This is a genomic window from Paraburkholderia xenovorans, from assembly GCF_046030735.1.
GTDB classification, from domain to species: domain Bacteria; phylum Pseudomonadota; class Gammaproteobacteria; order Burkholderiales; family Burkholderiaceae; genus Paraburkholderia; species Paraburkholderia xenovorans_A.
In genome coordinates, this window is the sequence record NZ_JAQQBV010000021.1 from 56739 (window position 1) to 111222 (window position 54484).

59 protein-coding genes and 2 tRNA genes (2 of these 61 only partly in view) are annotated in these 54484 nt (G+C 64.2%); 27 read left to right on the forward strand and 34 right to left on the reverse strand.

The features are described 5' to 3' along the window. Together PQQ51_RS21000 and PQQ51_RS21005 are read right to left on the reverse strand one after the other, a co-directional pair. Positions 1–843, reverse strand: partial view of a sulfate ABC transporter substrate-binding protein gene (locus tag PQQ51_RS21000; protein WP_408498738.1) — the 5' portion only. Its footprint begins 198 nt before the window's first position; the window shows 843 of its 1041 coding nt (coding positions 1–843); its start codon is at positions 841–843; its stop codon lies off the left edge, out of view. 115 nt (positions 844–958) lie between these two features. Next, a complete protein-coding gene (locus PQQ51_RS21005; RefSeq protein ID WP_408498739.1) occupies positions 959–1168 on the reverse strand; it encodes a hypothetical protein in 210 nt (69 codons plus the stop codon). Between the two features lie 11 nt (positions 1169–1179). Between PQQ51_RS21005 and lexA the strand changes: the two genes are divergently transcribed. The 3 genes from lexA to PQQ51_RS21020 all read left to right on the forward strand — a co-directional run bounded on the left by lexA (position 1180) and on the right by PQQ51_RS21020 (position 3032). After that, positions 1180–1830, forward strand: coding sequence for a transcriptional repressor LexA (gene lexA, locus PQQ51_RS21010; protein ID WP_408498740.1), 651 nt, complete (start codon positions 1180–1182; stop codon positions 1828–1830). Positions 1831–1889: 59 nt separating this feature from the next. Continuing rightward, positions 1890–2234: a hypothetical protein gene (locus tag PQQ51_RS21015; protein WP_408498741.1), complete on the forward strand. Its 345-nt coding sequence runs from the start codon at positions 1890–1892 to the stop codon at positions 2232–2234. Between the two features lie 120 nt (positions 2235–2354). Next, positions 2355–3032, forward strand: coding sequence for a DUF2939 domain-containing protein (locus tag PQQ51_RS21020; protein WP_408498742.1), 678 nt, complete (start codon positions 2355–2357; stop codon positions 3030–3032). A gap of 72 nt (positions 3033–3104) precedes the next feature. Here PQQ51_RS21020 and PQQ51_RS21025 read toward each other — a convergent pair whose 3' ends face one another. Next, positions 3105–3569, reverse strand: a complete 465-nt coding sequence (locus PQQ51_RS21025) for a universal stress protein (RefSeq protein WP_408498743.1) — start codon at positions 3567–3569, stop codon at positions 3105–3107. A gap of 331 nt (positions 3570–3900) precedes the next feature. Between PQQ51_RS21025 and nodI the strand changes: the two genes are divergently transcribed. Continuing rightward, entirely contained in the window at positions 3901–4815 is a 915-nt protein-coding gene (nodI, locus tag PQQ51_RS21030; protein WP_408498744.1) for a nodulation factor ABC transporter ATP-binding protein NodI, read from the forward strand. 69 nt (positions 4816–4884) lie between these two features. Next, entirely contained in the window at positions 4885–5712 is an 828-nt protein-coding gene (nodJ, locus tag PQQ51_RS21035; RefSeq protein ID WP_408498745.1) for a nodulation factor ABC transporter permease subunit NodJ, read from the forward strand. Between the two features lie 55 nt (positions 5713–5767). Here nodJ and PQQ51_RS21040 read toward each other — a convergent pair whose 3' ends face one another. Together PQQ51_RS21040 and PQQ51_RS21045 are read right to left on the reverse strand one after the other, a co-directional pair. Further along, entirely contained in the window at positions 5768–6190 is a 423-nt protein-coding gene (locus PQQ51_RS21040) for a hypothetical protein (RefSeq protein WP_408498746.1), read from the reverse strand. Between the two features lie 464 nt (positions 6191–6654). After that, on the reverse strand, positions 6655–7707 hold the full coding sequence (locus PQQ51_RS21045) for an NADP(H)-dependent aldo-keto reductase (protein WP_408498747.1): 1053 nt from the start codon (positions 7705–7707) through the stop codon (positions 6655–6657). A 149-nt stretch (positions 7708–7856) separates the two neighbouring features. Between PQQ51_RS21045 and PQQ51_RS21050 the strand changes: the two genes are divergently transcribed. After that, positions 7857–8078 (forward strand): DUF3820 family protein, encoded by a 222-nt coding sequence (locus PQQ51_RS21050; RefSeq protein ID WP_408498748.1) that lies wholly within the window; start codon positions 7857–7859, stop codon positions 8076–8078. Between the two features lie 12 nt (positions 8079–8090). On the opposite strand, the gene cysC is transcribed toward PQQ51_RS21050, so the two are convergent. Together cysC and PQQ51_RS21060 are read right to left on the reverse strand one after the other, a co-directional pair. Next, positions 8091–8639, reverse strand: coding sequence for an adenylyl-sulfate kinase (gene cysC / locus PQQ51_RS21055; protein WP_408498749.1), 549 nt, complete (start codon positions 8637–8639; stop codon positions 8091–8093). Then, positions 8636–10192 carry a tetratricopeptide repeat-containing sulfotransferase family protein gene (locus tag PQQ51_RS21060; protein WP_408498750.1) on the reverse strand — a complete coding sequence of 519 codons (1557 nt, stop codon included), beginning with the start codon at positions 10190–10192 and terminating at the stop codon, positions 8636–8638. Before PQQ51_RS21060 ends, cysC begins: the two co-directional genes overlap by 4 nt. Before the next feature lie 351 nt (positions 10193–10543). On the opposite strand from PQQ51_RS21060, the gene PQQ51_RS21065 reads away from it, so the two are divergent. The 3 genes from PQQ51_RS21065 (at position 10544) to PQQ51_RS21075 (ending at position 12217) form a co-directional block, all read left to right on the forward strand. Next, entirely contained in the window at positions 10544–10924 is a 381-nt protein-coding gene (locus PQQ51_RS21065) for a hypothetical protein (RefSeq protein WP_408498751.1), read from the forward strand. Between the two features lie 112 nt (positions 10925–11036). Then, positions 11037–12038: a tRNA dihydrouridine(20/20a) synthase DusA gene (dusA, locus tag PQQ51_RS21070; protein WP_408498752.1), complete on the forward strand. Its 1002-nt coding sequence runs from the start codon at positions 11037–11039 to the stop codon at positions 12036–12038. A gap of 103 nt (positions 12039–12141) precedes the next feature. Next, positions 12142–12217: transfer RNA gene (locus PQQ51_RS21075), tRNA-His, on the forward strand. Positions 12218–12363: 146 nt separating this feature from the next. Here the strand turns inward: PQQ51_RS21075 and PQQ51_RS21080 are convergent. Both PQQ51_RS21080 and PQQ51_RS21085 read right to left on the reverse strand, forming a co-directional pair. Beyond that, on the reverse strand, positions 12364–12783 hold the full coding sequence (locus PQQ51_RS21080) for a type II toxin-antitoxin system HicB family antitoxin (RefSeq protein ID WP_408498753.1): 420 nt from the start codon (positions 12781–12783) through the stop codon (positions 12364–12366). 69 nt (positions 12784–12852) lie between these two features. Then, a complete protein-coding gene (locus PQQ51_RS21085; RefSeq protein WP_408498754.1) occupies positions 12853–13038 on the reverse strand; it encodes a type II toxin-antitoxin system HicA family toxin in 186 nt (61 codons plus the stop codon). A 393-nt stretch (positions 13039–13431) separates the two neighbouring features. Here PQQ51_RS21085 and PQQ51_RS21090 point away from each other — a divergent pair, with 393 nt between their 5' ends. Further along, positions 13432–13698, forward strand: a complete 267-nt coding sequence (locus PQQ51_RS21090) for a hypothetical protein (RefSeq protein ID WP_408498755.1) — start codon at positions 13432–13434, stop codon at positions 13696–13698. Positions 13699–13857: 159 nt separating this feature from the next. Here the strand turns inward: PQQ51_RS21090 and PQQ51_RS21095 are convergent, their stop codons facing one another. From PQQ51_RS21095 to PQQ51_RS21105, 3 genes are all read right to left on the reverse strand, one after another. After that, a complete protein-coding gene (locus PQQ51_RS21095; protein ID WP_408498756.1) occupies positions 13858–14241 on the reverse strand; it encodes a glyoxalase superfamily protein in 384 nt (127 codons plus the stop codon). Positions 14242–14377: 136 nt separating this feature from the next. After that, positions 14378–14620 (reverse strand): DUF6566 family protein, encoded by a 243-nt coding sequence (locus PQQ51_RS21100; RefSeq protein ID WP_408498757.1) that lies wholly within the window; start codon positions 14618–14620, stop codon positions 14378–14380. A gap of 90 nt (positions 14621–14710) precedes the next feature. Beyond that, on the reverse strand, positions 14711–14908 hold the full coding sequence (locus PQQ51_RS21105; protein WP_408498758.1) for a hypothetical protein: 198 nt from the start codon (positions 14906–14908) through the stop codon (positions 14711–14713). 180 nt (positions 14909–15088) lie between these two features. Between PQQ51_RS21105 and PQQ51_RS21110 the strand changes: the two genes are divergently transcribed. Next, complete coding sequence (locus PQQ51_RS21110; RefSeq protein WP_408498759.1) at positions 15089–15349, forward strand: hypothetical protein; 261 nt, start codon at positions 15089–15091, stop codon at positions 15347–15349. A 95-nt stretch (positions 15350–15444) separates the two neighbouring features. On the opposite strand, the gene PQQ51_RS21115 is transcribed toward PQQ51_RS21110, so the two are convergent. The 4 genes from PQQ51_RS21115 to ssuD all read right to left on the reverse strand — a co-directional run bounded on the left by PQQ51_RS21115 (position 15445) and on the right by ssuD (position 18841). Next, positions 15445–15660 (reverse strand): TOBE domain-containing protein, encoded by a 216-nt coding sequence (locus PQQ51_RS21115; protein WP_115782798.1) that lies wholly within the window; start codon positions 15658–15660, stop codon positions 15445–15447. Between the two features lie 47 nt (positions 15661–15707). Then, complete coding sequence (locus PQQ51_RS21120; protein WP_408498760.1) at positions 15708–16703, reverse strand: ATP-binding cassette domain-containing protein; 996 nt, start codon at positions 16701–16703, stop codon at positions 15708–15710. Further along, entirely contained in the window at positions 16700–17560 is an 861-nt protein-coding gene (gene ssuC, locus PQQ51_RS21125; RefSeq protein ID WP_408498761.1) for an aliphatic sulfonate ABC transporter permease SsuC, read from the reverse strand. Before ssuC ends, PQQ51_RS21120 begins: the two co-directional genes overlap by 4 nt. 120 nt (positions 17561–17680) lie before the next feature. Then, complete coding sequence (gene ssuD / locus PQQ51_RS21130) at positions 17681–18841, reverse strand: FMNH2-dependent alkanesulfonate monooxygenase (protein ID WP_408498762.1); 1161 nt, start codon at positions 18839–18841, stop codon at positions 17681–17683. 421 nt (positions 18842–19262) lie between these two features. On the opposite strand from ssuD, the gene PQQ51_RS21135 reads away from it, so the two are divergent. After that, positions 19263–19688: a hypothetical protein gene (locus PQQ51_RS21135; RefSeq protein WP_408498763.1), complete on the forward strand. Its 426-nt coding sequence runs from the start codon at positions 19263–19265 to the stop codon at positions 19686–19688. A 92-nt stretch (positions 19689–19780) separates the two neighbouring features. Here PQQ51_RS21135 and PQQ51_RS21140 read toward each other — a convergent pair whose 3' ends face one another. Beyond that, positions 19781–20911 carry an enoyl-CoA hydratase/isomerase family protein gene (locus tag PQQ51_RS21140; protein ID WP_408498764.1) on the reverse strand — a complete coding sequence of 377 codons (1131 nt, stop codon included), beginning with the start codon at positions 20909–20911 and terminating at the stop codon, positions 19781–19783. A 93-nt stretch (positions 20912–21004) separates the two neighbouring features. Continuing rightward, complete coding sequence (locus PQQ51_RS21145) at positions 21005–21904, reverse strand: TetR/AcrR family transcriptional regulator (RefSeq protein ID WP_408498765.1); 900 nt, start codon at positions 21902–21904, stop codon at positions 21005–21007. A 134-nt stretch (positions 21905–22038) separates the two neighbouring features. On the opposite strand from PQQ51_RS21145, the gene PQQ51_RS21150 reads away from it, so the two are divergent. Further along, a complete protein-coding gene (locus PQQ51_RS21150) occupies positions 22039–23022 on the forward strand; it encodes an NAD-dependent epimerase/dehydratase family protein (protein ID WP_408498766.1) in 984 nt (327 codons plus the stop codon). 11 nt (positions 23023–23033) lie between these two features. On the opposite strand, the gene PQQ51_RS21155 is transcribed toward PQQ51_RS21150, so the two are convergent. Together PQQ51_RS21155 and PQQ51_RS21160 are read right to left on the reverse strand one after the other, a co-directional pair. After that, a complete protein-coding gene (locus PQQ51_RS21155; RefSeq protein ID WP_408498767.1) occupies positions 23034–23459 on the reverse strand; it encodes a DUF1488 family protein in 426 nt (141 codons plus the stop codon). Beyond that, on the reverse strand, positions 23456–23731 hold the full coding sequence (locus PQQ51_RS21160; RefSeq protein WP_408498768.1) for a hypothetical protein: 276 nt from the start codon (positions 23729–23731) through the stop codon (positions 23456–23458). The genes PQQ51_RS21155 and PQQ51_RS21160 overlap by 4 nt, the downstream gene beginning before the upstream one ends. 276 nt (positions 23732–24007) lie before the next feature. Between PQQ51_RS21160 and PQQ51_RS21165 the strand changes: the two genes are divergently transcribed. Together PQQ51_RS21165 and PQQ51_RS21170 are read left to right on the forward strand one after the other, a co-directional pair. After that, entirely contained in the window at positions 24008–24199 is a 192-nt protein-coding gene (locus PQQ51_RS21165; RefSeq protein WP_408498769.1) for a hypothetical protein, read from the forward strand. A gap of 63 nt (positions 24200–24262) precedes the next feature. Further along, on the forward strand, positions 24263–24646 hold the full coding sequence (locus PQQ51_RS21170) for a hypothetical protein (protein WP_408498808.1): 384 nt from the start codon (positions 24263–24265) through the stop codon (positions 24644–24646). Between the two features lie 39 nt (positions 24647–24685). Here the strand turns inward: PQQ51_RS21170 and PQQ51_RS21175 are convergent, their stop codons facing one another. Both PQQ51_RS21175 and PQQ51_RS21180 read right to left on the reverse strand, forming a co-directional pair. Further along, positions 24686–25018 (reverse strand): DMT family transporter, encoded by a 333-nt coding sequence (locus PQQ51_RS21175; RefSeq protein WP_408498809.1) that lies wholly within the window; start codon positions 25016–25018, stop codon positions 24686–24688. 10 nt (positions 25019–25028) lie between these two features. Beyond that, entirely contained in the window at positions 25029–25526 is a 498-nt protein-coding gene (locus tag PQQ51_RS21180) for a heme-degrading domain-containing protein (RefSeq protein ID WP_408498770.1), read from the reverse strand. 208 nt (positions 25527–25734) lie between these two features. Between PQQ51_RS21180 and PQQ51_RS21185 the strand changes: the two genes are divergently transcribed. The 5 genes from PQQ51_RS21185 (at position 25735) to PQQ51_RS21205 (ending at position 29545) form a co-directional block, all read left to right on the forward strand. Next, positions 25735–25811, forward strand: a tRNA-Met gene (locus tag PQQ51_RS21185). Between the two features lie 358 nt (positions 25812–26169). Beyond that, a complete protein-coding gene (locus PQQ51_RS21190) occupies positions 26170–26715 on the forward strand; it encodes an NUDIX hydrolase (RefSeq protein ID WP_408498771.1) in 546 nt (181 codons plus the stop codon). 9 nt (positions 26716–26724) lie between these two features. After that, positions 26725–27462, forward strand: a complete 738-nt coding sequence (aat, locus tag PQQ51_RS21195) for a leucyl/phenylalanyl-tRNA--protein transferase (protein WP_408498772.1) — start codon at positions 26725–26727, stop codon at positions 27460–27462. Positions 27463–27578: 116 nt separating this feature from the next. Continuing rightward, positions 27579–28400 carry an arginyltransferase gene (locus tag PQQ51_RS21200; protein WP_408498773.1) on the forward strand — a complete coding sequence of 274 codons (822 nt, stop codon included), beginning with the start codon at positions 27579–27581 and terminating at the stop codon, positions 28398–28400. Between the two features lie 83 nt (positions 28401–28483). Continuing rightward, positions 28484–29545 carry a quinone-dependent dihydroorotate dehydrogenase gene (locus tag PQQ51_RS21205; RefSeq protein ID WP_408498774.1) on the forward strand — a complete coding sequence of 354 codons (1062 nt, stop codon included), beginning with the start codon at positions 28484–28486 and terminating at the stop codon, positions 29543–29545. 63 nt (positions 29546–29608) lie between these two features. On the opposite strand, the gene lepB is transcribed toward PQQ51_RS21205, so the two are convergent. The 6 genes from lepB to PQQ51_RS21235 form a co-directional block, all read right to left on the reverse strand. Beyond that, positions 29609–30310: a signal peptidase I gene (lepB, locus tag PQQ51_RS21210; protein ID WP_408498775.1), complete on the reverse strand. Its 702-nt coding sequence runs from the start codon at positions 30308–30310 to the stop codon at positions 29609–29611. A 145-nt stretch (positions 30311–30455) separates the two neighbouring features. Then, the gene (locus PQQ51_RS21215; protein ID WP_408498776.1) at positions 30456–31520 is read right to left on the reverse strand and encodes a Gfo/Idh/MocA family protein; all 1065 of its coding nucleotides are present in this window, start codon (positions 31518–31520) and stop codon (positions 30456–30458) included. 122 nt (positions 31521–31642) lie between these two features. Further along, positions 31643–32356, reverse strand: coding sequence for a FadR/GntR family transcriptional regulator (locus PQQ51_RS21220; RefSeq protein ID WP_408498777.1), 714 nt, complete (start codon positions 32354–32356; stop codon positions 31643–31645). Between the two features lie 402 nt (positions 32357–32758). After that, positions 32759–33373: a flavin reductase family protein gene (locus tag PQQ51_RS21225; RefSeq protein ID WP_408498778.1), complete on the reverse strand. Its 615-nt coding sequence runs from the start codon at positions 33371–33373 to the stop codon at positions 32759–32761. Continuing rightward, a complete protein-coding gene (locus tag PQQ51_RS21230) occupies positions 33348–34292 on the reverse strand; it encodes a class I SAM-dependent methyltransferase (RefSeq protein WP_408498779.1) in 945 nt (314 codons plus the stop codon). Before PQQ51_RS21230 ends, PQQ51_RS21225 begins: the two co-directional genes overlap by 26 nt. A gap of 33 nt (positions 34293–34325) precedes the next feature. After that, positions 34326–36242 carry an alpha/beta hydrolase family protein gene (locus PQQ51_RS21235; protein ID WP_408498780.1) on the reverse strand — a complete coding sequence of 639 codons (1917 nt, stop codon included), beginning with the start codon at positions 36240–36242 and terminating at the stop codon, positions 34326–34328. A gap of 304 nt (positions 36243–36546) precedes the next feature. Between PQQ51_RS21235 and PQQ51_RS21240 the strand changes: the two genes are divergently transcribed. Further along, on the forward strand, positions 36547–38010 hold the full coding sequence (locus PQQ51_RS21240; RefSeq protein WP_408498781.1) for an oligosaccharide flippase family protein: 1464 nt from the start codon (positions 36547–36549) through the stop codon (positions 38008–38010). Positions 38011–38076: 66 nt separating this feature from the next. Here the strand turns inward: PQQ51_RS21240 and PQQ51_RS21245 are convergent, their stop codons facing one another. The 6 genes from PQQ51_RS21245 to PQQ51_RS21270 are packed head-to-tail and all read right to left on the reverse strand — an operon-like array spanning position 38077 to position 46433. After that, on the reverse strand, positions 38077–39231 hold the full coding sequence (locus PQQ51_RS21245; RefSeq protein WP_408498782.1) for a glycosyltransferase family 4 protein: 1155 nt from the start codon (positions 39229–39231) through the stop codon (positions 38077–38079). Between the two features lie 15 nt (positions 39232–39246). Next, entirely contained in the window at positions 39247–41871 is a 2625-nt protein-coding gene (locus PQQ51_RS21250; protein WP_408498783.1) for an NHL repeat-containing protein, read from the reverse strand. Positions 41872–41889: 18 nt separating this feature from the next. Then, positions 41890–43089: a glycosyltransferase family 4 protein gene (locus tag PQQ51_RS21255; RefSeq protein WP_408498784.1), complete on the reverse strand. Its 1200-nt coding sequence runs from the start codon at positions 43087–43089 to the stop codon at positions 41890–41892. Next, the gene (locus PQQ51_RS21260; protein WP_408498785.1) at positions 43086–44264 is read right to left on the reverse strand and encodes a glycosyltransferase family 4 protein; all 1179 of its coding nucleotides are present in this window, start codon (positions 44262–44264) and stop codon (positions 43086–43088) included. The genes PQQ51_RS21255 and PQQ51_RS21260 overlap by 4 nt, the downstream gene beginning before the upstream one ends. A gap of 31 nt (positions 44265–44295) precedes the next feature. Continuing rightward, positions 44296–45900 carry an O-antigen ligase family protein gene (locus PQQ51_RS21265; RefSeq protein WP_408498786.1) on the reverse strand — a complete coding sequence of 535 codons (1605 nt, stop codon included), beginning with the start codon at positions 45898–45900 and terminating at the stop codon, positions 44296–44298. Next, positions 45900–46433, reverse strand: coding sequence for a GNAT family N-acetyltransferase (locus PQQ51_RS21270; protein WP_408498787.1), 534 nt, complete (start codon positions 46431–46433; stop codon positions 45900–45902). Before PQQ51_RS21270 ends, PQQ51_RS21265 begins: the two co-directional genes overlap by 1 nt. Positions 46434–46831: 398 nt before the next feature. On the opposite strand from PQQ51_RS21270, the gene PQQ51_RS21275 reads away from it, so the two are divergent. The 6 genes from PQQ51_RS21275 to PQQ51_RS21300 all read left to right on the forward strand — a co-directional run. Further along, complete coding sequence (locus PQQ51_RS21275) at positions 46832–47083, forward strand: acyl carrier protein (RefSeq protein WP_408498788.1); 252 nt, start codon at positions 46832–46834, stop codon at positions 47081–47083. Next, positions 47080–48372 (forward strand): acyl-CoA dehydrogenase family protein, encoded by a 1293-nt coding sequence (locus tag PQQ51_RS21280; RefSeq protein WP_408498789.1) that lies wholly within the window; start codon positions 47080–47082, stop codon positions 48370–48372. Before PQQ51_RS21275 ends, PQQ51_RS21280 begins: the two co-directional genes overlap by 4 nt. A gap of 1 nt (position 48373) precedes the next feature. Then, a complete protein-coding gene (locus PQQ51_RS21285; RefSeq protein WP_408498790.1) occupies positions 48374–49447 on the forward strand; it encodes an amino acid--[acyl-carrier-protein] ligase in 1074 nt (357 codons plus the stop codon). Further along, positions 49444–50544 (forward strand): DUF1839 family protein, encoded by a 1101-nt coding sequence (locus PQQ51_RS21290; RefSeq protein ID WP_408498791.1) that lies wholly within the window; start codon positions 49444–49446, stop codon positions 50542–50544. Before PQQ51_RS21285 ends, PQQ51_RS21290 begins: the two co-directional genes overlap by 4 nt. 39 nt (positions 50545–50583) lie before the next feature. Continuing rightward, the gene (locus PQQ51_RS21295; protein WP_408498810.1) at positions 50584–53136 is read left to right on the forward strand and encodes a glycosyl hydrolase 2 galactose-binding domain-containing protein; all 2553 of its coding nucleotides are present in this window, start codon (positions 50584–50586) and stop codon (positions 53134–53136) included. Positions 53137–53777: 641 nt separating this feature from the next. Continuing rightward, positions 53778–54484 carry the 5' portion of a Crp/Fnr family transcriptional regulator gene (locus tag PQQ51_RS21300; RefSeq protein WP_408498792.1) on the forward strand. 28 nt of this gene lie beyond the right edge of the window, so 707 of the gene's 735 nt are visible here — the first part of the coding sequence; its start codon is at positions 53778–53780; its stop codon lies off the right edge, out of view.

Sequence of the window (54484 nt, forward strand, 5' to 3'; positions counted from 1 at the left end):
CAGGAAGTTCAGATACGCTTCGGCGACCTTGCGCGTGCCGTGCTTGTCGACCACCTTGTCGACCACGGCCACCGGCGGCTCGGCCAGAATGCTCACCGACGGCACCACGATTTCAAACTTCTCCGGACCGAATTCCTTCAGCGACAGGAACGCTTCGTTTTCCCATGCGATCAGCACGTCGCCGATACCGCGTTGCACGAAGCTGGTGGTCGCGCCGCGCGCGCCCGAATCGAGCACGCCTGCATTCTTATAGAGCTTGCCGACGAATTCCTTCGCCTTCTGATCGTTGCCGCCCGGCTGATGTTCGGCGTACGCCCATGCGGCCAGATAGTTCCAGCGCGCGCCGCCCGAGGTCTTCGGATTCGGCGTGACGATCGACACGCCCGGCTTGATCAGATCGTCCCAATCCTTGATGTGCTTCGGGTTGCCCTTGCGCACGAGGAACACGATCGTCGACGTGTACGGCGACGCGTTGTCCGGCAGGCGCTTCTGCCAGCCCTTGTCGATCAGCCCTTTGTTCGCCAGCGCGTCGATGTCGTAGGCAAGCGCCAGCGTCACGACGTCTGCTTGCAGACCGTCCAGCACCGAGCGGGCTTGCGCGCCCGACCCGCCATGCGACTGCTTGAAGGTGATCGTCTCACCCGTCTTCGCCTTCCATTCCTTGCCGAACGCCTGATTGACGTCCTGGTACAGTTCGCGCGTCGGATCGTACGAGACGTTCAGCAGCGTCGTGTCGGCTGCGTGCGCCTGCGCGATCGCGCCGAGCGCCGCGGCGGTGCCGAATGCGAGCGCCGCGATGAGTTTCTTCGTCCTGCCTGCCAGCCCCGTGCCTTGATGATTCATGCCAACTTTCTCCGCGTCGTAGTCCGCTGAAATAGCGTGTGGTGTTGTTTTGCGTCGCGCTTATATGCCTTTACGGGTCGCCGGGTTGACCGGTGAGCGCTGACTGAGGGGCAGTCTATCGAAGAGCTTTCATCATTAAAAATAATGTTTCCTCATTCTTTAATACCCAAAAGTGGTAATGGCGGCGGGATAAGGCGTTGACACACGCAAATGGTTGTTCGAGCGTCATGAGGCGGTGCTGGAACACCACCTGCCGCGACGAACTTAAAGTAAAGCTTGAATTGCGACGAATACTGTATAAAAATACAGGCACCTGTTCATCCATACAGTGGCGCCATGACCAAACTCACCGCACGACAGCAGCAGGTTTTCGATCTGATTCGCCGGGCCATCGAACGCACCGGTTTTCCGCCCACCCGCGCGGAAATCGCCGCCGAACTGGGCTTCAGCTCGGCCAACTCGGCAGAAGAACATCTGCGGGCATTGGCTCGCAAGGGCGTGATCGAGCTTGCCGCGGGCGCATCGCGCGGCATCCGTCTGCTGGCCGGCCCCGAAGATTCACCGCATCAATTCACGCTGCCGCACGCCAGCATCATGCAGTTGTCGCTGCCGCTGATCGGCCGGGTCGCCGCCGGTAGCCCAATCCTCGCGCAGGAACATATCGCGCAGCACTACGCGTGCGATCCCGCGCTGTTCTCGAGCAAGCCGGATTACCTGCTGAAGGTGCGCGGGCTCTCCATGCGCGACGCGGGCATTTTCGACGGCGATCTGCTCGCCGTGCAGAAAAAGAGCGAAGCGAAAGACGGCCAGATCATCATCGCGCGCCTTGGCGACGATGTAACGGTCAAGCGCCTGAAGCGCCGGCCCAATGGGCTCGAGCTGATCGCCGAGAACCCCGATTACGAAAACATCTTCGTTGAAACCGGCAGTGCGGACTTCGCGCTGGAAGGGATCGCCGTCGGTCTGATCCGCCCCGGCGAGTTCTAACCAGTCCGCTGGTTCGCCACATCGAAGCTGCCCCAACGTTGAAACGCCTGGAGAGACTCATGGAACGCCTTGCCCGCCTGCTGCCTTTTCGCCAGTTTGGTCGTCTGCGCCATCTGCGCAAGCTGGTGCCCTGTTCATTGATCGAGGCGTCCACGTCCGGCACCGCGTCGTTGTTCGACGAACCGGCTCGCGTGTCGAGCTTGCCGTCCTCATTGCCGGCGTTTGCGCGGGTATCGCTGAACTCGGGGCTGAATATGGCCGAGCCGGCGCGGCGCGCGCCGGTGCGCGTCTATCACGGGCCGTCGCGGCTGATCATGGTCGGCACGGTCGACGCGGTGTGCCGCATGATCGACCGCTGTATCGCCGATGAAGCGAACGTCCACGGCGCGGTCTTCGAGTCCTGACAAAAGTGTGGGAAGGCGGTGGGTCGGTTGCCCACGCTCCGTCGAATATCGCGTCGTGTGGGATCGTTTTCGCGTGGCCACGGTCCACGTTAGATCACTCTTGATGGAGAGCCCCACCCGATGGCAGTTTCAACACGCACGCGGCGTAGCGCCACCCGGCCGCTGATCGTCACTCTGATCGTGATCGCGGTAATCGCCGCGTTAGGGTTTGCTTACGCAACGCCGTATATCGCGCTGAATAATCTCAAACGCGCGGCGGACGCGCGTGACGCGCAAACGGTCAATCAATACGTCGATTTTCCCGCACTGCGTGAGAGCCTGAAGCAACAGGTCACCGGCCTGCTCACGCGCCGGCTCGACGCACAGAGCAACGGCAATCCGCTGGCTGCGATCGGCGCAATGATCGGCGTCGCGCTGATAGGGCCATTGGTGGATGCGTATGCGACGCCGGATGGAGTCGCAGCCCTACTGAACGGCATGCCGCCGCGCGGCAATCCAGGTGAACGCCCGCCCACGCCGCCGGTAGCGAGCAACCCGCCGCCGGCAGCCGAGCCCGCGGCGCCTGCAACTGGCAACACACCGGGTAACACGCCCGGCAACACCGCGGGCAACGCCACTGACAACGCCGCGAATACCCCCCCGCCCCCGCAGCCGCCGCAAACCACGGCGGGCTACCGTGGCTTGAACGAATTCGTCGTCACCTATCAGCACGGCGCCGGCGACGCGCGTTACTCCGCAATCTTGCAGCGCGAGGGGCTCTTCACGTGGAAACTGGCTGCGGTCAATCTGAACGAGTGAGCGCGAAGATTGCGGGCTTCGCGTACGCGGAGCGTGTCGTCGCTCCAAGCCGCTCGCCCGCCCCGCCGGCAATCAAGCTGCGGCTTGCTGCTGCTCCTGTGCGGACGAACACGCCACCAGAATGCTGCACGAAATCCGGTCCAGCAGCGGCGTATTGCCCGAGCCCATCCACCATCGCGACAGGCCGGTGCGGCAACGGTGGCCGACCACCACCAGATCCACATTGAGCTCGTTGGCGAGATTGGCGATCTCGTCGATCGGATGGCCGAATGCGAAATGCCCCTGCGCGGTTACGCCGCGTTCGGTCAGCCAGTCCACCCCTTCCTGCAGGATGTCGCGAGCTGTCTTCTCGAAGCTGCCGCAGGCTACGTCGGTCAGCAGGCCCGCGCTTTGCGCGATGCTCGAACGCATATCGACCACCGACAACAAATGCGTTTCCGCCTTCAGGTCCAACGCCAGATCGGCGCCGCAACGTAGTGCCTTGCGGCCTTCGCGCGAGCCGTCGTAGCACAGCAGGATTTTCTGGTAGCTCGCCATGATTTTCTCCGTTAGCGCGAAGCGCGCTGTGTGAATGAATCATGGTGCGCCGCAATTCAGCTTGCAAGGGATGGAAAACGCTAAGTGGAATCTTCATGCGCCCCGAACCGGTGCGCGCGGGCTCCACGCGGGTTCCACGCCGGTTCCGGATGGATTCCGAGCCGCCCGCACGCCGATGCCGCAGCGCAAGAATCCCGTGCAAACAGCAAGGCTTCGGCTAAAGCCAGCTTGTCGATAGCCTAGAATAAGCCGCCTTTCTGGCCGTTTACGGGCTGCCTTGCTGGCCGCTTCCCTGGCCATTCATCTCTTTGAGAGGAGCGTCGACCGTTTCATGTCTGAAGCCGCCATCGAATTTCATCAGGTCAAAAAAAGCTACGGCGAGAAGACGGTCGTCGACGGCCTGTCGTTTCATGTGAACCCAGGCGAATGTTTCGGTCTGCTCGGGCCGAACGGCGCCGGCAAAACCACCACGCTACGGATGCTGCTCGGCATCGCCGCGCCGGACGCCGGCGCGATCCACCTATGCGGCGAGCCGATTCCGGGCCGCGCGCGGGTTGCACGGGCGCGCGTCGGCGTGGTGCCGCAGTTCGACAATCTCGATCCCGATTTCACGGTCCGCGAAAACCTGCTGGTGTTCGGCCGCTACTTCGGCCTTTCCGCCGCGCAATGCCGCGCGATGGTGCCGTCGCTGCTCGAATTCGCGCGGCTCGAAAGCAAAGCCGATGCGCGTGTGAGCGAACTGTCGGGCGGCATGAAGCGGCGTCTGACGCTGGCGCGCGCGCTCGTCAACGACCCCGACGTGTTGATCATGGACGAGCCGACCACCGGCCTCGATCCGCAGGCGCGTCATCTGATCTGGGAACGGCTGCGCTCGCTGCTCGCGCGCGGCAAAACCATCCTGCTGACCACGCACTTCATGGAAGAAGCCGAGCGGCTTTGCCACCGGCTCTGCGTGATCGAAGAAGGACGCAAGATCGCCGAAGGCGCGCCGAGCGAGCTGATTGCGTCGGAGATCGGTTGCGACGTGATCGAAATCTTCGGTCCCGACCCGCTTGCGTTGCGCGACGAGCTTGCGCCGCTCGTCGAGCGCACCGAGATCAGCGGCGAGACGCTGTTCTGCTACGTCAACGATGCGGAACCGGTGCATGCGCGTCTGAAGCATCGCACCGATCTGCGCTATCTGAATCGTCCGGCCAATCTGGAAGACGTGTTCCTGCGCCTGACCGGCCGCGAGATGCAGGACTGATGCGCTTTCTCCGCACCGCACCGCGCCACGCCCCTTCCAGGCCATAAAAAACACTGCACGAGACACGTCATGGACGCACGCACTTACGACACGCCCGGCGAGACGCCGTCGAAACAGGAACCGTTCGCCGCGTTTCCCGCGAACGCCGTCAACTGGATCGCGGTATGGCGCCGCAACTATCTGGTGTGGAAAAAGCTCGCGCTGGCTTCGATGTTCGGCAACCTCGCCGATCCGATGATCTATCTGTTCGGCCTCGGCTTCGGTCTCGGGCTGATGGTCGGCCACGTCGATGGCGTGTCGTACATCGCGTTCCTCGCGGCCGGCACGGTCGCCTCGAGCGTGATGATGTCGGCGAGTTTCGAATCGATGTATTCGGGCTTTTCGCGCATGCACGTACAGCGCACGTGGGAGGCGATCATGCATACGCCGCTCACGCTCGGCGACATCGTGCTGGGCGAAGTGATCTGGGCGGGCAGCAAGTCGGTGCTGTCGGGCGCGGCGATCATGCTGGTGGCGGGCGCGCTCGGCTATGCGAGTTTTCCGTCGATGCTGCTCGCGTTGCCGGTGATCGTGCTGACCGGGCTTGCGTTCGCGAGTATCGCGATGGTGGTGACCGCGTTGGCGCCGTCCTACGATTTCTTTATGTTCTACCAGACGCTGGTGTTGACGCCGATGCTGTTGCTCTCCGGCGTGTTCTTTCCCATTTCGCAACTGCCCGCGATCGCACGTGGGGCAACCGAGATCCTGCCGCTCGCGCATGCGGTCGATCTGATCCGGCCGGCCATGCTGGGGCGGCCGGTCGACGCGCCGCTGTTGCACATCGCGGTGCTGCTGGCGTACGCGGTGGGCGGCTTCGTTGTGTCAGCGATTCTGTTTCGCCGCAGGATGATGAAGTAAGGCTCGCTGAAGTAAAACGCGCGCACCGCCGCTCACCCACGGCGACCCAACCCGTTCAGTCCTCGTCATCCGTCCACGGAATGTCCACGTCGGAAATGAACGCGACCGTGGCGAACGGTCCGCCGTCCTGACGCCCGATCTTGCCATCCGCCCGTTGCCATTCGACCCGGAACACCGTGTTCGGATCGTCGGCGATCAGGCGCACCGTGCGCACTTCGTCCGGATCGGAGTCTTCAACGGGACCGTCGAGCGACACCTGCAACTCCTGCGGCCACAACCCGTCCTCGGGATCGTAAATCTTGTCGCCGTCGGGGATCAGCGTGAACGCTTCGACGCCGATCGTCGCGGACGCCTCCACAATCATCTTGCCCAACGCGCGCAGCAGCGCGGTAGCGCGCGCCGAATTCGCCTGGCGGATGGCGAGGTCCCCGCGCGTGAGCGCCTGTTCGAGTTTCGGGTTGGTTTTTTGTTGCGCCATTCGATGTCCTGATTCCTATCGCTCTATGTGGACAGCGCGCTCATGGGGCCGCGCGCCGCTCTCTCTATTTTTCGGGCGCAATCCTACCACTGGTGTGCGTTGCAGCAACGCAAGCCGCGCAAGCCAGCCGCTTGTGCCAGTGCTTGTGCCAGTGCTTGTGCCCTTTCCGTCACCACAGTTTAGGTCGTGATTCGCCTTCCGCCAGGAAGTTTTGCCTTACCGCTGCCGGTCTGCACGATCAGATAATCGCGAAAAGGTGCGCACTGACGGCGGCCATCCGCGGGCAGCCATCGCGCTGGCGAGCCTCGGGGCACTCTACGCGGTACGCTCGAAACTGAAGATCCGCTGAGCGCGGTTCGAGCAAGAGACTGGGGCAAGAGACTCGAACAAGAGACAGGAGATGCCATCACACGGATGCCCCGGCTTTCGAAAACGCCCGGCGCACCCGTGATGGAAAAAACGATTTACGGCGCCGGATTCGGCTGCAACTCATGCAGCTTGTCGATTTCCGCGAGCACTTCCGGCGACAGTTTCACCGAGGCGCTGCCGATGTTTTCCTTCAACTGATCGAGCGAGGTTGCGCCGATCAGATTGCTGGTCACGAACGGCCGGCTATTGACGAACGCCAGCGCGAATTGCGCGGGCGACAAACCGTGCTGCTTCGCGAGTTCGACGTAGCGCGTCGTGGCCTGCACCGCTTGCGGCTTGCTATAGCGCTGGAACCGCTCGAACAGCGTAATGCGCGCACCGGCCGGACGCGCGCCGCCCTCGTACTTGCCCGAGAGCCAGCCGAACGCGAGCGGCGAATAAGCGAGCAAGCCGACGTTATCGCGATGCGCGTATTCGGACAGTCCTGCTTCGTAAGTGCGGTTCAGCAGACTGTACGGATTCTGGATGCTGACGATACGCGGCAGGTTCAGCTTTTCCGCCGCGCGTAAAAACTGCGCGACACCCCACGGCGTTTCGTTCGACACGCCGATATGGCGGATCTTGCCTTCCTTGACGAACTCGGCGAGCACCGCGAGCGTTTCTTCGATCGGCACCGTGTACGCGTCGTCGACCCACGGGTACGCGCCGCGGCCGAAAGTCATCGTGCTGCGATCCGGCCAGTGCAGCTGATACAGATCGACATAGTCCGTTTGCAAACGCTTGAGACTGTCGTGCAGCGCTTCGGTCAGGTTCTTGCGGTCGAACTGGTTGCCCTCGCCGCGAATATGGCGCGGGTTGTGCGGCTGCCGCGCCGGGCCGGCGATCTTGGTGGCCAGCACGATCTTTTCGCGCTCGCTGCGATGTTGCGCGAGCCACGTGCCGATATAACGCTCGGTCGAACCTTGCGTCTCGGGACGCGGGGGCACCGGGTACATTTCAGCGGCGTCGATCAGATTGACGCCCTGGTCCAGCGCATAGCCGATCTGCGCGTGCGCTTCCTGTTCGGTGTTCTGCTCGCCCCACGTCATGGTGCCGAGACCGATCAGGCTAACCTTCACATCCGAGTCGCCGAGTCTGCGGTATTCCATCGAACTTGTCCTGTTGATTGTGTAAACGGAAAGCATCGAACTTACCACGCCGGCGCGATGCCTGCAGCGCGGCTAAAATGCCGGTTTAGCAGATGTGCGGCGTGCGGCCGCGCTCACACTCCTCCAGCATTTCGCCCACCGTTGCCCCGATGAATCCCGAACACCTCGAACTGCTGGTCACGCGCGTGATGCCCTATGGGAAATACAAAGGCCGGCTGATTGCGGACCTGCCCGGCCACTATCTGAACTGGTTCGCGAGCCAGGGCTTCCCGCCCGGCGAAATCGGCCGTCTGTTGGCGCTGATGCACGAGATCGATCACAACGGTTTGTCGGCGCTGATCGAACCTTTGCGCAAGCGGGCTGGAAGCTGACGAGGGCCGCACTTACCACGAACATCCAGGCAAGCACCCCGTATCGGCGAGGTGCGCGAGCAGTTGATCGACTGCTCGATCGAGCGATACCCGATCTGTTTCGATCACGACATCCGGCGCGAGCGGCACTTCGAACGGACCGGAAATCCCGGTGAAATGCGGGATCTCGCCGCGCCGGGCGCGCGCGTAGAGTCCTTTGACATCGCGCGCTTCGCACACATGCAGCGGCGCATTGACGAACACCTCGACAAACCCTTCGCCGACGATGTCCCGCGCCGCCTGCCGATGCCGCTGCTCCGGCGAAATCACCGCGGCGATCGCGACGAAACCCTGCTGCTTGAACAACGCCGCGACATGCGCGACGCGGCGCAGGTTTTCGGTGCGGTCTTCGGGCGTGAAGCCGAGGTCGGCATTCAGACCGGTGCGCAGCGCATCGCCGTCGAGCACGATCGACGCGCGGCCGGCCGCCGCAAGACGCGCGTGCAACGCGCCGGCAAGCGTCGACTTGCCGGCGCCTGACAAACCGCTCATCCACACCACCGCACCGCGAACCGCATTCATTGTTTATCCCTCAGGTCGGCCGTCAATGCCGGCCCCAGTCCATCGAACAGCGGTTGCAATAACGCCGGCTGCGGTTGCCAGCGCTGCACCGAAGTCTTGTAAATCGGCCGGCGCACTTGCGCGGCGCTCGCCGTGCTCACCTGCCGGCTTGTCTGGTGAAACGCGAGACAGCGCTCGTTCCAGTCGAGTCCGCAATGCGCGAGCAAACGCCTGACGTTGCCTTCGAGATCCTCGACCAGTTCTTCGTACTTGATCTCGATCAGCACGCCTTCGGGGAGCACGCGCTGCCAATGGGCCATCAATGCGTCGTATGCGCGATAGTAGCGGCCCAGTTCGCCGAGATCATAGCCGAACGGCACGTCGTGAAAGATCCGTGAGAAGATCGACAGACACGTTTGCAAAGGCGAACGGCTGCTGTGGATGAAGCGCGCGTTCGGCAACGCCAGATGGATCAGGCCGACGTTCATGAAGTTGAACGGATATTTGTCGGTGAAATGCGTGTGTGCCGATGCGGCGGTTCCGGCATCGGCTGGCTCGATGCCTTGCAGATTCGGCAGCACGCTTTGCATGCGGCACAAATAATCCGCGCCGAGCGTGCTCAATGCTCCCGCCGTCACGTTTTGCAGCGCTTCGATATCGACGCGCAACGGATCGTCGGCATCGCGAGCGATACATTTCACCAGCGCCTCGCCGAACTCCGTGCGCTCGCCGCCGCCGATCACCTGCGGATGGCTCGCGAGAATCTGTTCGATCAGCGTCGAACCGGAGCGCGGCATGCCGACGATAAAAATCGGCGCCGCCGACGGCTCGCCCAAACCGCGTTTGGCCGCCAGCACATCGGCGTTCAGCAGATTCGGCAGTTGCTCGAACAGTCCGAGCGTCTCGGCTTCGTTGTAACGCACGCCGGTGCGGTACAACGCATTGCCTTTCAGGAAGTGTTCGAACGACGCGTCGTTGCGGCCCACGTCGGACAGCGCCTGACCATACGCAAAGTGAATTTCCGCCTGATTGGCCTGACTCTGCGAAGCACTGTCGTCCGCGAGCTGCTGCAACGACATGAATACCGGATCGTCGACGGCGAGACGCTTCGACTGCACGAAGTTACGGTAGTACACGGCGACTTGCGGCGCGGCGTCGATAGCGCGGCGGTACGCTTCGTGCGCTTCGTCGAAACGACCGAGCGCCTGCAGACAGTTCCCCATGTTGTTGTGGGAGCCGTCCGCTTTGGGGTTCCGGTGGACCGCTTCGCGATAAGCGACGACCGCGTCGTCGAGCCGGTGCATCTGCTCGAACGTCCAGCCGAGACCGTGTCGCGAATCCGCGTTGTGCGGGTCGAGCGAGATCGCCTCGCGATAACGGACGAGGGCTTGATCAAAGCGGTGCAACGCGGCCAGCGTGGCGGCAATGCGCTCGTGGATGACGGCGTCGACGGGGGCCAGTGCACGCGCGATTTCGAATCGCTGCAGCGCGGCTTCGAGCTCGCCGCGAGTGGCACACGCTTCGCCCTCCGCGCGCCAGTATTCCGCGCTCGCCGGTTGTGGATCTTGCTTCATTGACGGCCAGGTTGTTGCAGGCATCGCGTGTTAGCGGCCTGAGCAGTGGGGATGCGCGCTTCTTCGTCCAGTCTCGGCGCGAACGCCCGACCGGACTGCTAAAGAATTTGTCTGAAGGGAAACTAGCAGGCGGACCCTACAGTTGCGTTTCTAGAAGTTAACCAACTGTTACGAAATGGCGCTCTGGTAAGTGATCGAAAGCAAGCGCCGTTACGCGACCCGTATGGCATTGCGGCGACGCGCGGGATTTCTTCCGACATGGTTGCTCGCGCGAGCCGTAATGTGCGGACACAAATGCGGCTGAACTACCGTGCTCGCGATTTTTCTGAGGGTCATAGAGGGAGAAAAATCGTGAGCAGGCTTATTGCATCAGCAGCTGTATTGGCGATCGTGACCGGCCTTGCAGGCTGCGCAGTCGCGCCGGGGTATGGGTACCCGGGGTATGGGTATCCTGGCTATGGCTATGCGCAGCCGTATTACCCGGATTACGGCTATCCGTACGGCGTGCCCTACGCACCGGTATACGGCTCGATCGGCATCTATGGAGGCTGGGGCGGCTCGTGCTGCTATTACCACGGCGGCCACTGGCACGGCGGCGACGGCTGGCATGGCGGCGGATGGAACGGTGGACATGGCGGCCACGGTGGATGGCACGGCGGTGGGTATGGCGGCTCGCGCGGCGGCGGGAGTTCGTGGAGCAGCGGCGGCGGGCATGGGGGACATGGGCATTGACGTGTATTGTCGGTTGGCAGGTCGGAAGTCGACTAAACTGGCCCGACCGCGATCCGGGTCACTTTCCGCGATGCGGTAAAATCGTGGTTTGATTCAATCGCCTGCCCGCCCCATGTCTTCAGCTCAAACTCCCAGTCCGCGACGCGTTTCGGTCGCCCCCATGATGGACTGGACCGACCGTCACTGCCGCTCGTTGCATCGCGTGATCTCACGCCATACGTGGCTTTACACCGAGATGGTGACCACCGGTGCGCTGTTGCATGGCGACGTGCCGCGTCATCTCGCGTTTACGCCTGACGAAGCGCCGGTCGCGCTGCAACTTGGCGGCAGCGAACCCGACGACCTCGCCCGGTCGGCGAAGCTCGGCGAACAATGGGGTTATGACGAGATCAATCTTAATTGCGGTTGTCCGTCAGAGCGCGTGCAGCGCGGCGCATTCGGCGCGTGTCTGATGAACGAACCGCAACTCGTCGCCGACTGTGTGAAGGCGATGCGCGACGCCGTATCGATTCCGGTCACCGTCAAACATCGGATCGGCGTCGATGCGGTCGAGGAATATGCATTTGTGCGCGATTTCGTCGGCACGATTGCGGACGCAGGATGCAATGTATTTGTCGTGCATGCGCGCAATGCGATTCTCAAGGGCCTGAGCCCGAAAGAAAATCGCGAAATTCCGCCGCTCAAATACGAGTATGCGCACCAGTTGAAGCGCGACTTTCCACATCTGGAAATCATCATCAATGGCGGTATCAAGACGCTCGACGAAGTGGAGACGCATCTTCAGCACGTCGATGGCGTGATGCTCGGGCGCGAGGCATATCACAATCCGTACGTGTTGGCCGATGTCGATGCCCGCTTCTACGGATCAACGGATGTGCCGCTCACCCGCGAGCAGGTCGAAGCGAAGCTGATCGAGTACTGCGCGGCTGAAATGGCGCGAGGCACCTATCTCGGTGCGATTACGCGCCATGCACTCGGCCTCTATCGCGGCGAAGCGGGCGCGCGCGGCTGGCGCCGGGTTTTGTCGGATAGCAAGCGTCTGGCCGCACGCGACCTGAGCATCTTCGACGAAGCAAGGCAGCATCTGCGCGTGCCTGTCGAAATTTTTGAATAAAGGACTAGGCAAACGAGAATCTTGTTCGTATAATCTCGTTTCTTCATCGACGAGCCAAGTTTCTCAGCAATGAGTAACCGGCAAGTCAAGCAAGATCTCAGTGGTGGCTGTAGCTCAGTTGGTAGAGTCCAGGATTGTGATTCCTGTTGTCGTGGGTTCGAGCCCCATCAGCCACCCCAAAGAATTCAGGTAGTAAAAAGTTTTGCTAAACGGCGTTGTGAGCAATCACAACGCCGTTTTTGTTTGGGTCTCGACGTTTCTCAGCGCGAAGTCTCCGCCCGAAGGCAGAGGCTTCATTTAAAGCGGATCGGCGAATAAAGCCAATTCAGGCAAGGCGCACTTCGAGACGCTTGCCGAGCGCCGCAACTGCCGATTCGACCATTTCGATCTTCGATGAATGGCTGAAATTCAGAAGACGATCGACCTGCACCTGATTGACCTTCAGTCGACGCGCCAATTCCGCCTTGCGTACGTTCTGCTGCAGCATTTCGTTGGCGAGCAGAACCTTGGAAGTGACCAGCGCGGAAAGGGTGATAGCCCGCTGACCGCGTGTTGCCTTCGAAGGAAACGGAATGGGCCGCTTCTCCGAAAAATAAATCTCCAGTGCGGCTTCCAACGCATCGAGCGCCTGCACCAGTGCCTCATCCTCGCTTTCTCCAACGGTGATCGCTTCAGGTACGTCCGGGAACGTGACCAGCAGCGTGCCGTTCGAGTCCGGCGTCAACTCGATGGGATACGACAACATTACGATTCTCCAGTGATGCGATTTCCGATAAAACGCAAACCCGCGAGAGGTCTTACGACCTCTCCCCTCTCATTTGATACCAAGCTGTTTTTTGATCGCCTCGGCAAGGTGAGTACCCATTTCCTTGGCCCCATGATCAGGGAAGATCGTCGTCCTCCCATTCAGCGTAACTCGGTAATGACTTGAACCGCTTCTGTGCTTTTCGAAAATAGCACCCTGTCTCTTCAGCCACTTCCTGAACTCGCTGTACTTCATACCCCTCCTCTCAATCAGTGCGAGGAGGAAAATTACAACACACATGTTGTATTAAAAATAGAGAAAATACAACATTTTTGTTTTATTTTGTGTAGGGAAGTCTTATCAAAGAGCGCAGGAAGCTTCCGAACACACCCTCGTTAATCCGCATCTTCAACGAGGTCTTTCCACAGGAAACACGCCCCCTCTACAGGGTCGGACCACCGCCCATCCCCGCCCCCTCTGCGCTCCGCGGATTATTCCAGTATCGAGAATAGTAATTTCAAATTATCGGCACAAATTTTCGATAGTAGGGGTATACACTGCCTCACATCGACGTTGCAGACACACCACCTCACCGGCCACTGCGACGCCTTCCTGAAATGAAGTCGAAACGTTTATCGGAGTTACATCATGAAGACCAAGCTCATCGCTGCCCTGCTGGTTGCTGTTTCTGCCTCGATCGCCGCTCCCGCGTTTGCTAGCGGCTACGGCCCGGCACCGTACTACCGCCCGTCGGTTGGCGCACCGGCTTCGCAACAAGGCCAGAACGCACAAACCGTCGCAGCTGAACAGGCTAACGCGCAAGCCAACTCGTACGGCGGCGTGAACAACGTGTCGTCGCAATCGGGTACGCGTGAGCCGGTTTCGGGCCCGCAATCGGTTTTCTTCGGTCACTAAGCAGCTCAGCGGACCTGCTGTCCACACAATAGACAGCAGGTGCCAGCCGTAGACCGGGCGTCGCGCATGACAACCTCATGCCGGCGCCCGGTCCCGTTTACGGCACTGATCTACTCCATCTCCGCAAAGCAAATCGCGGCACTACACCAACCTCGTGCGCTATGCCGTCGTGCCCTCGCCCGCTTGCGGCGACTCACAGAAGCGAATCCGGTTGCCGAACGGATCGATCGTCTCCAGCACCTTGCCCCACGGCACAGTTTCCACTCCCGGTTTCCCGTACTTGTAGTCCTTACGCTGCAGCTCCGCGTGCAATGCGTCGATACCCTGCACCGGCACGAAAATCGTCGAGCCCGGCGTCGCATCGCCGTGATGCTCGCTCAGATGCAAAACGAGCTCCGAGCGCCGCACTTGCAGATAGAGCGGGAAGTTGTCCTCGAACCGGTGCTCCCATTCGACGGTAAAGCCGAGAAAGTCCACGTAGAACTCGCGGGCCTTTTCCTCGGAGAAAATGCGGATGATCGGAATAGCGGGCGCCAGATGCACAGCGGTCTCCAATTGATCGACGTGAATCCGGCAGCTTAAGGCAAGACGCTCGTGCGCACGAAGCCGCTGCGAAAAACTCCGCTCACGATCCCGGACGGCAAGCAACGGCAAGCAACATCAGCGACCTCAAACGGCATCAAGCCGCCAGGCCCGCATCGATCGCTTCACGCGCCGCCTTGAAACCGGCCTCTGCGGCCGCGTGCTCGGTGGACCACAAACTCTGGATGTGCACGAGCCGCCAGTCGACCACCACCGCATCGCCGCGCAACACCCGGAAATGCGCTTTCACGCCGGTGAGCACCTGCTCGACCGCGACTTCGATGTCGTAGTCCTGATAGCGCTCCTGGTAGTCGCCCATGTCGAGGCCTTTCGGCTCCATGTCCGCCTCCGTGATGAAATGCCAGCGACAACGCGCCTCCCGCGAGCCGCCACCGGCTCGCAGCAACACTGCCCGCTCTTCAGCGCGCATTCAATCGCAATCGCCCGACAGATACTGCCTGCCGTTGCAGGTGATCTCGACGTCGCCACCGCTTACTTCGGTGACGAGGCCGCTCATCAGCAATTCCGCCGTGACGGACTGCGCCAGCTTCGGCACGGTTTGTCCGACGCCGACGTCGTTCAGACGCCGCAACGCTTCGATCGCTTCGGGACTCAATGACTTCGACATGGCCGTCTCCGTCGTCATGCTCAATTCATCGTAGCAAGTTTCGGGCGTCGCTGCGCTGCGCATACCGACCCGTCAAATCAGGCACGCTGAATGCGATATGGCTTAAGGAATCGGGGAATGCGACCGCAGATCGACTCGTCAGGCGGCATTGCAAATTGCAACGCGTAACGGAGGTTCGAAATGAAGCGAAGGAGATTGGCAGCGCTAACGGCAAGCATCGCGCTTACAGCATCGGGCATAGTCGCCGCGACAACGCTCGCGCAGGCGCAAACCTCACACAAAACGGCAGAAGCCGCAGCGTCGATGGTGAAGCCGCCGGAAGCGGCGTCGGGTTCGACCGGTTCGAGCAATCCGGACAACATGCCGATCAAGCGCCCGGATAAACCGACCAACGACAGGATGATGCACGCACCGCCCGCGAGCGGCGCCAACGCGAAATAGCATCGGGCATGCGTGCGGCACAGGTCGGCCGCACAACAAGCGGTCATGCGCGCCCACTACCCATGAAGAGCCGCGCGCGCAGTTCCACAAGCGCCTTACAGACGCGCGATCGACACCTCCGTCGACTTGACCAGCGCGACCACTTCCGAGCCCACCTTGAGATCGAGTTCGTCGACGGAACGCGTGGTGATCACCGACGTGACGATACCGAACGGCGTTTCCACGTCCACCTCAGACACCACCGACCCGCGGATGATCTCCTTGACCTTGCCTTTGAACTGATTGCGTACGTTGATTGCGGAAATGCTCATGTCGTGTGGCTCCAGAGAAGCGATTGAAAACAGTCAGTCAAAGGAATTCAGACAGCCCAGCGGACGTCTGTCGGCCGCCTGAGACGGCCCTCGTCACCTGCGTCGTAAGCGCGTGACGACAACGCGTCGTCGTTCGGCGCCGTCTTGAGCACGCGTTGCAACACATGTTCTTCGAGCGCGGCGAAACCGGCCGACGCGCGCGCTCGCGGCCGCGCGAGCGGCACCGGCTGATCGAGCGCGATGCGCCCTTCTTCGATCAGCAGAATCCGGTCGCCGAGCGCGACGGCTTCGTGCACATCGTGCGTGACCAGCAGCGCGGTAAAGCGATGCTCGCGCCACAACCGCTCGATCAGCGCGTGCATTTCGATGCGCGTCAGCGCGTCGAGCGCGCCGAGCGGTTCGTCCAGCAGCAGCAATTGCGGCCGGTGCACGAGCGCGCGCGCCAGGGCCACCCGTTGCCGCTGACCGCCGGAAAGCTGCGCGGGCCAATCGTTGGCGCGTTCCAGCAAACCGACTTCGTCGAGCACGGCGCGCGCATCGTCACGCGAGCTGCGCCCCAGGCCGAGCATCACGTTTTGCAGCACGCTCTTCCACGGCAGCAGGCGCGCGTCCTGGAACATGATGCGGGTATCGAGCGGCTGGCCGTCTTCCGTACGCTTTTCGAGCACGCCCGACGTCGCTTTCTCCAGACCGGCGACGAGCCGCAGCAACGTCGACTTGCCGCAGCCGCTGCGCCCGACGATCGCGACGAAACTGCCGCGCTCGATCGACAGATCGAATTCGGACAGCACGCTGCGCTCGCCATACCGCTTGCTCACGCCGCGCAATTCGACCGAATAATCGGCGGCGCGGCGAGCGTCGTTGCGCGCGAGCGCCCCGGCCGCCGCCACCGCATCACCGCCACGCCGGCTGTCGTGTGATCCGTCTTCGAAGCCCGCGGCTTCAACCGCGTCGTGATCGACGTTACGTGCCTGCGCCAGTTCGGCTTCGAGATCGCTGCCCGCGATGCCGCCAAACGACGCCGACAAAGTGGTGGCGTTCATGCTTTGTTTCCTCGTTGATAGGCCGGATGCCAGCGCAGCGACACGCGCTCGAGGCTCTTCGCCAGCACGTCGGCGAGTTTGCCGAGCGCCGCGTACAGCAGGATGCCAACCACCACCACATCGGTTTGCAGGAATTCGCGCGCGTTCATCGTCATGTAGCCGATGCCGGACTGCGCGGAGATCGTCTCGGCGACGATCAGCGTGACCCACATCAGCCCGAACGCGAAACGCACGCCCACCAGAATCGACGGCAACGCACCCGGCAGCACCACATGCCGGTACAGCGCGAAACCTTTGACGCCATAACTGCGCGCCATCTCGATCAGGTTCGCGTCCACCGAGCGGATCCCGTGGAACGTGTTCACGTAGACCGGGAAAAACACGCCGAGCGCGACGAGAAACACCTTCGCTTCTTCCTCGATGCCGAACCACAGGATCACGAGCGGAATCATCGCCAGCGCGGGGATGTTGCGGATCATCTGCACGGTCGAATCGAGCGCGATCTCGACGGGTTTGAAAAGCCCCGTCGCGAGTCCCAGCACGAGGCCGATGCCGCCGCCGATCGCAAAACCCGACACCGCGCGCCACGTGCTGACCTTCACGTCGGCCCACATCTCGCCGGACTGGATCAGCGACCACGCCGCCTTCACGACCGCGAGCGGTTCGGGCAGCACGCGCGTCGACAGAACGCCGCTGCGCGCGGCGAACTCCCACGCCAGCAGAATCGCGAGCGGCGCGAGCCACGGCGCGAGATGGGCACCGGCACGGCGCAGCACGCTTAAAATCGCGCTCGCGCCAGCGCCTGTCTGCGTGGCCGCCGGCACACCGCTTTGCGCATCAGGAATGGATTGAGCCATGCTTGCTTGCCCTCATTGCGGGTCGACGAAAGACCGGACGTCAACCCGACGTTAGACGCGACACGAGCCTCGTTGCGGCACGCGGCACCCTCGGCGCCGGCTGCCGTAACGACACGCTCCTCAGCTCGCGCTCGCCGATTTCGGCAGATAGTTGTTGCCGACGATTTCGCCGAACGGACCCGACAGCGGGCCGCCGGCAACCTTGCTCTTATGTCCCGGCAGCAGCGGAAACACCAGTTCGGCGAAGCGATACGACTCTTCGAGATGCGGATAGCCGGACAGAATGAAGGTGTCGACGCCGAGGTCCGTGTACTCCTTCATCAGCGCGGCAACCTGTTCCGGATTGCCGACGAGCGCGGTGCCCGCGCCGCCGCGCACGAGGCCCACGCCGGCCCACAGATGCGGATACACCTCGAGGTCGGCGCGGCTGCCGCGCTTGCCGCCGTGCAAGGCAGCCATCCGGCGTTGCCCTTCGGAATCCATCTTCGCGAACGACGCCTGCGCGCGTGCAATCGTGTCGTCGTCGAGCTTGCTGATCAGTTTGTCGGCCGCGGCCCACGCTTCTTCTTCGGTCTCCCGCACGATCACGTGAAAGCGAATGCCGAACTTGATCTTCCGTCCACGCGCTTCAGCGCGCGCGCGAATGTCGGCGACTTTTTTCGCGACCGCAGCGGGCGGCTCGCCCCACGTCAGATAGGTGTCGATGTGATCGGCCGCGATGTCGTGCGCGGCCGCCGACGAACCGCCGAACCACAGCGGCGGATGCGGGTTCTGCACCGGCGGATACAGCGCCTTGCCGCCCTTCGCCGTCAGATGCTTGCCCTCGAAATCGATCGCGTCGTTGGTATGCGAGGCGATCAGCAGCTTGCGCCAGATGTGCAGGAATTCGTCGGTGATCTCGTAGCGCGTGTCGTGATCGACGAACACGCCGTCGCCTTCCAGTTCGGCCGCATCGCCGCCGGTCACGACGTTGATCAACAGACGCCCGTTCGACAGACGGTCGAAGGTCGCGGCCATACGCGCGCCGAGCCCCGGCGACGTGATGCCCGGGCGAATCGCGACGAGAAATTTCAGGCGTTTGGTCGCGGCGATCAGACTCGACGCGACCACCCATGCGTCTTCGCAGGAACGGCCGGTCGGCAGCAGCACGCCCTCGTAACCGAGCGTATCGGCCGCGACGGCGATCTGCTGGAAGTAGTCGTAATCGGCCGCGCGTGCGCCTTGGGACGTACCGAGATAGCGGCTGTCGCCGTGAGTCGGAATGAACCAGAACACATTCATTTGCTGCTCCTGCTTGTTCGAGACTGGATTGAGTGAAGACGAGGCGTCGAATGAACGCGTACACGCCGGCCGCGCGCATCCAGCCGGCAAGCGGCCCGGCGATGCGGCGCCAAGGGATGGAAAGTGCGGTCTGGCGCGCGAGGCGGTCTAGCGCGACCCGCTCGGTCGAATGGGCGACGGCGGTAATGTCCGTCTACATGGGGAAACAGTCTATGGATCGAGCCGCGGCTTTTGAACGATTTTTTTTAGCTTAGGTTTTCCACTTTCGTGATTAGCCCGACGCTAAAGCATACGGATCGTCCGGCACTGTTGCATGGCCGGCACGCTTGAAACGACAGGCCGCTCTATATAATGGCGCACGTTTCCAATAATCCGGTCCAGGTCGGCGAGCCGCGCCGCCTGTGCCTCGCAGGTGCACTGCATGCAAAAACTCATCCTGCCGTTCGTCGCCGGTTTTCTGGCTTCGCTGTTCTTTCACGAGTCGACGCTCGCGCTGCTGCACGCAGCCGGCCTGATCGACCCGACCGGTTTCTCGACCGCACCGTTCTTACCGCTCGGCTTGCCTGAGTTCATCGCGAATGCAATCTGGAGTGCTGTCTGGGCAGTGTTGATGGCGTGGCTGCTGCGCGTCGCGCCGCATCGGAGCGCGCCGTGGGTGCCCGCGTTCGTGTTCGGCGGCATCGCGCTGACGGCCGCCGCCGTGTTCGTCGTCGATCCGCTGCGCGGGATCTGGCCGACCGGCAATATGCTGCCGCGCCTTGCCGTGGGTTTCGCGGCCAACGCGATGTGGGGCTGGGGCGCGCTGGTGTTCATGCGCGCGTTCATGGCAAGTGAGGACGAGGACTGAAGCGTCACTCGGCGCGGCTGGCGTGCTTATGGCAAGCGCTGGCCGCGATTGACTCACTACTGGCCCACTACTGACCCACTACTGGCTCGCAATTAGCCGTTCAGGTCGCGCAGCGGGTGCGCGGCCGGTGCCCACGGGCTGTCGAACATCTTCGCGACATCTGCGGGATTCACGTCTTCGATGCGCGCGAAACGCCAGCGCGGCGCATTGTCTTTGTCGATGATGCGCGCACGAATCCCCTCCACCGTATCGCCTTGCGCGAAGCAGCTGCGCGTCAGGTCGAGATCGCCGCGCAACACCTCCGCCATCGATCCCTCCGCACGCGCCACCACCTCCAGCGACACCGCCATCGACAGCGGCGAGCGCTCGCGCAGCACCGCAATCGTCTGCTCCGCCCAATCGGCCGCGTTACCGTCGCGCTCCTGCTCGAGCGACGCGAGAATACGCGCGACGTCGGGCTTCGCAAAATGCCGGTCGATCAGCACGCGTGCGCTCGCGAGCGACGACGCTTCGGGGTTCGGCGCGACCCGATGCGCGGCGGCTTCGCGCTCGATGCATGCCACCACGTCTGCGCCGCGTTCGAACAGTTCGGTGCGCAATGTGTCGACAAGCGCCGGCAGCGCTGCGTCGTCGATATAAACATCGGCGAGACCTGCGTACAGCGCATCCGCTGCGCCGACCGCCGCGCCGGTCACCGCCAGATAACGGCCGATCGCACCGGGCGTGCGCGACAGGAACCAGCTCGCGCCGACGTCAGGGAACAGCCCGATGCGGGTTTCGGGCATCGCCAATTGCGTCGAGTGAGTGACCACGCGCAGACCGCCAGTGCGATGCGCGCCCTGCGAAATGCCCATGCCGCCGCCCATCACGACGCCGTTCATCAGTGCGATATACGGCTTCGGATACGTGAAGATCGCGTGATTGAGCCGGTATTCCTCGATGAAAAACGTGTCGCGCGCCGCACCGTCGCCGCGCTGCGCGGTTTCGTACAGAAAGCGGATATCGCCGCCCGCACAGAACGCACGCGGATGCTGGCTGCGCACCACGACCGCGAGCACGTCGGGATCTTCGCGCCATTGGTCGAGCGCCGCGTGTATCGCGCGGATCATGCCGGTCGACAACGCGTTGAGCGCCTTCGGCCGCTCCAGTTCGATGAAGCCGATGCGATTGGCTACGTAAGTCGCGACTTCGTCGCTGACGGCGGGCGAGGCGGAATTGGACATGGAGAACGATGCGCGGAAGCGCGAAATAAAAATCGGAACTGAACGTTATCACGCACGCGCCGCTTTGGGCTTCGCGGCGGACGTGCAGACAATTCAGATTTGCGTTTTGCCGGATGCGTCGGCGGCGGTGGCGTCGGGCGCTGATTCCGTTGCGGCTCCGACGGCTTTCCCGGTCGATTTTTCAGCTTTTGCATGCGGCTTTTTCGCCGCTTTGACGGGTGCTGCGGTGGGCTCATCGCTAATGGACCCGGCGCCGGTTTCCTGGTGTGCTTCCGCGTTCACCGTCGCGGCCGGTTTTTTGCGAGCGCGCGCCGTCTGGACGGCACCCGATACATCGACGGCAGGCTGCACGCCGAGCCACGCATCGAGCGCCATGCTCACCACCGTGTCCAGCGACACGCTCGGAAACACCGGACACGTGAGATTGAGCGCGACGATCCCATGCAGCGTCGCCCAGAACGCTTCGGCCCACACCGCCGTATCGGTCGATGCAGGCAGGCGCCCCGCCGCTTTCAACTCGTCGAGTGCGGCGAGCATGATGCGCAGCGACGCGTCGCCGGGGTCGTCGTCCGGTTTGGGGGGCGCGGCGTTATCCGCCGACACACCCGCCGAACCGCCCGCGCCGCCGAGCGCCGCGCCGGTATAGCTCGGATCTTCCATGAAGATCAGCCGATACGTTTCCGGATGCGCGACCCCGAACGCCACATAGGCGCGCCCCAGCGCCCTGAGCCGCCCGGCCGGATCGGCGATCTCGACGAGCGGCACGAAGGTCTCGAGCAGTTGCGCATAGCCTTCCGCGCACAAAGCCTGCGCGATCTCGTCGCGGCTGGCGAAATGCAGATACAGCGTGGCGGGTGAATATTCGATAGCGTCGGCAATCTTGCGCATGGACAGCGCGGCAAAGCCTTCGCGCATCACGATGCGCCGCGCGGCATCGAGGATGCGTTCGCGCAGCGCCTGCTTCTGGCGGTTTTTTCGTTCAGGTATTCCCATGCCGGTCATTTTCATGTTGACAAACTGAAAAGTCAAATTAAACTGAACACCGCTCACTAAACACTGTTCAGTAAATTTTCTTCAATCAGTCTGCTTTAACAACGGCGCCGGATGCGCCGCCATGAGGAGTCGTCATGCAAGTCATCGGGAAAGTGGGTCTATTCGGCGCCGCGGGCGCGGCCGGTCAGGTCATTGGCGCGGCACTCAGCGCGGCGGGACGGGATTATCGCGTGGTGGGCCGCTCGCGCCGCGCGCTCGAAGAGGCTTTCGGCAATGATCCACACGCGGAAATCGTCACGTGGAATCCGGACGACGCGGCGTCGATCGCCGCGGCGGCGGCCGGTCTGCAAACGGTGATCTACCTGGTCGGCGTACCCTACGATCAGTTCGCCGCCCATCCGCCGCTGGTGGAACGCACGCTGGCGGGCGTGACGGCGGCCGGCGTCGAGCGTTTCATCCTGATCGGCACCGTGTATTCGTATGGTCGGGCGCGCAGCAATCCGATCACCGAAAACCATCCACGCGAGCCGCATACGTTCAAAGGCAAGATGCGTCTCGCGCAGGAAAATCTGGTGCTCGCCGCGCACGGTCAGAAGGGTTTGTCCACGCTGGTGCTGCGCCTGCCTGACTTCTACGGTCCGGGCGTCGAGCGCAGTCTGCTGAACGGCGTGTTCGAAGCCGCCGCGCAAGGCAAACGCGCGCAGATGGTCGGTCCGGTGGATGTGCCGCACGAGTTCATCTACCTGCCGGATATCGGCCCGGTGGTCGAGAAGCTCACGCGTACGCCCGAAGCGTACGGCCGCTGGTGGCACCTCGCCGGTCCGGGCACGATCACGCAACGCGAGATCGCCGAGCGGACGTTCGCGCTCGCAGGCCGCGCGCCGAAGCTGATGGTCGCCGGCAAGACGACGCTGCGCGTGCTCGGTCTGTTCAATCCGCTGATGCGCGAAATGGTGGAGATGAATTACCTGCTGACCGAGCCTGTCGTGATGGACGACAGCGCGCTGACCCAACTGCTCGGCCCGATCGCCAGGACCTCATATGAAGACGGGATTCGCGAGTCTTTCGAAGCCGAGCGCGCCGCGGCGGCACGTGCAGACGATGCGAAGGCGGCGTGAACGCAATCCGCTTATCCGGCGACGTTACCGGGCGGAAAGTGTCCGCTCCTGAGCAACACAGGCGTGCCATTGCTGATCTGCAGATGCTCCCGCGCCACCGCTTCGATACGCGGACGCCCGGCGTCGAACGCGCGCATCCAGCCTTCGAGATCTTCGGAATAGGCGCCGAAGTGATCTTCGAGCGCTTCGACTGAAATCGCGCACGGCACCGGCTCGCCGTCCACCAGCGCGGGGAAAACTACGGTCAGATTGGAGTCGCGGTAAGCAGGCGCGTCCGCGGGAAACCGGATTTCCATGGTCGCCTCATCAGAAGGTTGCGGCATTGGACGGACACCGGCCAGAATGGGCCGGCCCGGCACGACGTCGTTATGGTACTCGTCAGACCTGACCACGGTCCAGCCGGACGCGCCGCCTTCCCCGATACCTCGTTGCGTCATGGTTTCCCTCCCAGCAGACGGTCGACGTAGTCGCGCGCGGCCTGTTCGACGAAACCGAGCGCTTCGTCTTCGCTGCCGAAGCGTTGTTCGTCGCCGAGTTCGAGCAAGGTTTCGATCCGGTGCGGATCGTCCGGACCGTGTTCGGCGAGACTCACCGAACCGACGTAGTTGCCCGCGGCAACCGATCCCGGCGCGGCGTCGGCCGCCGGCACGAGACGCGCGGCCGCGCTGATGTAATAGCCCCGATAAGGCCCGCTGACCCGTTCGGCCATGTTCGTTCTCCTCGTTGCAATGTGTCGTATCGACGGACGAGCGTCGCGCATCGCGCACGAAATTCGCACGCTGGCGCTGGCCGTGAACCTCGCGGTGAACCGCCAACAAACAGGTAGTAAGGCGCGTTGCGGGCCGATAAGTTCTGCGCGGCGCGCGGCCCTGCGCGCAATGCGTCGCCCTGCGGATCGCACTTCCGCGATCCACGCCGGTCGAACCACACGTCGGCACGATCCGTGCTGTCGCAACCACGCCTTTTCGAGTCCACCGAGCGCAATATGGGAAAATATTTTCTGCAAGACCACGAACTGCCCGAGCCCGATGCGGCAAACAAGTGGTTTGCCTACGCCGAAAGCCACGGCATCGACATTCCGAAAGCCATCAGCATCTGGGAAGACGCAGCCACCGAAAGTGGCGCGGAAAGCCGCAAGCTGGTCGGCGCGGCGGGCATTACGATCGAACCGCGCTAGCCCCGCCAGCCACGCCTATGGAGCGTGGCCAGCATGAATATCTATTTGAAAGGAAATTTCACGATGCAATCGATGACGCCCTCGCGCCGCTCCGGCCGCTTCCATCCGGGTCGCACGGCGCTTGCTATGGTGCGCCGCGCGTCGCTCGCCGCCGCCCTGCCCGCAGTCGTTCTGCTGGGCGCGAGTTTGAGCGGTTGCGCATCGTCGAACACGACCTCGCTGATCAATCTGCCGAACGGCCAGACCGGCTTCGCGGTGAACTGCAGCGGCGCCGACGCCGCGTCGAGCTGGGCCTCCTGCTACGTGCAGGCCGGCAAGGCATGCGGCGCGACCGGCTACGACATCGTGTCGAAGGACAACGACGAAGGCGGCACCGCCGGTGGCAGCGTCACGAATGTGGTGTCGGCTAACGTGAAAAACCGTTCGATGATCGTACGCTGCAAATAACGCGCACCGGTTGCACATCCGGCGCGCGTGAACGAAGCGTCAGTGCGCCTGCATCTTCGAAAACATGTTCAACACGGCGACGCCGGCGATGATCAGCCCGAGCCCGATGATGGCCGGCAGGTCCGGCACCTGCTTGTACATCACCACCGCCACCAGCGTGATCAGCACGATGCCCGCGCCGGACCACACCGCGTAGACGATGCCGACCGGAATCGTCTTCAGCGTCAGCGACAGGCAATAGAACGCGATGCCGTAGCCGATCACCACGACGACCGCCGGCAGGAGCCTGGAAAAACCTTCGGACGCGCGCATCGCGGAGGTCGCGATCACCTCCGCAACGATCGCAATTGCGAGCAACGCATAGGGAGGCACCCGCATAGCGTCAGGCCTTTGCAAGCGCGAGCTTGCTGTAGTCGTGGCCGAGATGCGCGCACAGCGCTTCCACCACCAGTTCATGATCCGCGCGCTGCGGCAAGCCGGACACCGTGATCGAACCGATCACGCCCACACCCGCCACCGTCAACGGGAAAGCGCCGCCGTGCGATGCGTATTCGGTGGCGGGTAGCGCATGTTTGTCGGCGAGCGTGCTCCCCGCCTGCTGCATCTTCAAACCGATCGCATACGAACTGCGGCGGAAATGCGCGACCGTATTGCCTTTGCGGCGCGCCCAATCGACGTTGTCCGGCGTCGCGCCGTCGAGCAGGCTGAAGAACAGCGGTTGACCGGAGGTGCGCACGTCGATGGCGGCGGCGATGCCGCGCGCCTTCGCGACCTCGTGAAGATACGCGCCGAGTTGCCACGCGCGGTCGGCATCGAAGTGGGGAAACACCAGCGCTTTTTCCTGAGCGGCGATGACCTGCAGGTCGTGAGCGATATCCATGGAGTCGTGAGCCAAGAAGAAGTGACGAGCGGCGCCGGCAACCCGCGCCGCGAAGCGAACCTGGATTCTAGCGCAGCCCCTTACGAAGGCCTTCCGGGATGCGACACTGCCCACGCGTGTCGCGACCTGTGGTACTTCATTTGAAGCAGTTTCTTAAACGGGTATTGCATCGGCTTTCAATCTGTCCTATAATCTTTTCTTCGACGGACGCGGGGTGGAGCAGTCTGGCAGCTCGTCGGGCTCATAACCCGAAGGTCGTAGGTTCAAATCCTACCCCCGCAACCAAGTCTCCCAAGATTCGGTTCGAGACGTCGAAAACATCATCAAAGGCTTGCCTAACCGGCAGGCCTTTTTTGTTTTCAGCCACGAATCTGGCGGGCCTCACTGCCGCGCGCCAGTCGATCCGCTCACTCGAACAAACCACATCGCGGCGCTCGCAACCATCGGTAACCGGCTGATATGGGCCTTCCGCGCGCCCATCGTGGCAAGCACCGACGGTTTTATTCTGGAATCCAAACCAAAAGTCGTAGCGCTCCGCAGGCAAATCTACCTGCAAGCCACCTGCCACCCCTCGTCCTTCCCCGCGTCTCAGAAATACCCGCCCCAGTGATAAACTCCTACCACCCTTTCTCGTCCCCTTCCTATGAAATTCTGTTCTGTCTGCGGCCACGGCGTCAGTCTGAGCATTCCGCCGGGCGACAACCGCGAGCGCTTCGTGTGCGGCAACTGCGGCACGGTGCACTATCAGAATCCGCGCAACGTGGTCGGCACCGTCCCGGTCTGGGACGACAAGGTGCTGCTGTGCCGCCGCGCGATCGAACCGCGCTACGGCTACTGGACGCTGCCGGCGGGTTTCATGGAAATGGGTGAAACGACCGCCGAAGCGGCTTCGCGCGAAACGCTGGAGGAAGCCGGCGCGCGCGTCGAAGTGCAAAGCCTGTTTTCGCTGCTGAACGTGCCGCACGTGCATCAGGTGCATCTGTTCTACATGGCCCGGCTGCTCGATCTCGACATCGCGGCCGGCGAGGAAAGCCTCGAAGTGAAACTCTTCGAAGAACACGAAATTCCGTGGGACGAGATCGCGTTCCCGACCGTCGGCCAGACGCTGCGGTTCTTTTTCGCCGACCGCGCCGCCGGCAACTACGGCCTGCACACGGGCGATATCTTCCGCTCGCTGCGCGAAGGTTGAGCGGCGCGCATGGTTCCCTGGCTCGGCGCTGACGATCCGTTTCCACCGGTCGAGCGCGCGCTCGGCGAGGCAAGCGGCGCGCCGGGCCTGCTCGCGGCGAGCGCCGACCTGCTGCCGTCGCGACTGATCGACGCCTACCGGCGCGGCATCTTCCCGTGGTATTCGGACGGGCAGCCGGTGCTGTGGTGGAGCCCCGATCCGCGCATGGTGCTGCGCCCCGCCGAATTCAAACTGTCGCCGTCATTACGTAAAACGCTCAAGCGCGTGCTGCGCGAAGACGCGTGGGAAATTCGCGTCGACCACGACTTCGCGTCGGTGATGCGCGCCTGCGCCCAGGCGCCGCGGCGCGGCCAGCGTGGCACGTGGATCACCGCGGACGTCGTGGAAGCGTATTCGTCGCTGCATAGAATCGGCGACGCGCACAGCATCGAAACCTGGTTCGAAGGCAAGCGCGTGGGCGGTTTGTACGGCGTATCGTTCGGCCGGATGTTCTTCGGCGAATCGATGTTCGCGGAGGTCACCGATGCTTCGAAAATGGCGCTGGCCGCGCTGGTCGGACACCTGCGACGTCACAAAATAGAAATGATAGACTGCCAGCAGAACACGTCGCATCTGGCGTCGCTGGGCGGTCGCGAGATAGCGCGCAAGGCGTTCATCGCGCATGTTCGCGCGTCGGTCGACGCTCCGCCGATTCCCTGGCGCTTCGACAAGACCGCGTTGCTCGAGCTCGTCGCGCCAGCGGCGTAGGAAGAATCAGGCCGAATCCGGAGCCGCCGCCCACCGCGCCGCGGGTCGCGAGCCGCGGGTTGTCCACTGCCAGGCGCCGGATTTGCAATACCAGAGACGCTTCGAGAGCTGCCAACGTGACTCATCCCAACGAGCTGCCTCTTTCCCCGCTTTCCGCGCTGCAATTTTATGCAACGGCGCCCTACCCCTGCAGCTATCTCGACGGCCGCATCGCCCGCTCGCAGGTCGCCACCCCCAGTCATCTGATCAACTCCGACGTCTACACCGAACTCGTCAAGGCCGGCTTCCGGCGCTCGGGCGTATTCACCTACCGCCCGTATTGCGACGGTTGCCGCGCATGCGTGCCGGTGCGCGTTCCCGTGGACCAGTTCGCGCCGAACCGCACGCAGCGTCGCGTGTGGAAAAAGCATGGCGAGCTGATCGCCACCGTCGCGCCACTGCATTACGACGAAGAACATTACGCGCTCTACATGCGCTATCAGTCCGCGCGGCACGCGGGCGGCGGCATGGACCGCGACAGCCGCGATCAGTACGAGCAGTTCCTGCTGCAAAGCCGGATCAACTCGCGGCTCGTCGAATTCCGCGAGCCGCTGCCGGATCATCCGGAAACGCCGGGCATCCTGCGCATGATCAGCATGATCGACATTCTCGGCGACGGGTTGTCGTCGGTGTACACGTTCTTCGACCCGGATCTGCCGCACAGCAGCTTCGGCACCTACAACATCTACTGGCAGATCGAGCAGGCGCGCAGCCTCAAGCTGCCCTACGTGTACCTCGGCTACTGGATTCGCGAGAGTCCGAAGATGGCGTACAAGGCCAATTTCCGTCCGCTCGAAGGGTTGATCGACGGCGCGTGGCAGGTACTCGACCCGGCCCGCATGGATCTGCCGCCGGTCGATCTCGCGATTCACGGCAAGCGCGGACCGCTGCGGCCCTGAACGCGCGCACCGGCGCGGCGCCCCGCGCGTCATTGTCTTCGCCCCCTTTCAATTGATCTCATTAATGGCTTAAAGCCGGTAAAATGGCGGGTTCCCATTTTCCGGCCGCCCGGCCTCGTCCCGTGTTCAGTTCCCTCTACCCGCTCGTACGCGCCCAACTCTTTCGCATGGACGCGGAAGACGCTCACCACCTCACTTTGCGCGTGCTAGGCGCTGCCGGCCGCACCGGCGTGGCCGGCGCGTTCGCGCCGCGCGTGCCGGATGCGCCGCGCACCGTGATGGGGCTGACGTTCCGCAACCCGGTTGGCCTCGCCGCCGGCCTCGACAAGGACGGCGCCGCGATCGACGGCCTGGCCGCGCTGGGTTTCGGTTTCATCGAAGTGGGCACGGTCACCCCGCGCGCGCAGCCCGGCAATCCGAAGCCGCGCATGTTCCGCCTGCCCGAAGCGGGCGCGGTGATCAACCGGATGGGCTTCAACAACGCGGGCGTCGACCAGTTCGTGAAGAACGTCCAGGCCGCGCGCTATCGCGGCATTCTCGGCCTGAACATCGGCAAGAACGCGGATACGCCGATCGAACGCGCCGCGGACGACTACCTGTACTGCCTCGAACGCGTGTATCCGTTCGCGAGCTACGTGACGGTCAATATTTCGTCGCCGAATACGAAGAATCTGCGCCAGTTGCAGGGCGCGGGCGAACTCGACGCGCTGCTCGCCGCGCTGAAAGACAAGCAGCAACGTCTCGCCGACATGCACGGCAAGCTCGTGCCGCTCGCGCTGAAGATCGCACCGGACCTCGACGACGAACAGATCAAATCGATCGCCGATACGCTGCTGCGCCACCGGTTCGAAGGCGTGATCGCCACCAACACCACACTATCGCGCACGGCGGTGGCCGGCATGCAGTACGGCGACGAAGCCGGCGGCCTGTCGGGCAAGCCGGTGTTCGACGCGTCGAATGAGGTGATCCGCAAGTTGCGCGCGGAAGTGGGCGAAACGGTGCCGATCATCGGTGTGGGCGGAATTTTTTCGGGCGAAGACGCGCGCGCCAAGCTCGCGGCCGGCGCCGCGCTGGTGCAGCTTTACACCGGCTTTATCTATCGCGGGCCGGCGCTGGTCGCCGAGTGCGCGCAGGCGCTGCGTTAAGCTGAGGCCGAACGGTGCGACGCTGCGGCGTGGCCGCTGGCGTCGCCCATGTGTCGTGCTCTGTTATTTCGCGCTCGCGAGCGACGCGCTATCCAGCGACGCGCCAAACCGCTCGAAACGCGGCATATAAAAACGCTCCGGGTCCAACGAAAACGCGACGCGGCGCGTACGGCCCATCAACTCCTTACGCGGGAAAAAACCGAAGTAACGCGAATCGGCGCTGTCGTCGCGATTGTCGCCGAGCATCAGATACTCGCCTTGCGGCACCACCACCGGCCCGAACGAGTTGCGCGGACTCGGCGCATCGGGCGAGAGCCGCACGGTATGCGCGACGCCGTCGAAGCGCTCGGTCAGATATTCGCCCGCGGACATGGCATCGCCGGACAGCGGTTTGAACGCGACGAGCGGCCGGTAATCGGCGCGCACGCCGTTCACGTACAGCACGTTGTCTCGCATCGCGACGCGGTCGCCGGGCAAGCCGATCAGGCGCTTGACGATCAGCTCGTGCGCCGCCGAGGAATCGATCGTGACGATATCGCCGCGCTGCGGATCGTGTAGATGCGCGAGCGCAATGTGCGTGAGCGGCACGCGCAGATCGTAGGCCATCTTGTCGACGAAGATCCGGTCGCCTTCACGAATGGTGGGCAGCATCGAGCCGCTCGGCACGACGTTCCAGTCGGCCACGGCGCTGCGAAACAGCACCATCAGGAAAAGAAACGCGACCAGACTTTTGTTGTCGCGCCACAGTTTTGCAAGCATGCGCATAGCGGCAGTTCCGGTGGAAGGTATTCGAAAGCGGCGTTCAGGCGGGTCGTTCCGTGTCGACGCCGCACGTCCGCGCAAATCGTACCACCGGCGTTCGGCTCGCGGCGCGAGCGCCGCGAGCGCTCACCCCAAGCTTGCCGAATTTTCATTCGCCCGCGTACTTCAACCCCAACGCGGCGCGCGCGGCGTCGGCCATCGCGATCATCTGCAACGACTTGCTGTGCGGCATCACCGGACTCTCCAGTTGCCCTGCGCGAATCAGTTCGCAGAAGTGCGCGGTCTCGTAGTTCAGACCGCCGCCTTCGAACGGTTCAGCGAGTTCGACGACGCGGCCGTCTGCATAGCGGATCGTCGCGCGTGCCGGATTCCACCACGGTTCGTGGATCGTCACGTGGCCGTGTTCGGCCATCAGCAACGCGTCGCCCTTGCCCTGCAAGTCGAGGCCGCAGAACACCTGCGAGATGCCGCCGCGCTCGTGCAGACTGTTGAGACTCGCGAACGTGTCGACACCGGTCGGCCCGAGCCGCCCGAGCGTCTGCACGTCGCGCGGCGCGCCGAGCCAGTCGACCACGAAAAATATTCCGTACACGCCGATATCGAGCAGCCCGCCGCCCGCATGTTCGAGCGACAGCACCGGCTGGCCGGCCGGCACGCCCGACATCGAATAGCCGGCCCGTGCGAAACCCGCCGTGCCGATCGGGTCGGCGTTCAGGTGTGCGCGCAACTTTCTGTACAACGGATAGAACGGCGGCTTCATCGCTTCCATGAAGAGCCGTTGGGCAGCGCGCGCGGCGTCGAGCACGCGCAGCAGTTGCGGCTGGTTGAGCGCGGCGGGTTTTTCGCACAGCACGTGCACGCCGGCCTGCAGCGCGGCGATCGCGTAGTCTGCGTGGCTGTCGTGGATGGTGGCGATATAGAGTGCGTCGATGCCGCTTTCCAGCAGCGCGTCGAAACTCGCGCAGACCTCGCCGCCGAATTCTTCGGCAAAGGCCGCGGCCGGCTCGGCGCGGCGCGACCACACGGCGGCGAGCCGTGCGTTGGGCACGTATGCGAGACCTTGAGCAAAACGGCGTGCGATGCGGCCCGTCCCGACGATTCCCCAGCGAATCACGGTGTCGTTCGCGGACGCAGATTCGGAGACAACTTCGGTGACAATTTCAGTGACAACTTCGGTAGCGGATCCAGCGGCAACTTCTTTGACATGTGCCATCGTTTCATCGAGTCCGTGCAGTCAGAAGAGGCGCTATTGTCGCGCATGCCGCCCGGTCCGTGAGCGGACCGGCCGCATGAATTTCGGCCTGATTTCCGATGCAGGGTCCCGCTACGACGATGTCAGAGCGGCGGCGGTTCCGGCGAAAAACGATCGCCGATCTCTTCCACCGAGTAGTCGATCATTGCGAGCGATGCGGCCTCGGCTTCCTTCGGATCGCGCCGTTCGATCGCCTCGACCACGCGCTGATGCGAACTCACCGCCGACTCCCACAGTCCCTCTTTGGTGAGGATTGGATTGACCGTGGAAAGCGCGCCGCGAATGATCGCCGCCATCTGTTTGAAGAACTGATTGCCGCTCGCCACCACGATGCGGGTATGGAACAGCTCGTCGGCCTCCTGATAGCCTGGCTCGGTCGGACGGATCGCGCGAAACGCTTCGAACGCCTCACGAATCCCCGCTACGTCGGCGGCGCTGCCGCGCGCGGCAGCCTGCGCCGACGCTCGCGGTTCGATCAGGATGCGGAACTCGATCACGTCGCGCAGAAACATCGGATCGGGCTTCGCGCGAAAACGCCAGTTCACGACGTCTTCGTCGATCATTCGCCAATCGCTCATCGGCCGGATGCGCGTGCCGATTTTCGGCCGCACGTCCAGCATGTCGCGCGCGAGCAGCATAGACAGCGCCTCGCGCATGACGGTGCGGCTGACGTCGAACTCTTTCGACAACACATCCTGCGGTGGCAGGATGGCGCCGTATTTCTCTTCCACGATCCCGGTAACGAGTCCGTCCATTACCTTGCTGACCAGCGAGCGATCCTTGTTTGCCTGTTCCATTTGACACTCTCCCCGAAGCGGTGTTTGCCCCCGCGTAGCCTGTTGATCAAGCGGCCCTTGTGTCGATTAATGTATGCATCGTTGTTATTTACGATACGTTGCTAGCTTCAAAACAGATGCGCCAGTTGGGACACGTCCTAACAGGGTTATCCCTCTGAAGAATTGTTTCGTTCGTGTAACGCCGCATACATCGACGGGCCTTAAGCTTGCGTCCCAAGCGTGCCTGCGTTGCAAAATTTGCATCGTGCGAAGACGCACGTAGCGCGACGAATTTGTCTGAAGCACAACAGCGCGGTGTATGGGGACAGACGGGAACGGTGGAATTGCGAGGTGGGCGCCGCGAGCGGACACACGCGCGAACTCACAGGGCGCTGAGGAAAACAGCACGCGCGCAGCGCCTCATCAGTCGCTCGCCACCGACGCATAGCGTCCGCCGAAGAACAGCAGCGGCGCGTGTTCGTCGAGAGAAAACACCAGCACCTCGCCGACGAACAACGTGTGGTCGCCGCACGGATGCCGGTCCACCACACGCGCCGCGAAACGCGCGGCCGCGTGTTCGAGCAGCACCACGCCTGCGAGCCCGTCGACTGGCGCAAAGCGCGGCGCAAGCCGGCTCTGCGGCTCGCCGGCGAAGTGACGGCTGTGCGGCTCCTGCGCTTCGCTGAGCACGCTCACGCCGAACAGCGCGCTGTTCATCAACCGCTCGTGCATGCGCGCGCGGTGTCCGACCGACACGACGATCAGCGGCGGCTTCAACGAGCCCGACATGAATGCGTTCGCGGTCATCGCATGCAGGGTGTCGCCGCTGCCCGTCGAAATCACGACGACGCCGGTCGCGAAGCGCCCGAGCGCATGACGGAAGCGCCGCTCGTCGAAGGTCGCGGCGTGATGAGGCGCGTGGTGGTTGGCGTGGTGGGACGCGTCACGGTCCGCCGCATTCGCGCACGTGGAGTCCTGGCATCCCGCACCGCTGCCCGCGGTCTGCGAATCTTCAGCGCGAAGGAAGCTGGCGTGCATCGCCGTTCTCCGGTTCGGCATCGTCGCTCTCTTCACCGCGTGCGATGTCTTGTGCGCGACTATCGCCCTCCGCCTGCACCGCGAGCTGTTTGTGCGCGATGAAATGCAACCACCATGCGTCGCTCGTGTTCACGTCGTCCGCGATGCGCTCGCCGCGGCAACTGCCGAATACCGCATCGCTCTGGAAGCCGCTTTCGGCAAGCTGCCGGCGCTGTTCGCACAGCGTCGTGTAGACGATCACAATGCCGAAGTTGTGCGCGGCCGCCGTCTTGACCGCATAACCGCCGTAGTCGTGATTCAGCTTCACATGACGCAGATAGTTCAGCGTGCCGAGCTGGAACGCGCGGATCGAGCGCAGCGTGCGCCAACCGAGTTTGAGCGGATTGCAGGTGAAGTGCGGCAGCAGTTGCCAGATGTTTTCGCGGTAGCCGGGGCCGTCGCGGTTATGCGACGAAAACAGCACATAACCGCCCGGCCGCAGCACGCGGTACATCTCGTCAAGGATCTTCACGCGGTCGGCGTAGTCGACGCTGTCGATCCCGTTCCAGCTGAAATCCACCAGCCCGTAGTGATCGGACGGCAAGTCGGACATGTCGCGCGCATCCATATGCCGCAGGTCCAGCTCCGGATAACGCGCCTTCGCCATGTCCAGCAGCTTCTGCGTGTAATCGACGCCGGTGTAGTCGTTCGACATCGCGGTCATCAGCGGAATCGTGCGGCCCGTGCCGACGCCGATATCGAGCAGCGGCAGGCCCGCGCAACGCGGTCTGAGCCAGTCGAACGCGGCCTGTTCGCCGGCGTCGGAGAAGGTCTTCTCGAGCGTGAATTCACGGGTCGCGTCCGGCGAATTCCACGCGATGCGGTTGATGCGGTCCAGTTCGGACCGTGACTGTGACTGTGACGATGACGGTGTATTCACGGCCTACTCCATCGAGGTAAAAGCGCGCCGGCTTCAGGACGCCGGTGCTCCACCCGTCTGCGCAGTCACGGGTTGCTTCGGGAACAGCTCATGCAGCGTCAGCGGCGCGATGTCGGCCACGGCTTCGGCTTCGGCTTCGGCCGAGGCCTCGGCTTCACACTGCACGGTGAGCGAGACCGCTGGCGGCGTCGCGCAAATCACGTCGGCGAACAGCCAGCTTTGCGCGTCGGCCATCACGGCTTCGCGTGCCGGACGCGTGAACAGCGCGTGATCCAGTTTCGGCAGCGTCGCCACGCACACACGCGGATAGCGCAGCAAGCCGCCGAGCCGCGCGCCGAACTGCACGCGCGCTTCGTCGAGACCGACGTCGAATTCGCCGTACACGAGCCGCATTTGCACGCGCTTCGTCTGCAACGTGTGGACGATGTCGCGCACCGCGTTACGTGTCAGTTGCCAGCCGGTGCGATGCTCGACCCAACCTGCGCCGGCGAGCCAGCAACGGCGCGCGATGCGCTTGCCGACCACGCTCGCGATCCGCAGCGGATGACTCTGCCCATGCAGCGCACGCGACCATTTCTCGCGGGTGAGCGCCGCGCGCCAGTAGACGTTCGTCGCGGCGAACTGATGCGCGCCGGGCTCGCGTGCCGCGCCGTCCCAGATGAACTTCTGCAGATTCACGCCGTAGCCGCCGACCAGGTTCGGATGCCGCGCGCACGCATGCAGCGCGACAAACGCGCCGCCGCACACGCCGAACATCACGACTCGCGAATGCCCTTGCGCGACGAGCCAGTCGACGCCGGCGGCCGCGTCGTCGCATGAGGTGTCGGAGTAGATCGTGTCGAGCGTGATGGTCAGCGCGCGCGGCGTGGCATCGCCGAGTCCGCCGAGATCCATGCGCAACGACGCGATGCCGAGCGCCGCGAGCCGCCGCGCGAACAGCACGAAGATGCGGCCGTCGCCGATGTGATGACTCGCGCCGGTGTTGCAGAAGAGCATCGCGGGCAGGAGCGCACCATTAGCGTCGGTGCTCGGCACCCGTGGTTCGCAGTAGATGCCGAAGTAGTTGCCGAACACTACCGGGCGCTCGGTCGCGTGCTCGAGTCTGAGCGCGGGCGTATCCGATGACAGCGGCTGTGACGTGTGGTGCGCGCTTTGCCCAGCATGTTGCCCAGCGTTTTGTTCCACACTCTGCGCAAGCCATTCCGTAACGCGTGAAAACGCTGCGACCGGTTCTTCGCTATACAACGCGTCGAGTACGAAACGGTCCTGTTCATCGAAGGTATCCTGCTCGACAGACACGCCGTGCGCCGCGTAACGCTCGGCCAGTTTCGTTGCGCGATTGCGGTCGCTCGAATCGAGCAGCAGCACGCGGCGCGCGGGCGCGGCGGTGTCGCGGCACAGATCGAGCGAGCCGACCTTCGCCACGTCGGCACCCTGCAGCCCGAAACCGAATGCTTCGACGTATTGCTCAGGGTCCGCGATCGGATCGGCGTTGATCCCCGCGGGCGTGCTCATCCATGTCTGCCGATGAGCGCGCAACTCGCGCAGATAGTTGCGGCCGCTGATCGCCGGCCCGAGCAGCACCAGCGAATCGATGTCGCCGAGCCGTTGCGCGGCCAGCGCGGCGAGCGTCGCGCCAAAGCGCAGGCCGGCCAGCGAGACGCCCGTCACGCCGGTCGTTTCGCGCAGAAAGCGGGTGGCGTCGACGATACTGTCGAGCCATGCATCGAGACGTTGCGGGTCGTCTTCGCTAGCAGCCGAATCGCCGGCGCCGGGGTAATCGAAGCGCAGCACCGGCATGCCGGTCGCGGCGATCCGTTCGGCGAGTTGGCGCCAGCCGCGATGCGTGCAAAGCGCGTCATAACCGAACGGATTGCACAGCACGACGCCCCGATCGCCGGCGGCAGGATGCAGCCAGCCGAAGCAGTCGCCGAAGACGACAGGTCTCATGGTCTTCCCTCGCAATTGGCCGCGTGCGACGCCGCGCTCACCCGAGCACGGGCCGTGCATGTTGTTTTTCGACCTGCGGCGTCCGCTATCCGTGTGGCGCCGCTTATGCCGATTATTAAACTGCGCGCCGCCGCAAGTTTCTGTACGCGCCCCCACACAGGCGCCGCGGGCGCCGCCGCACTATCTCCATCGACACCCGCGCCGGCACCGCCGCGCCCGCATGCGCGTTCAAGGTGCGGCTGCGCACCGACAGCGTCCGCAATAACCCTCACTCTCGCGTCATTCACCCGCTGGAACACGCACTATGGAACGAAGTATCGTCAAGAACATCTTCATCAATTTCGCGGGAGCCATCGCTCCGACGTTCGTTTCCCTGGTCACCGTGCCCGCCTATATCCACCTGATGGGTGTGGAGCGCTATGGCGTCATCAATCTGGTGTGGACGCTGATCGGCTATTTCGGCGTGCTCGATCTCGGCACCAGCCTCGCCACCGAAAACCAGATTTCCAAAGCACGCGCCGCCAACGACGATTCGATCGAGCAGATTTTCTGGAGCGCCTGGTTCATGAATCTCGGCACCGGGATCGTCGGCGGGTTGTTGGTGTATCTCGGCACGTTCGTCTACATCACGCACGGCGTGGCGGTCGACCCGGCATTCCAGCGCGAAGTGATGGCGAGCCTGCCGTGGATCGCGGTGGCCGTGCCGATCGCGAATGTGTCGTGGGTGTTCGCCGGTGCGATCAACGGCGTGGAGCGCTTTGCCAGTTTCAACATCAACCAGACGCTCGGCACCGCGCTGTTTCAATTGCTGCCGCTCGCGGCGATCTTCTGTTTTTCGCCGTCGCTCGCGGTGGTGATTCCGGCGGCGGTGCTCGCACGCCTCGTGGCCGGCGTGATGCTCGGCGCAGCGGCATGCCGCGCGATCGGGATTCGTCGCATGCGGCTGCCGCAATGGCACGTGATGCTCGAACTGTTCCGCTACGGCCGCTGGATGCTGCTGTTTTCCGGCGCGGGGATGATCGCGTCGACACTCGACCGCATGCTGATCGGCACGATGATGGGCGCGCGTTACGTGACCTACTACACGGCGCCGCAGAACCTCGTCTCGCGGCTCAATCTGCTGCCGGTCGCGATGGTGCGCACGCTCTTTCCGCGTCTGTCGGCGGTCTCGCGCGTCGATGCCGATGCGCTCGCGCACCGCTCGCTCGCGTTTCTGAACGGCGCATTCACGCCCTGCGTGATCGTCGCGCTGTTCGCGCTCAAGCCGTTCCTGACCTTGTGGCTGGGCGCGACCGTCGCGGCTGCGGCGCCGGTGGCAGGCGTGCTCGTGCTGGGCGTGTGGCTCGCCGGACAATCGAGCATTCTCGGCATTCTGATTCAGGCGCAGACCAACCCCGCGCTGGTGGCCGGCGTGAGCTGGCTGCAATTGCCGTTGTTCATCGTCGCGTTGTGGGCGGGGATTCACTGGTACGGGATCATGGGCGCGGGCGTGGTCGTGGCGTTCAAGGCGCTGTTCGACTACGGCGTGCTGCTGTATTTCTCGCGGTTGCATGTCGGGTCGATCGTGCGCAATATGCTCGCGCATCTCGTGTTCCTGTGCGTCTCGCTGGCGTTGGCCGATTCGATCAGCGCGTTGCCGACGCTCGTGGCCGTGGCGCTGCTGCTGGCTGCGGCGAATCTGGGCATGTCGCTGCATGGGTCCAGCGAATTGCGCGGGATGGTCTACAAGCTATGGACGCGCGTGACGTTTGCGGCGGGCAAAGCGTAGAAGATCAGGTATCCCGACAAAAAAGCGGACCGCGTGTCCGCTTTTTTTTCGCACTGTCCAGAGCGATCAGGAGGGTGTGGAGTGCGACACGTTGTCCGCCACCGCGACCGCAGGTGCGCTCATCTTGTTCGTCGCGAGGCTCGCGAAGCGCCGCGGCCGGCAGCTTGCCAGCGTGCGTTCATAGATCGCGAGGTAGCCGTCGCTCACCTGTTGCACGCTGAACTTGTCGAGGTTTTGCGGCGCCCGCGCGGCGAGTGCCGCGTGCATCGACGGATCGCCGAGCAGTTGGCCGAGCGCTTGCGCCAGCGCGGCGGGATCGTGCGGCGGCACCAGCAGACCGGCCGCGCCGTCGTCGAGCATCTCCGGAATGCCGCCGACGCGAGTCGCGACGATCGCGCGTCCCGTCTCGCGCGCTTCGCACAGAACCAGACCAGCCGGCTCATTATGCGAGGCCAGCACGAATACATCGGCCTGCGCGAGATACGCGCGCGGATCGGCGACAAAACCCTCGAAACGCACGTGCTGCGCGATGCCGAGTTGCGCGGCGAGCGCTTCCATCGCAGCACGGTCCGGGCCTTCACCGACGAGATAAAGCACCGCGGCCGGCAGTTGTTCGCGCAGTGTCGCGAATGCATGCAGCAGGTCGCGGATTCCTTTGCGCTCGTACATGCCCGCCACGGTGACAATGGACGGATGAGCGAGGCGCGGCAACGCCGGCACCGGCTGATCCGCGAGACGCGGCGTGCCGATCGTGCCGTTGCGCACCACGGCGAGCCGTGCGCGCGGCACGCCGCGCCGCGCCATCGCTACCGCCACCGCTTCGCTGACGGCGACGACGCGGTCGCCGACGCGCATCAGCGTAGCGCTCTTCTGGAATTCGTTATGCACGGTGGTCACGAGCACGAACCGCCGGCGCCACGTCGCGAAGCGCGCGATCAGCGCGCCGGTCATCATGTGCGCATGCACCACGTCGGGATCGATCTGCGCGACGAGCCGGTTGAAGCCGGCCACCATCGCAGGCAAACGCGACGGCCGCGGCGCTTGCGGCAGCACCACGTGGCGCACGCCGTGACGTGCGAGCAGCGCTTCGAATCCGCCGCCGCCGGACGCCACCGTCACGTCGTGTCCGGCTCGCGCCTGCATGCAGGCAAGATCGACCATCACGTTGACGATGCCATTGCCGATGGTCTGCGCATGATTGGCGAGGTGGATGATTTTCATGAGGTCGCGGCAAGCTCAGTCGATGTGAGGGCGCGCGGCAGCCGGCGAGGCCGTCTGTTGCGCGGTGTGAGGGGCGCTCTGCGCTGCAACCGGTGCTGAACCCGGTGCTGAACCCGGCGGTGTGAAGCGGTACATCAACGCTTTGCCGTGCCAGTCTTCCTCGACCAGCACGAGGTATTCACCCGACGCAAGGCGATGCGCGGTGATCGGCATCGGCACATCGGTCCAGCCGCTCGCTGAACCGACTTCCTTGCCCGGTTCGAGCCGGCCGACATCGCGGCCGGTCGCGCTGTCGTACACGCGCACGATCGCGCTCTTCGTTTCGACGGCGAACAGGTAGTCGCCCGCCACCGCAAAACCTTCGATCGACTGCGAATCCGGGCCGCCGCGATCGGGCAAGCCGATCATGTAACGCAGCGCGGGTTTGCCGCTTTTCCAGCGGTCGTAGCGCGCCAGCTGCGCGCCCGCGCCGTTCCAGTTGTCCTTCACGAACGGATGCGCGGGGGTCGAACCGGACACGTACATCGTGTCGCCGGCGGGGAAGTAGTTCAGACGCGCGATCCGCGAGAACGGCGCGGGCGGCGGCATCTGCCGCATCGCGGCGTAACGGTAGATGGGGTTGCCGACAGGGTCGAAACCCTGCAACGGAAAATGGCGGATGCCCTGCTCCTCGGTGCCTTGCCACACGTCGCCCGCGCTATCGACCCACCAGCCGCGCAGCGCCGGTGCGTCGCCGCTGCCGGCAGGCTGGTCGAATGCGTCGGCGGAGAAGTCGCCCTCGCCGCTCACATCGCGCCAGATCCATTCGCCATGCGGCGGCTGGTTCGGCGGCCACTCGCCGTCGAGATGCGACTGCGCGAACAGGCCGGATGGGATAGCGGTTTCACGGTCGGCGGCAAAACGGTAGACGCGCAGGAACGACGAGTACATGTCGGTGGTGAACAGCAGCCGATGGCCGCGCACGTCGCGCACCATCGGCATCCCGCGCTGGCCGCCGAGCGGCAGATGAAAATACGGGTCGTACGGATAGCGGAAACGGTCCGCGGTGTAGCCGGCGTAGGTCCATTCCTCGCCGGCCGGACGGCTCAGGTCGAGCGTGAAGCGCTTGCTGCCGCTGTACACCGAAGGCGGCTCGCCGTCGACGAACTGCGCGCCGTCGACGAACAGCAGCCCTTGCAGGCTGAAGCGCTGGCGGCCGTCGGGGGTGTAGCTCTCGATCAGCGCGCCGTCGTAGTTGTCCGGCGCGCCGTTGCCGCGCCGCGGACCGGCGCCGTTCATCGATACATAGAAGTTGCCGCCACGATCCACGCCGACGCCCGTCAGGCCGTTGAAGCGCCGCGGCCCAGGCGTGCCGGCGCGGCCGGCATAAATGCCGCCCTCTTCGCCGAAGCTCGCCGTCCAACGCATGTTTGCTCCTTGTCGTACGAAGGCGCTCGCTTTCGCGGCGGGTGGTGCGGATGGTGCGGATGGTGCGGGCGGTGTGCTTTGCGATGCGCCGGTTTGCGTGGCGGCTTGCGGGTTTGCGTCGTCGGTGAAAATCAGAATCTGTTGACGCGGCCCGTTGTCCGCGATCAGCAAGCGGCCGCGCGCATCGACGGCCAGATCCACCGGCACCGCGCCCTCCGGCAACGCCAGTTCGCCCAGACGCGCACCGTTACGCGCATGGTGGACGACGCGTCGCGCGCCGTCTGTGCGGCTGCTCTCAATGACCCACAGCGACCCGTCGGGCGCGAGCGCAACACGCCCCGGCTCGTGCACCGGAAAACCGCCCACCGGCTGCATGGTCTGCGCATCGAAAATCTGTACGCGGTTGTCGAGCGGGTTCGATACGAAGAGCCGCGTATCGTCGGCGGCCAATCCGCGAATCGCGTAGTCCTGTTTGCTCGAATATTTGCCGATCAGCAGAAACGCGAGGTGACTGCCGTCGGGCATCTTCAGTTGTCCGGAGAACGGCGCGCCGTCGCGGATGTCGACCCGGCTGCGCCGCGTCACGCCGCTCCACTGCTCGCCTTCACGCGGCATCCGTGCGCCTTTGACGAGGTCGTTGCCGAGACTCACGATCGATTGCGCGACATACACGTACTCGTCGTTCACCGCGATCGCGTCGCCGCCCAGCATTCCCCAGCCGTGCGATTCGCCGCCGTATCGCACCAGCTCGCCGTTGCGGTACTGGCCGATCTCGCCGCCGCCTTCGTCCCAGGGCGCGTTCGTGAAGACGTCGCCGTCGGGCGTGACGGCGAGCGCCTGCACGTCGATCTGCACCCAGCGATGGTCGCCGTAGCCCCACGTGTTGCCGATCCACGAGGTCCGGTACGACAAAGCGGGACGCGCGACGGCGGCCTGTGCTTCGGCGGCCGGCTGCGCGGCTGCCGCTACGGCGAGAGCGCTGGCGCCGGCTGTGGCCGCGGCGCTAGCCGTGCCACGTGTGCCGACCGCGCTCGCGGCCACAACTGCCGAAAGTCCACGCGTCACCGCAGGCACAGCCCCAGCCACAGCCCCGGCCCCGGCCGCCCCGCCATTCATCCCGCCGCTGCCCACCCCGGCTCCCGCCCCACCACCCACGACCAGCACCACCACCGGCAACGCGACAGCCGCCGCGCACACGATGCGTTCAAAAGTCTTGCGTTCGATACGTCGCATGGCGGGGCACGAGGCGCGTCAGAACGCGCCGATCGCCTCGCGGTAAACCTGCGCGACCTGCGCGGCGATCACCGGCCGGTCGAAGTGCTTGCGCGCATACGCGCGGCACGCGGCACTGTCGGGCACCGTGCGCCGGCCGAGCAGCACGTCCGCGATGCCCGCGCCGATCTCCTTGAAGCCGCCCGACTGCAACACCAGATCGGGCGACAGCGGCGCGACCGCCTCGGGCAAGCCGCCGACCGGCGTGACCAGCACCGGCGTGCCGGCCGCGAGCGATTCGATCGTCGTGAGTCCGAAGCCTTCGAGCGACACGGTCGGCACCACCGTCAAGTCGGCCGCGCGATACCAGAGCGGCAACTGCTCGTCGGGCACATAGCCCGCGAGGCGCACGTTGCGCTCCAGTCCCCGCGCGATGATGCGCGCCTGCAACTGCGCCTCGAGCGGCCCCTTGCCGGCGATCGTCAGGAGTACGTCGGGCAGCATTGGCTTGACGATCGCGAGCGCGTCGATCAGGTCTTCGAGACCCATGCGCGACACGAGGCGCCGCACGCAGAACACCAGCGGCCGGTCCTGCGGCACGCGCAGACGCTGGCGTGCCTGCTGCTGCGTCGCGCGAATCGCGAACTGCGCGACATCGACACAGCCCGGCACGATGCGAATACTGTCTTCACGCACGCCGTAGGTCTCGCGCAGGATCTGCCCGAACGCCTGCGACAGCACGATATGACGCGTCGCACCGCGATACACGAAGCGCTCGAGCCCGAGCCGGAATGCGCGCGACAAGCCGCCGCCACCGTCCGGATACGATTCGGCCGCCCACGGCCCATGAAAATGCACGACCTTCGGCACGCGGATGAACATGCCCGCGGTCGGCGCCGCGTACAAAGCGAAATGCGACGCGACGACATCGGGCATCTTCGCGTGACGAAACGCGCGCGACTGCGCCCGCGAGCGCCATAGGCGCGTGCCGAGGTGCGCCTGCGCGCTCGCGAACGCATGCACGCTGCCGCCCGACGCGCTCAGCACATCGGGGCTGCCCGCCACCATCCCACGCACATTGACGCCCTGCTGCGGCAGCGTGTCGACCAGCGCCTTGAACATCCGGTCGAGGCCGCCCGGCCGTTCGGTGAACCAGTGCATGCCGATCTGCAACGAATCGATCGACTCGCCCGCTTCGCTCGCGTTATCCGGCTGACCCGGTTGCGTCGTCGGACTCATAGTTCCGCCGATGCGGTCTTGCAGTTCGCGGGCAACGACTGTTCGCCGCGCCGCGCATGAACCTGCTCGTAGAGCGCCAGATAGCGTCCGGCCATCGCCTGCCAGCTCAGGCTTGCCGCAACCTCGCGCGCGGCGAGTCCCAACTTGCGCGCGTACTCGCGATCGTCCGCGAGCCGTGCGATCGCGACCGCGAGACCGGCCGCGTCGTCGGGATCGTCGAGCACGATCCCGCTTTCGGGCGTGATCACTTCGGCGCCGCCCGCGGTGTGCACCGTGACGACGGGCAAGCCGGTCGCCAGCGCTTCGAGCAGCACGAGTCCCATCGCTTCATAGCGGGACGGATACACGAACGCGTCGACCGAGCGCATCAATGCGGGCATGTCCATCACCATGTCCGTGAAGTGGACGCGTTCCTTCAACCCAAGCGATTCGGCCAACGCCGGATACGGACTGTTCTGCAAAATCCCCGCGACAGCCAGATGCACGTCAGGCGACGTTTTCACGAGCGCATGCAACAGCGTGTCCAGATTCTTGCGCGGCATCCGCAAATCGCCGGCAAACAACAGCATGAACGGCGCAGCGGGCAAACCGAAACGCGCGCGCTGCGACTCACCCGGCGCGAATTCGTCGATGTCGACGCCGTTATGGATCACCTGCAAGCGCTTGATGTCGATGCCGAGCGCGCGCACTTCGGTCGCGACTTTCCCGGACACCGGCACGACCACCTCGGCATGCCGCAGCGCCCATTTTTCGCAGACGATATTGAGCCGCGTGTAGATCACCTGATACGCGTGATACCAACCACGCACGAGACGGAACGGATAAAAGCCGCAGCGATACCAGCCGTCGTGCACGAAGTGCAGCGAGTTGACATCGGCGCTCGCCCACGCGATGAAACCGTTCACATGCACCACGTCGAATTCCTGCCGGTGCGCGCGAATCCACGCGCCGCAGCGCAGCGCGAATATCTGGTATTGCAGGAGCCGCGACGGCAGCCGGCTCGCTTCGATCTGCACGAAACGCAGCCGCGGATGCTGCGCGAGTTCGGGCGCCGTTTCGCGGGCCAGCAGCGTGACCGAGTGGCCCGCCGCGAGCGCCGCCTGCACGGTCTCGTAGTTGACGCGTCCTTGCCCATCGTTTTTCTTCACGACGTGCGTGACGACCAGAATCCGCATTCGGTTCTCCTTCATCGGACTATTTTTTCTTTCAGATCCGCACCGGCGCAGCGGCCGGTGTGGCGGATGCTGCGGACGTGGGGAATGTCGGGGACGTGGCCGGCCTCGCATGGCGGGCACGCGCATAGCGCAGCGAAATGACCGGCAGCGTCACGCCGATGAAGAAAAACATCCCCGAGGTCGCCGTCAGCGTGTTGATCATGACCATCATGGCGAGCGTGGACATCGCCACGCCGACGCCGCATACGGCGAGCATGTCGTTCGGACGCAGACGGCTCGCGCGAAAACCGCGCCACAGCATCATCAGAATCCCGGTGGTGTAGAGCAGCGTGCCCGGCCATCCCATCACGTACGGCACTTCCATCACGCCGCTGTCGAAGTCGACCATGGTCTGCGCCGACTTGTCGTCCGACAGCTTGCTGCCCGCACCGATCGAGCCGAACCCCTGGCCCGCGATATCGGTCAGTGCGGACGCCATGAAGGTTTTGTAGAACGCCGCGCGCGACTGATAACTGGTGTCGTCGCCAAGATTCTGCATCGAGTCGAAGCGCTTCATCACCGGTTCGGATACCTGATCGATCATCATCAGCGGCGCGGCCAGCAACGCGATGCCGAACAGCGCGCCCAGCAGACGCAAGCGGCTTTTGCCGTCGAGCATCGTCAGCGGATACAGCAGCGCGATCGCGAAGCCGCCCCACGAACTGCGCACACCCGTCAACAACAGCACGGGAATGCCGATGCAGCCGAGCAGGATGCGCGTCTTGCCGCGCGCCGCGAGCGACATCAGGATCAGCACCATCAGCGTGGCCGCGAACGGGCCGCACGAATTCATCGTGCTGCTCACGCGCATGCCGAACGGCACGGCCTGCCCTTCCGAATGCATCTGCGACGCGTTGAGCCAGAACGCGTCCCACGGCATCGGCGAAACGAATTCGACGAGGCCGTACACGCTCATCAGAATGCCGCCGTACACGAATGTTTTGAGCAACACGCGGTGATAGGCCGGATAGTGACGCCACGTGACGAGCAGATAAAACGCCACCATCACCGGATACAGCCAGACGATCAGCGTGAACGTGGCCGCCGCGAGACCGACCTGCGCGATGCCGACGATATACGCATAGAGCAGCGCGACCACGATCAGCACCAGCGGCGCGGTGCGGCGCTGGCCGAGCAGGCGCACGTGCTTGAGCAGCGTGAGACCGGTCAGCGCGACCGCGGCGAGCGGCGCCACCATGATCGGGCTCTGCGGATTGAACGAGCCGTTCGTGAAGTCGGCGAGACGCCTCACCTCCGGCGACAAAAACACCAGCCAGCACACGAAGCCCAGGTAATGCGCGGGCGAGCGCCAGTACAGGAACCCGGCGATACCCACCGCGCACAACGGATAAAGGAATTCGACCAGCTTGCCCTGACGCAGCAGCACGAGGCCCAGCGTGACCACGAACAGCAGCACCGGCAACAGCGTCGGATGACGCAGGCCTTCGCGAGCGGTGCGTGCCGGATCGATGGTACGTGTGCGGGTTTCCCACGCGGCGGCGACCGGCACGTCGCCGCGCAACGCACGCGCCTTCACCGGCGCGGACGCCGATCCCACGTGCGTCTGCGTCGAAGGCGTGACCAGCATGCGCCCCATCACAACAGCTCGAACGTGTTGATGAATGCCATCCCGCCGCGCTCGCGGCGGCGCACGCCGAACGGCGACTGGCTCGCGCGCATCTGCCGCGTGAGGCCGATGAACGGCACGCCGTGTTCGAGATACGGCCCTTCCGTCTTGCGAAAACCGAACTGTTCGTAGAAATCGCGCAACCCCACCGCCGCGCTCACGCGCACCGCGCGGCCGGGCCAACGCTCGGCGATCGTCTGCAACACGCGTTCGATCAGCAGTTCGGCGGTGCCGTCGCCGCGCCGCAGCGGGCTCGTCAGGACTTTATCGATGGTGATTTCCGGATCTTCCGCGTCACCCGGTTGCAGACGGGCATACGCGAGCACCGGCATCGGCCGCGCCATATCTTCGACTGCGAACACATGCAGCGCGCCTTCGTCGCGGCCATCCGCGTCGAGACAGACGTGCGACTGTTCGACCACGAACACCGCGCTGCGCGCCCGCAGGATCAGATACAACTCGCGCGCCGAAAGCTGATCGAATTCCAGCGTTTTCCAGTTCATCAGGTTCCCCAGCGGTATCAGGTTTTGCGAAGCGGGCCCCGTGCACCGCTCCCGGCAAACCGGCTCGATAGGCCGGCTCGTTGTCATGGCTACACGGTACGTCCGCGAAACGCGTGTTTCCGTGCGCCATCGCACTGACGCTGGTCTTTCGCGAACCTTTAATACGAGGCGTCGGCACAGCAGCGAGCAACAGGCGATGCAAAACATGGAACACCGCACGGCACACCGCGCGAATGCACGCCAAGCCTGCGTGCTTATCCGCCAGACGGCACCGCGCGACGACGCAAAACACGCACTGTGATGAACATTGGAAAACAAGCGGGTCCGCGTAGAGGGTCCGTTCGTTCAACCTCACGCAACAACCGAGAGACCGTTGGCCAACAAGGGGGCACCTGACCATGAAAAACGCATTGCGACGCATCCTTTCCGAATCGGCACGCCTGGACGTCCCGCCCGACACGCTGGCAGACGACGCCGATCTGTACGCAGCGGGCTTGTCCTCGCTCGCGACAGTGCATCTGATGCTGGCCATCGAAGACGAATTCGGTATTGAAATCCCCGACCGCATGCTTACGCGCCGGCTGTTCTCCAGCATCGACTCGATGGCCGCCGCGGTCGCCGAACTGCAACAGGCGAAGGCGGCAGCATGAACGCGCCGCTGCTGGACGCGGCCGCTGCGGCGGCGCAATCGCACGCGCCGGACACACCGGTCGCACCGGCCGTCGTGCTGAGCGCGGTGGAAGCCGAGCCCGGCTGGCGCGCGGCGGCCCAGCGCTGCGCCGCGGTGGCCGGGCAGTTCGCCGATGCGGTGGACCGCGAAGCGCGCTTTCCTCATGAAGCCTTCGACGCGCTCAAACGCGAACGTCTGCTCTCCGCGATGGTGCCGGCGCGCTTCGGCGGCGGCGGGCTGTCGCTCGCGGAGGTCGGCGCGATCTGCGAAACGCTCGCCCAGGGTTGCGCCTCCACCGCGATGGTGTACGCGATGCATCAGATTCAGGTGGCCTGCATCGACGCGCACGGCAGCGAATCGCGCTGGCATGCGACGTTGCTCACGCAACTGGCCGAACATCAATGGCTGCTGGCATCCGCAACGTCTGAGGAAACCATCGGCGGCAATATGCGCACCAGCGCGTGTTCGGTCGAGCTGGACGGCGACGCGGGCAGTCAACGCTTTCGCATCGAAAAGCTCGCGCCGACGATCTCCTACGGCGCGCACGCCGACGGCATTCTCGTCACCGCGCGCCGCACGGCCGAGTCGGCGGCGGCCGACCAGGTGCTGATCGTCGCGTTACGCGAAGAAACGCAACTGGAAAAGCGCGGCGGCTGGGATTCGATGGGCATGCGCGGCACCTGCAGCGAGGGCTTCCGGCTCGTCGCCACGGGCCGCGCCGAGCAGATCCTGCCCACGCCGTTCGCCGAGATCGCCGATCAGACGATGCTGCCGGTCTCGCACACGCTGTGGGCGTCGGTCTGGACCGGTGTGGCCGGCGACGCGGTGAATCGCGCGAAGGCGTTTTTCCGTGCGCAGGCCCGCGCGAAACCCGGCTCGGTGCCGCCTGCCGGCCTGCGTCTCGCCGAAGCGGTCGGCTTGCTGCAGATGATGCAGGCACGGCTGTCGGTCGCGCTGCAAGCGGCTCACACCGCTCACCTGGCCCGGCACGGCGGCTCGCAAGCGGATGCGCCGCTCGCCGCGCAACTCGGTTTCGCGTCCGACATGAACACGCTGAAGACCAGCATCTCCACCACCGCGATACAGGTCGTGCAGGAAGTGCTGATGATCTGCGGGATGGCGGGCTACAAGAACGGCACCGAATACAGCGTGGGCCGCCATCTGCGCGACCTGTACTCCGCGCCGCTGATGATCAATAACGACAGAATCGCGCAGAACACCGCGAGCCTGCTGCTCGCGCAACGTCCTGCCGCTCCGGTGAGAGCCTGAGATGAACACGATGACCGACACCGCCGCGCTCGCGGCCGCGCCTGCGCCTGTAACTGCGCCTGTACCTGATACGGCCGCGCCCACCTTCCGCGACGAACTGCTCGCCGCCGGCCTGCTGATCGATACCGGCGAAAACGGTCTGTACGGCCGCAGCCAGATTTTCGAAGACGTGGTGGACCGGCTCAATGTTGCGATCACTCATCTGGGCGCGGACCAGGCGCCGGAAGTGCTGCGCTTTCCACCGGCGATGCGCCGCACCGATTTCGAAGACAGCGAGTATCTGAAGAGCTTTCCGAATCTGGCCGGCACGATTCACTCGTTCTGCGGCAACGACATGGGTCATCAGCGCCTGTTGCGCGCGCTCGACGAGGCGATGGACGAACGCGACGACGAGCGCAGCGACGAATGGATGGCGCAGCAGAAGCCGACCCGCGTGGTGCTGACGCCGGCCGCCTGCTATCCGATCTATCCGGTGATGGCGCGACGCGGCCCGCTGCCCGCCGACGGCCGCACGATCGACGTGCTGTCGTACTGCTTCCGCCATGAACCGTCGCTGGATCCCGGCCGCATGCAGATGTTCCGCCAGCGCGAATACGTGCGGCTCGGCAGCGCGGAACAGGTGATGGCGTTCCGGCAGATGTGGATCGAACGCGGCTCGCTGCTGGTGACGCTGCTGCAACTGCCGGTCGAAGTGGATCTCGCCAACGATCCGTTCTTCGGCCGCGGCGGCAAGATCGTCGCCGACAGCCAGCGCGCGCAGGCGCTCAAGTTCGAACTGCTGATTCCGGTGGCCGATCCGCGCGGCAAGACCGCGTGCCTGTCGTTCAACTATCACATGGACCACTTCGGCGCGATCTGGAAGATCGGTTGCGAAGACGGCTCGGTAGCGCACACCGGTTGCGTGGGCTTCGGGATGGAGCGCATCACGCTCGCGCTGTTCCGCCATCACGGGCTCGACGTGAATGCGTGGCCGGACGACGTGCGCGCGCTGCTGTGGGGCGACACGCCTGCGCGCGTCGCGCAGGGTCTCGCGGATTGGCAGCCTGTCCCGCCGCATGCGGGGGACAGCGCATGAATCCGTCCCTGATCCCGCTTTCGAAGGGCGCGCAGAGCGCTTTCCCGCCTCGCACGCGGCTCGATGCGGCCGGCGGCGGCGCTGCTGCCGTGCCGGCCGCAGCGCCGGCCACGTCCGCTCCCTCCGCCCCCTCCGCACTGAAGCCGCGCCAGCATGCGCCGCACGCGCTGCACCAGGGCGAGCGCGTGTGGCAGGAGACCAACTGCTACGTCGATTTGTGGATCGAACTGCTGCACGGCTTCGGGCTCGATCCGCGCGCGGCGTTCGGCTTTACCGTCACGCAGGATTTCGAAGGCGACCAGTTCACGTTCTTCAAGTTTCCACTCGAAGACCTCGAACGGCTCTACGGCACGCAGGTGCAGGAACTGGCGATCTACGACTCGCTCGAAGCCCGCGTGCTCGCGCAGACTTCGCGCGGCCATACGGTGCTGGTCGAGGTGGACGGCTTTTATCTGCCGAATACGCGCGCCACGTCGTATCGTCGCGAGCATCCCAAGACCACGGTGGGAATCGACTTCATCGATCCCGACGCACGCCGCCTCGGCTACTTCCATAACACCGGCTATCACCGGCTCGACGGCGAAGACTACGACGGCGTGTTCCGCAAACTGCCGCAATTCGCGCAGCAGCCCGATCTGCTGTTTCCGTACGTCGAATTCGCAAAGCAGACGCGCCCCGCGCTGGAAGGCACCGCGCTTGCCGAAGCGTCGGCCGAACTGCTGTGCGCGCACTTGAGCCGGCGCCCGCTCGGCAATCCGATTTCGCAATGGCGCGCCGCGTTTCCCGCGCATCTCGACACGCTGCTCGAACGCGGCGAGCCGTTCTTTCATCCGTACTCGTTCAACCTGATGCGGCAGCTCGGCGCGAACTTCGAGTTTCTCTCGAAGTATCTGCTGTGGCTCAGCGTGCAAGGCTTCGAGATTCCGGCGGCGATTCCGGCCGCGGCGCAGAGTATCGCGTCGGAGTCGATGGTGATGCAGTTCCGGCTCGTGCGCGCGATCGCGCGCGGGCGGCGCGACCTGTGCGAAGACTGCTTCGACGTACTCGAAAGCGCTTACGAGAAGACGCTGCCGCCGCTCGCCGCGCTGGTGTTGTGACGCACGCGCTTCGCGCTTCAGGAGCTTGCCGTGGATGCGCTGACACCCGACGCGGTGCGTGAGGTCGTGCATGACGCCGACGGCTGCGTCGCGGGAAACCTGTGGCCGCAGCAGCTCGATATGGGCTGGCAATGCGTGAGCACGCCCGCCGGCGCCTGCTCTTCCCCGACTGACTTGCCCGAGCACGGCTGGCTCGCCGCCCCCGTCCCCGGCACCGTGGCGAGCGCACGCCGCGCCGCCGGCTTGTTCGATGTCGCGAATCCCCCGCCGCTCGCTTTCGACGATCACTGGTATCGCGTCACGCTCACCGGCACGGGGCGCCGTCGCTTGCGTCTGCACGGTCTCGCGACGCTTTGCGAAGTGTGGATCGACGGCGTCAGGAAACTCGACTCCGACTCGATGTTCGTCGCCCACGATCTGGACATCGAACTGAATGGAAGCGCGAGCCTCGCGCTGTGCTTCCGCTCGCTCGCGCCCGCGCTCGCCGCGAAACGTTCGCGCGCGCGCTGGCGACCGCGGCTCGTCACGCCGCCGACATTACGCAATGTGCGAACGACGCTGCTCGGCCACATGCCCGGCTGGTGTCCGTCGATTCAGGCGGTCGGCCCGTGGCGTCCGGTGGAACTGTTGGGCGCTGCAACCGACGCCGTCGATTCGATCGACCTGAGCACTCGCGTCGAAGGCGAAGACGGCGTTGTTTCGTTCACGCTACATTTCCTTCATCCACACGACGTCGCGGTGTGCCACGCGTCGTTGAAATGCGGTGAGTCTGTTTCGTCCTTGCAATGGCGCGATTCGACTACATTGACCGGCAGCGTGCGCGTGCCGCGTGCCGAACTCTGGTGGCCGCATACGCACGGAACGCCGACCCTCTACCCGCTGACATTGCAACTCGATGACGGTCGTTCGATTTCCCACTCTTTAGGTTCAGTCGGCTTTCGCAGCATCGAGATCGAACGCGGCGCCGACGGCGCGAGCTTCGCATTGAGCGTCAACGGCGCGCGCGTGTTCTGTCGCGGCGCCTGCTGGACGAGCGCGGATCTCGTCACGCTCGCCGGCACCGAAGCCCAACTGCGCAACGCGTTCACGCTCGCTCGCGATGCAGGCATGAACATGCTGCGCGTGGGCGGCACGATGGTGTACGAGTCCGACGCGTTCTACGCACTCGCCGACGAATACGGAATGCTCGTGTGGCAGGACTTCGCGTTGGCGAATTTCGACTACCCGAACGACGCCGCGTTCAGCGCGTCAGTCGAGCGCGAAGCAACGCAGTTTCTCGCCCGCACGCGCCGCTTCGCATCCCTTGCGGTGCTGTGCGGCGGCAGCGAAGTCGACCAGCAGGCGGCGATGTTCGGCCTGCCACCCGCGCTGCGCGCACAACCGCTCTTTACCGACCTGCTGCCCGCGATCTGCGCGCGGGAGCGCTCAGACGTCCCGTATGCCGGCAACTCGCCGACCGGCGGCATATGGCCGTTTTCGACTAACGTGGGCATCACGCACTACTACGGCGTAGGCGCGTATCAACGTCCGCTCGACGACGTGCGGCGCGCGGACGTGCGCTTTGCCGCCGAATGCCTCGCGTTCGCCAACGTGCCCGACGACGCGACGCTGCGCGACGCGCTCGGCACGATTCATTCGCACGATCCGCGCTGGAAAGCGGCCGTGCCGCGCGACCCCGGCGCGGGCTGGGATTTCGACGACGTGCGCGACCACTATCTGAGCAGCGTGTACGGCATCGAGCCGGCACGCCTGCGTTATGAAGATCCGGAGCGCTATCTGGACCTGTCGCGCGCGGTGGTCGCCGAATTGATGGGCGATGTATTCGCCGAATGGCGCCGCTGCGGCGCTCAATGCGGCGGAGCGCTGGTCTGGCAGCTTCAGGATCTGCGCGCGGGCGCGGGCTGGGGCTTGATCGACGCCACAGGACGCCCCAAGAGCGCGCTGCACGGCCTCGCGCAGACGTTGCAACCCATCCAGATGATCATCACCGACGAAGGCCTCAACGGGCTCGATATTCATCTGCTAAACGAACGAGCCGAGCCGCTGCACGCGCAACTCGATTTGCTGTGTCTGCGCGACGGCGCGGTGAAGGTGGCATCCGCAAGCCGCGAAGTCGACCTCGCGCCGCGCAGTGCGCAACGTCTGGGCGCCGCCGACTGTCTCGGCCAGTTCTTCGACTTCACGCACGCGTATCGCTTCGGCCCGCGCGCGCACGACGTGACGATCGCCACGTTGCGCGATCCCGCGGACGGCAGAATCGTCGCGGAAGCATTTCATCTGCCGGAGCGGCGCGCGACCGAACGGCACGAACTCGGCCTGAACGTGAGCGTGGAGCGCAACGGCGACGGCTGGCAACTGGTGATCGAAGCGAAACGCTTCGCGCGTTTCGTTCATATCGTCGATCCGCACTATCGCGCCGCGCGCGACTGGTTTCATCTCGCGCCGAACCGTCCGCAAACCGTGCCGCTGATCCGTCTGACGAGAATGGTTGCGCACGCATCCACTCCTTCGTTTAACGCAGACGTAACATGTTCGGCGCCCGCCGGCGAAGTCCGCGCGATCAATGCTTTATCCGCCAGCTTTTACGGCTGAATGTCGTCCTGGTCTAGGTATTCCTTCGCAACGCGCGTAAAACCTCGCGCTGCGCGAATCGCCGTGTCTGGTCTGCGGATTGAATGTGGCTTTTTTAAGGGCTTTTTCGACGCTTTGACGGCAGCGACCCAACACTTGGTACGCCACCGTACACAACGTATGAAACACAACTGAATCAATTCCGGCACATCCCGGACGCGCCGTTACAACACGCTTTCAGCGCCCGCGCCCGTCTCGGGGCACCTCGCGCGAAGCCTTTGCCAGCAGCCACTAAGTCAATCCGATCAAGGACTTGGATCGACCAAAAAAAACTATTGAGGCGATAGCCCGGCAGCCGTCCGATGTACAGAATTGAAACAAAAAGCCGCGTTTGCGTTCGCGCGCCGCCGACGCGCGCTACGTTGCGCCGCACCAGTCCTCGTTTTACCTATCGTTGGCACGCTCCTCGCTAAAGAGAAAGCGCAACATCGCGGCACCGCATAAGAGATCGACAAAAACGGCGGTAACGCAAAGGCCAATACGGGGCCGGTCCTGTTCATCCTCCGCTGCTCGCCAGGCAGCAAGTCGTCATTCAACGGATGCGGGCATCGGGTCAAAAAACAGGAAGTCACGCAGCGCGCGACTTCACGCGAGGACCGATCATGTTGACACTTCAATCAGACCTGCACGGCAACCATTTGCTCGGCGCCCTGCCGTCGCACGAATGGCAAGCTCTTGCCCCCCACCTCGAACTCGTTCATCTGCGTACCGAACAACTGTTGTGCGATTCCGGCCAACGCATTCATCACGTGTACTTCCCGACCACGGCGATCATCTCGATGCTCTCGACGATGGAAGACGGCAGCTCGGTCGAAATCGCGGCCGTCGGCCGTGAAGGGATGACCGGCGTGCCGGTGCTGACCGGCGGCGAAACCATGCCGAACCGCGTGCAGGTGCAATCCGCCGGTTTCGCGTACCGGATGAGCGCACAGGCGCTCAAACAGCACTTCGCGCGCTCGGACTTCCTGCGCCGCCTGATGCTGCTGTACATGCACGCTCTGCTCACGCAGGTCGCGCAAACCGCCGCCTGCAACCGTCACCACGCACTGAACAAGCAACTGTGCCGGTGGCTGCTGATCGAAGTAGACCGCGTCGCCTCGAACGACCTGACGGTCACCCAGCAACTGATCGCCGACATGCTCGGCGTGCGCCGCGAGGGCATCACCGAGGCAGCCGGCAAGCTGCACGACGAAGGCCTGATCCACCACAGCCGCGGCCACATCAAGATCCTCGACCGAAAAGGGCTCGAAGCGCGCGCCTGCGAATGCTACGGCCTCGTCAAACGCGAATTCGACCGGCTGCTGCCGCG

Bases quoted from the DNA above. Each gene is read 5' to 3' on its own strand.
- PQQ51_RS21140 (WP_408498764.1), bottom strand. From the start codon at position 20,911: ATGTCCAATTCCGCCTCGCCCGCCGTCAGCGACGAAGTCGCGACTTAC.
- PQQ51_RS21040 (WP_408498746.1), bottom strand. From the start codon at position 6,190: ATGGCGCAACAAAAAACCAACCCGAAACTCGAACAGGCGCTCACGCGC.
- PQQ51_RS21135 (WP_408498763.1), top strand. From the start codon at position 19,263: ATGCAAAAACTCATCCTGCCGTTCGTCGCCGGTTTTCTGGCTTCGCTG.
- PQQ51_RS21090 (WP_408498755.1), top strand. From the start codon at position 13,432: ATGAAGACCAAGCTCATCGCTGCCCTGCTGGTTGCTGTTTCTGCCTCG.
- PQQ51_RS21170 (WP_408498808.1), top strand. From the start codon at position 24,263: ATGCAATCGATGACGCCCTCGCGCCGCTCCGGCCGCTTCCATCCGGGT.
- PQQ51_RS21060 (WP_408498750.1), bottom strand. From the start codon at position 10,192: ATGAAGCAAGATCCACAACCGGCGAGCGCGGAATACTGGCGCGCGGAG.
- PQQ51_RS21115 (WP_115782798.1), bottom strand. From the start codon at position 15,660: ATGAGCATTTCCGCAATCAACGTACGCAATCAGTTCAAAGGCAAGGTC.
- PQQ51_RS21190 (WP_408498771.1), top strand. From the start codon at position 26,170: ATGAAATTCTGTTCTGTCTGCGGCCACGGCGTCAGTCTGAGCATTCCG.
- PQQ51_RS21235 (WP_408498780.1), bottom strand. From the start codon at position 36,242: ATGAGACCTGTCGTCTTCGGCGACTGCTTCGGCTGGCTGCATCCTGCC.
- PQQ51_RS21220 (WP_408498777.1), bottom strand. From the start codon at position 32,356: ATGGAACAGGCAAACAAGGATCGCTCGCTGGTCAGCAAGGTAATGGAC.
- PQQ51_RS21080 (WP_408498753.1), bottom strand. From the start codon at position 12,783: ATGTTGTCGTATCCCATCGAGTTGACGCCGGACTCGAACGGCACGCTG.
- aat (WP_408498772.1), top strand. From the start codon at position 26,725: ATGGTTCCCTGGCTCGGCGCTGACGATCCGTTTCCACCGGTCGAGCGC.
- PQQ51_RS21240 (WP_408498781.1), top strand. From the start codon at position 36,547: ATGGAACGAAGTATCGTCAAGAACATCTTCATCAATTTCGCGGGAGCC.
- PQQ51_RS21085 (WP_408498754.1), bottom strand. From the start codon at position 13,038: ATGAAGTACAGCGAGTTCAGGAAGTGGCTGAAGAGACAGGGTGCTATT.
- PQQ51_RS21150 (WP_408498766.1), top strand. From the start codon at position 22,039: ATGCAAGTCATCGGGAAAGTGGGTCTATTCGGCGCCGCGGGCGCGGCC.
- PQQ51_RS21165 (WP_408498769.1), top strand. From the start codon at position 24,008: ATGGGAAAATATTTTCTGCAAGACCACGAACTGCCCGAGCCCGATGCG.
- PQQ51_RS21005 (WP_408498739.1), bottom strand. From the start codon at position 1,168: ATGGATGAACAGGTGCCTGTATTTTTATACAGTATTCGTCGCAATTCA.
- dusA (WP_408498752.1), top strand. From the start codon at position 11,037: ATGTCTTCAGCTCAAACTCCCAGTCCGCGACGCGTTTCGGTCGCCCCC.
- PQQ51_RS21290 (WP_408498791.1), top strand. From the start codon at position 49,444: ATGAATCCGTCCCTGATCCCGCTTTCGAAGGGCGCGCAGAGCGCTTTC.
- lepB (WP_408498775.1), bottom strand. From the start codon at position 30,310: ATGCGCATGCTTGCAAAACTGTGGCGCGACAACAAAAGTCTGGTCGCG.
- PQQ51_RS21045 (WP_408498747.1), bottom strand. From the start codon at position 7,707: ATGGAATACCGCAGACTCGGCGACTCGGATGTGAAGGTTAGCCTGATC.
- PQQ51_RS21050 (WP_408498748.1), top strand. From the start codon at position 7,857: ATGAATCCCGAACACCTCGAACTGCTGGTCACGCGCGTGATGCCCTAT.
- PQQ51_RS21155 (WP_408498767.1), bottom strand. From the start codon at position 23,459: ATGACGCAACGAGGTATCGGGGAAGGCGGCGCGTCCGGCTGGACCGTG.
- PQQ51_RS21015 (WP_408498741.1), top strand. From the start codon at position 1,890: ATGGAACGCCTTGCCCGCCTGCTGCCTTTTCGCCAGTTTGGTCGTCTG.
- PQQ51_RS21215 (WP_408498776.1), bottom strand. From the start codon at position 31,520: ATGGCACATGTCAAAGAAGTTGCCGCTGGATCCGCTACCGAAGTTGTC.
- PQQ51_RS21145 (WP_408498765.1), bottom strand. From the start codon at position 21,904: ATGGGAATACCTGAACGAAAAAACCGCCAGAAGCAGGCGCTGCGCGAA.
- PQQ51_RS21265 (WP_408498786.1), bottom strand. From the start codon at position 45,900: ATGGGGCGCATGCTGGTCACGCCTTCGACGCAGACGCACGTGGGATCG.
- lexA (WP_408498740.1), top strand. From the start codon at position 1,180: ATGACCAAACTCACCGCACGACAGCAGCAGGTTTTCGATCTGATTCGC.
- PQQ51_RS21285 (WP_408498790.1), top strand. From the start codon at position 48,374: ATGAACACGATGACCGACACCGCCGCGCTCGCGGCCGCGCCTGCGCCT.
- nodJ (WP_408498745.1), top strand. From the start codon at position 4,885: ATGGACGCACGCACTTACGACACGCCCGGCGAGACGCCGTCGAAACAG.
- PQQ51_RS21225 (WP_408498778.1), bottom strand. From the start codon at position 33,373: ATGCACGCCAGCTTCCTTCGCGCTGAAGATTCGCAGACCGCGGGCAGC.
- PQQ51_RS21280 (WP_408498789.1), top strand. From the start codon at position 47,080: ATGAACGCGCCGCTGCTGGACGCGGCCGCTGCGGCGGCGCAATCGCAC.
- PQQ51_RS21180 (WP_408498770.1), bottom strand. From the start codon at position 25,526: ATGGATATCGCTCACGACCTGCAGGTCATCGCCGCTCAGGAAAAAGCG.
- nodI (WP_408498744.1), top strand. From the start codon at position 3,901: ATGTCTGAAGCCGCCATCGAATTTCATCAGGTCAAAAAAAGCTACGGC.
- PQQ51_RS21205 (WP_408498774.1), top strand. From the start codon at position 28,484: ATGGCGGGTTCCCATTTTCCGGCCGCCCGGCCTCGTCCCGTGTTCAGT.
- PQQ51_RS21255 (WP_408498784.1), bottom strand. From the start codon at position 43,089: ATGAGTCCGACGACGCAACCGGGTCAGCCGGATAACGCGAGCGAAGCG.
- PQQ51_RS21120 (WP_408498760.1), bottom strand. From the start codon at position 16,703: ATGAACGCCACCACTTTGTCGGCGTCGTTTGGCGGCATCGCGGGCAGC.
- cysC (WP_408498749.1), bottom strand. From the start codon at position 8,639: ATGAATGCGGTTCGCGGTGCGGTGGTGTGGATGAGCGGTTTGTCAGGC.
- PQQ51_RS21160 (WP_408498768.1), bottom strand. From the start codon at position 23,731: ATGGCCGAACGGGTCAGCGGGCCTTATCGGGGCTATTACATCAGCGCG.
- PQQ51_RS21275 (WP_408498788.1), top strand. From the start codon at position 46,832: ATGAAAAACGCATTGCGACGCATCCTTTCCGAATCGGCACGCCTGGAC.
- PQQ51_RS21110 (WP_408498759.1), top strand. From the start codon at position 15,089: ATGAAGCGAAGGAGATTGGCAGCGCTAACGGCAAGCATCGCGCTTACA.
- PQQ51_RS21250 (WP_408498783.1), bottom strand. From the start codon at position 41,871: ATGCGACGTATCGAACGCAAGACTTTTGAACGCATCGTGTGCGCGGCG.
- PQQ51_RS21025 (WP_408498743.1), bottom strand. From the start codon at position 3,569: ATGGCGAGCTACCAGAAAATCCTGCTGTGCTACGACGGCTCGCGCGAA.
- PQQ51_RS21105 (WP_408498758.1), bottom strand. From the start codon at position 14,908: ATGTCGAAGTCATTGAGTCCCGAAGCGATCGAAGCGTTGCGGCGTCTG.
- PQQ51_RS21270 (WP_408498787.1), bottom strand. From the start codon at position 46,433: ATGAACTGGAAAACGCTGGAATTCGATCAGCTTTCGGCGCGCGAGTTG.
- PQQ51_RS21100 (WP_408498757.1), bottom strand. From the start codon at position 14,620: ATGGAGCCGAAAGGCCTCGACATGGGCGACTACCAGGAGCGCTATCAG.
- ssuD (WP_408498762.1), bottom strand. From the start codon at position 18,841: ATGAATGTGTTCTGGTTCATTCCGACTCACGGCGACAGCCGCTATCTC.
- PQQ51_RS21260 (WP_408498785.1), bottom strand. From the start codon at position 44,264: ATGCGGATTCTGGTCGTCACGCACGTCGTGAAGAAAAACGATGGGCAA.
- PQQ51_RS21245 (WP_408498782.1), bottom strand. From the start codon at position 39,231: ATGAAAATCATCCACCTCGCCAATCATGCGCAGACCATCGGCAATGGC.
- PQQ51_RS21020 (WP_408498742.1), top strand. From the start codon at position 2,355: ATGGCAGTTTCAACACGCACGCGGCGTAGCGCCACCCGGCCGCTGATC.
- ssuC (WP_408498761.1), bottom strand. From the start codon at position 17,560: ATGGCTCAATCCATTCCTGATGCGCAAAGCGGTGTGCCGGCGGCCACG.